The organism is Flavobacterium glycogeni, assembly GCF_048286775.1.
In the GTDB taxonomy this organism is placed as follows: Bacteria; Bacteroidota; Bacteroidia; order Flavobacteriales; family Flavobacteriaceae; genus Flavobacterium.
Window position 1 is genome coordinate 1 of the sequence record NZ_JBLVPV010000024.1, and the last position, 56731, is coordinate 56731.

A 56731-nucleotide genomic window follows, 5' to 3' on the forward strand; every position below is an offset into this window, starting at 1 on the left:
TTCTTTGAACTATTTAGCGACATATGTTCTCTCATTCCTTTTCACTTCATTATTCAAATTTATTGACTTTTATAATTAAAGTCGATAACTTCGCAAACATAGGAGAAACATAGAATTAATTTAATTTTTGATTTAAATGGGTTCCAAACAGTCGAAATTTAGGTGACATAGAAAAAAAGCCAATACTTTTTTTTCTATTGTGAACTCTTATCACCATCAAAATTTATTTTTACAGGAATAAACACTATGTTTCTATGTGGTTTAAATCTCAATTTATTTTAATGCGTTTGACCTGGGCTGTATCTGGTTATTGCGTTTTCTTTGTCAGTGAATACCCATGGTCACGATGTTTTTGCTTCTTCTTTTTTCTGTAAAAGTAGCATTGTTTAAAATGTGTACTATATCAAATTTTAAAGGGGTCTAATTGCAATAATTTTCGAATAAAATGATTGGCTCATCCAAAATTTGATAGGCTTCTTGAATTCAATTTTAATGCTATAGCAGTCATAAAGTATTGATAATATAAAGAAGAAACTCGAATGAGTTCCAATAAAAAAAGTATTTTTATATAAAATTCGAGATAATGAATTGGAATATTGTTGTAAAGTAGTTATGAGTAAAATACCTGTTTATCTAATGCCGGGATTAGCGGCCAGTACTGCAATTTTTGAACGAATTGCGCTTCCGGAAGATGCTTTTGAAATTCATCTTTTGGAATGGGAAATTCCTCTTGATAAAGAGTCTTTAGCGGATTATGTGAAGAGAATTACAGTTAAAATTAAACATCCGAATCCCGTTTTAATCGGAGTTTCGTTTGGAGGTATTTTGGTGCAGGAAATGGCTAAATATATTGAAGCCAGGAAAGTCATTATCATTTCGAGTGTGAGAAGTAATTTGGAATTTCCCAGAAGAATGAAAATTGCAAAAACTACCAAAGCCTATAAGCTAATTCCCATGAAACTGATTGCAAATATTGAAAGCCTTGCCAAGTTTTCCTTTGGAGAAAAAGTAAATCAAAGACTCAAGCTTTACGAAAAATTTCTCTCGGTTCGAGATATACGTTATTTGAATTGGGCGGTGGAGCAGGTGATTTTATGGAACAGAACCGTTGTTGACGAGAATGTAATTCACATTCACGGAGATATGGATGATGTTTTTCCTATGAAATATATCAAGAATTGTATCGTTGTAAAAGGAGGGACGCACATTATGATTTTGAACAAGTACAAATGGTTGAATGAAAATTTACCTTCCATTATATTGGGAACAGAAAAAGAAGTAAACGCACTTTTATAACTATATGAAAGGCATAAAAAAGAAAAGATGAAATTGATTAATAAAATTGCCTTAATGCTTACCGTGATTTTTGCGAGCGGTGTATTTATTTTTGCCGCTAAAAATCCAACAGAAGAAAAAGAGTTGAAAAAAGAAAATAGTGTTGATTTTCCTGTAAAATTAGATTTCGCAGGCGAAGAAACGCCTTTGAAAATATCGGATGTTAAAGAGCGTTTGGATAGAGAGTTGCTGGTAAATGTAAATCTGCATGCGTCCACTATTTTGGCTATAAAAAGAGCGAATCGTGCATTTCCCGTAATTGAGCCTGTTTTAAAAAAGAACGGTATTCCGGATGATTTTAAATATCTGGCAGTTATAGAAAGTGGATTGGTGAATGTGGTTTCGCCAGCAGGAGCAAGAGGAGTTTGGCAATTTATGCCGGATACGGCCAAAGAGCGCGGAATGGAAGTCAATGAAAATGTGGATCAGCGATATGATTTAGAAAAATCAACTCAGGCGGCCTGCAGTTATTTTTTAAGTGCCAAAGGAAAATTTGGAAGCTGGACCTTGGCGGCAGCTTCTTATAACGGAGGAATGACGGGTGTGAATAAACAAATTGATATTCAAAAAGTGTCAAATTATTATGATTTGTTGCTTACCGAAGAAACGTCTCGCTATGTTTTCAGAATTTTAGCCTTGAAAGAGATTATGAAGAATCCCGTAAAATATGGTTTTACAATTGCTCCCGAAGATTTATATGGAGTTTTGCCAACTCGAAAAATAGAAATTGACAGTTCTATTACAGATTTGGCGGATTTTGCAAAAGGGCAAGGAATTAATTATAAAATTTTGAAAATTCACAATCCTTGGCTCAGAGAAACTAAATTAATAAATGATACCGGTAAAAAATATCAAATCGAAATTCCGTTAAAAGGATATTAACTGATTTTTTTGAACAAGATAAGGCATTTAAGGAAATATGACTGTCCGTTACTTGTACCCATCTACATCTTATGAATAAAATTTAGCTGTTTTGTCATTTCGACAAAGGAGAAATCACATAACGAGAGCAACTAATGAGATTTCTCCTTCGTCGAAATGACAAAATTAATTACATTGGTATTAGTAACGGACAGTCATATAAGAAAATATAACCCACGTAAAAACTAAAATCAGCAAATGCTTAAATGAACTTATATTTCTTATATGGTTAATAAAAAAATGGGGAGTAGTTTTGTTCTTCTAAAAAGTTTAGGGTATGAACCAAATAAAAAAGGGTCAAATGTGTATCATTTGACCCTTTTTCGATAATTATAAAAATTATATTTTCTTCATTTGTTCTTTCATCATGACAATCTGATCTTTCAACATATTCTGTTTGTCTAATTTTTTAGCTTCATTCAATAGCGTAGTAGCCTCTAATTTTCTTCTGCGTGTCATGGCAACTCCTGCTAAGTTTAATTTGGCTACAGCCAAATCCATATCCATTGATAATCCTAACTCAATCGCTTTTTTGAAATATTTCTCCGCTTGATTGATATTCGTTTGCGAAAGCATGATTCCGTGTAAGTAATTAAAATATCCCTGTTGTTTTTGTATCAAAGCCGTTTCCGGGTTTTTGATGTAAGCCAACCATTTTTTGGCGCCTTCAAAATCTTGTTTTCGGAGTTTTAAGAAGGCTAATAAGATGAATTCGTTTTTAAAGTAAAGAAAAATAGGAATTGCACTCAATAATATAAGGAAGATTCCATTACCGATATTGCTTTCTGTGAATTGCCAAATGCCAGTAATGATAATTAGTCCGGCGATAATAAGTTTAATATTTCTGTGAAACATAGTGTGATTATTTTAAGATCACAAATATAGTAAAATGAATTGAAAATATTTTTACAAAACTGCTTGTGAGAAAAAAAAGTCTTTGTATATTTGCACTCGGTTTTAGAATAACAGTTATTCAAAAACAGGAAGACATATAAATAAGATTTTAAAGATACAAAGCAATGAGCAAAAGAACGTTTCAACCATCGAAAAGAAAAAGAAGAAATAAGCACGGATTTATGGACAGAATGGCTTCTGCTAATGGAAGAAAAGTTCTTGCGCGTAGAAGAGCTAAAGGAAGACATAAATTGACTGTTTCTTGCGAACCAAGACACAAAAAATAATGTTTCTATAAACATAAATAAGGCGTTACTTTTTTTAGTATCGCCTTTTTTTATACCTATTCGTTAAAAAAAGTTTAAGATTTACAGTTAAAGGGTTTGAGTTCAGTAACTTTAATCTTTTAAAAAGAACAACTACACAACACAATAATACCATACAATGCCAAAAGATACATCCATAAAATCAGTTTTAATAATAGGTTCAGGTCCTATTGTTATTGGTCAAGCGTGCGAATTTGATTATGCAGGATCACAATCTGCCCGTTCTATTCGTGAAGAAGGAATTGAAGTTATTTTGATAAACTCCAATCCGGCAACAATTATGACCGACCCAACCATGGCCGATCATGTTTATTTGAAGCCATTAACGACGAAATCAATTATCGAAATCCTTAAAGCGCATCCGCAAATTGATGCTGTTTTACCTACCATGGGTGGACAAACCGCTTTGAACTTGTGTCTGGAAGCAGATGAAAAAGGAATTTGGCAAGATTTCGGAGTAAAATTAATCGGGGTTGATGTAAACGCCATTAATATTACCGAAGACAGAGAGCAGTTCAAAAACCTTCTTAAGAAAATAGGTGTTCCATCTGCTCCTGCTGAAATATGTACGTCTTATCTTAGAGGAAAAGAAATTGCTCAGGAATTTGGTTTTCCATTAGTAATTCGTCCTTCGTTTACACTTGGAGGAACTGGAGCCGCTATTGTCTATAAAAAAGAAGATTTTGATGAACTTTTAACCAGAGGTTTAGAAGCATCACCAATTCACGAAGTTTTAATTGATAAAGCTTTAATGGGTTGGAAAGAATACGAATTGGAACTTTTGAGAGATAAAAACGATAATGTTGTAATTATTTGTTCTATCGAAAATATGGATCCAATGGGAATTCATACCGGAGATTCCATCACTGTTGCACCAGCAATGACTTTGTCTGACACGACTTTCCAAAAAATGCGTGATTATGCTATTTTGATGATGAGAAGCATCGGAAACTTTGCCGGAGGTTGTAACGTGCAGTTTGCCGTTTCGCCTGACGATAAAGAAGATATTGTGGCGATTGAAATCAATCCTCGTGTATCTCGTTCTTCTGCTTTGGCATCAAAAGCAACGGGTTATCCTATTGCAAAAATTGCTTCCAAACTGGCTTTGGGTTACAACTTAGATGAGTTGCAAAATCAAATTACCAAATCGACTTCGGCTTTGTTCGAACCGACTTTGGATTATGTGATTGTGAAAATACCACGTTGGAACTTTGATAAATTTGAAGGTGCTGACAGAACGTTGGGACTTCAAATGAAATCGGTGGGAGAAGTGATGGGAATTGGGCGTTCGTTCCAAGAAGCATTGCACAAAGCGACCCAATCATTGGAAATCAAAAGAAATGGGTTAGGTGCTGACGGAAAAGGGTACACTAATTACGAACAAATTATCGAGAAACTGACTTTTGCGAGTTGGGATCGTGTTTTTGTGATTTATGATGCTATCGCGATGGGAATTCCATTGAGCCGCATTCATGAAATTACCAAAATCGATATGTGGTTCTTGAAACAATATGAAGAACTTTATACTTTAGAAAAAGAAATTTCAAACTATAAAGTAGAATCTTTGCCAAGAGAATTGTTGTTGGAAGCAAAACAAAAAGGTTTTGCCGACAGACAAATCGCGCACATGGTAGGTTGCTTGGAAAGTCAAGTGCATACGTTGCGAACTGCCATGAACATCAATCGTGTGTTTAAATTAGTAGATACTTGTGCGGCAGAGTTTAAAGCAAAAACGCCTTATTATTACTCGACTTTTGAAGCCGAAATAGAAAAAGCGGACGGAACACGTTACGTTGACAACGAAAGTATTGTAACGGATAAAAAGAAAATAATTGTTCTTGGGTCAGGCCCAAATAGAATTGGACAAGGAATCGAATTTGATTATTCCTGTGTTCACGGGGTGCTTGCCGCCAAAGAATGTGGTTATGAAACCATCATGATCAACTGTAATCCAGAAACAGTTTCGACTGATTTTGATACAGCCGATAAATTGTATTTCGAACCGGTTTTCTGGGAACATATTTACGATATTATCCAACATGAGAAACCAGAAGGTGTAATTGTACAATTAGGTGGTCAAACGGCTCTTAAATTAGCGGAGAAATTATCTAAATACGGAATTAAAATTATAGGAACGAGCTTTGACGCTTTGGATTTAGCCGAAGACAGAGGGCGTTTCTCAGAACTTTTAACCGATTTAAAAATTCCTTTCCCACAATTTGGAATTGCTGAAACTGCTGACGAAGCTTCTGCTTTAGCGGATGTTTTGGACTTCCCATTATTGATTCGTCCTTCTTATGTGTTGGGTGGTCAGGGAATGAAAATTGTAATCAACAAACAAGAATTAGAGGAACACGTAATCAACTTATTGAAAACGATTCCGGGGAATAAATTGCTTTTAGACCATTATTTGGATGGTGCGATAGAAGCAGAAGCTGATGCGATTTGCGATGGGGAGAATGTGTACATCATAGGAATTATGGAGCACATCGAACCTTGCGGAGTGCACTCTGGAGACAGTAACGCTACTTTGCCGCCGTTTAACTTAGGGGAGTTTGTAATGCAGCAAATAAAAGATCATACCAAGAATATTGCGTTGGCTTTGAGAACCGTTGGTTTAATCAACATTCAGTTTGCGATCAAAGATGATATCGTGTATATCATTGAAGCAAATCCTAGAGCGTCTCGTACGGTGCCATTTATTGCAAAAGCATACGGAGAACCTTATGTGAACTATGCGACGAAAGTTATGTTAGGTCACAATAAAGTAACCGACTTTATTTTTAACCCACAGTTGAAAGGATACGCCATCAAGCAACCAGTTTTCTCTTTCAGCAAATTCCATAATGTAAACAAAGCATTAGGACCAGAAATGAAATCAACAGGAGAAAGCATCTTGTTTATTGATGACTTGAAAGACGACCAATTTTACGAATTGTACTCTAGAAGAAAAATGTATTTGAGTAAATAAAAACTTGAATTTATTATAGTAAAAAGCCCCGTTTGGGGCTTTTTGCATTTCTATTTGTTTTGTGTTTTAGGCAATATTTTCGAGGCCGCCCGGAAACGGCCTGTACGCATAATAATGCAAGACTTCTTCGATGGCAGTTTTTAAGGCTTCGTTTATGGGAAGTAAAGTTGTGGCCAGTCTGTTGTCAATTTGCGAGAGTTGCATGTGATAATCGGTAAAAACAGGTACGTAGAGTCCTTTACTAATGGCTTCTTCGGCCGTATTGTAGTTTTCTTGTTGTCCTTCTTTGATTATTTTGCAAGTGGCTAATCGCAGGTTGCCATATTTGTCTCTACTGGCAGCATATCCAAAAAGCCTGCAAATTAATCCGCGATAGCGATAATTACTGCAACTTCCAATATTTCTGTCAAGAACAGTAAGCGGTCGGTATAAATGGCAATTGCTATCGGATTTGTTGTTTAGCTCGACTAACATTTCCTCAGCTTTACCGTTTAAAAATAAATACAATGCCCACGGTAAAAACTCCAAAGGCGAAGTATTGATGTCAGGAGTGGAACAACACTTGCCACAACCAGTGCGACAATGCAAATGAGTTTCTGATTGGAACTCAGTAATTTCATTTTCAAGACGGTCAAATAATTCTTCAACCAATCGAACCTTGTGTTCTATAGACATTAATTTTTTTTGTAAGGTAGGCTATTAAAAACCGTTACAGGGATAATGCCGTTTTACTTGCGGATTATACTTTTGAAACTAATGTACGTCTTGGAGCGTGTGAGGTTGAATTGTTATGGAGGTTTGATTTTATTGTTTATGACCAGAAGCAACAAAAGTTGAAGTAACCGCGTTGCAAACGCTATGATGGTGCTCTAAATTAAAATTGGCACTCGTTACAAACGAGCGCCAGTGGGAATTGTAGAATTTCTTACTGCCTCATATTCTTCAAAAATATTGTCCAAATTTCTTTTGTCTGCTTCTGAATAAATAGCATAAGTGTCTTGGTCAAATCCAATTAAATTTAATTTTTCATTTCTTGCAAACCTTAGAGCTCTGTATGCAAAAATACGTTCGTCATCAATTATATGAATTAATATTTCTTTTATACTCCATTTTCCTTTCTCATAACGATGAAATAGTTTTTCTTCTGGTAAAGAATATATTAATTTTTTTACCATTAAAAAGTTGTCCTTAAGATGATTTAAAATCAAACCGTCGTCAGGTAATAATTTCATATACATTTCAGCATATTCAGGGTAGTCATCTTTTTTTGCTTTGGCAATTATTCTCATTTTTTAGATAGAATGTTTAAGTTATTCAAATATCCGCATTTCTTTAAATGACGTACAACGTCCCCAGCGCTTGGCAAGGTTGGGGATTTGGGAAGCCTCAATTTTCAGTTTATTACTAAACTTTGCAAGTACAAGACAAACTTGAAATTATGCCTTAAACCCCAATCTTGCCAAATGCTTGTTGGCGGTTCGTGCTTTTTTGAAGTTGTTTATTCTTGCATTTTTAAAGTATCGTAAATCTTTTTCATCTGTTGCAAATGTCTCTGTGTATGATATAAAACAAAATGAAGTGCCTCTAACTTGGTTATTTCTCCAAGTGGAAGGCCTTCTAGTATATCATTTAGGTTGGCATTGTTTGTACTGTCTTTAAACTGTTCAAAAGATTTATTTATCTCATCAATAGAAGTCTGCTTTTTATATGGGCCATCTTCTGGTACAATAAAGTCAGGCGATTTTATTTTATTTGAGAAGTCAAGGAATACTTTCTTTAGGTGGAGTATTTTTTCGCCTGGATCTCTCTTGGCAGGTTTTGACTCCATACTCATAGCCTTTGCCATTTCGTTAGTTGATTTTGTAACATGTCGTATGAGCTGCCCTGCTGTCCAGCTATCTTTATAAGGAATGGAGTTAATCTTATTTTCATCAAGAAGAGATGTCAAACCTACCATTTCCGATAAGGTTTGATTAATTGCCGTAAATAATTCGTCTTTGGTAGATGTTTCTGTTATCATATAAATTATTATTTGATTGTTCAAGTAATTTAAGAGCTTCGCAAGCATGACCGCTAACTCCTGTATATATTCAAAACGTCAGTTCGAGTGATCCGCAGCGGCGGATCACTCGAACTGACGAAAATTATAATTAAAAACTAATTACAGCCAATGGGTTGAAATTATTTCTTCTTTAGTTTCTCCTTGAAAAAATCAATGGTTCGGGTCCACGATAAAGAGGCGGCTTTTTCATCATATCTGGGCGTGGTATTATTATGAAAGCCATGATTCACACCTTCATAGAAATAAGCGACATGTTCTACTTTGTTCTTTTTAAGTATGGCATCAAAAGCGGGCCAGCCTTCATTTACGCGAATGTCTAAACCAGCATAGTGTGCCATAATGGGCGTCTTTATTTTTTCGGCTTCTTCTGCAGTGGGTTGCCCGCCGTAATACGGAACAGCTGCGCATAAAGTTGGGATTTTGACCGCCATCATATTGGCAATCCAACCGCCAAAACAAAATCCTACCACACCAATACGACCATTACAATCTTTGTGTGATTTTAGGTATTGGTAGGCTGCGATAAAGTCTTCGAGCATTTCTTCACGGGTGCGTTTTTTTTGTAATTCTCTTCCCGCATCATCATTTCCGGGATAACCGCCCAGTGGTGATAAGGCATCCGGTGCCAAAGTAATAAATCCTTCCACGGCGGCTCTTCGTCCTACATCTTCAATATAAGGATTCAGTCCGCGGTTTTCATGTACAACAATGATTCCCGGTAATTTCTTTTTGGTTGCCGTGGGTTGGGATAAAAGTCCCTTAATTTTTCCTCCGCCTTTGGGAGAATCGTAGGTGATGAATTCTGATTTCAACCTAGGATCTCCGGGTTTTATCAAGATAGAATCGATATAATTGGGTGTCATAAAGCTAAGAAGTGACGGAAGCGTAAGCGTTCCTACCGCAAACAAGGATAGTTTCTCAACGAATTGTCTTCTTTCAATTTTGTTATGGGCATAATCATCGTATAAGTCAAATACTTCCTGACTGATATCTTCTTTGGTTAGTTTTTTCATAGCATTTATTTTGATTCAACTAATTTAGGAAAAAAAGCGATTGTTTTATCAAACTCCAAAAATCCCGATTTAAGGAATAGGCAATTATAAATTCACTTTTAAGTTTTTTCTTCCTTTTTTTTAAAATAGCGAGATTGATTTCTTTTTTTACTATTTTAGTAAAGGATTAAGCTTCGGATTAGAGCGCAATGAATACTCTTGAGAGTCCCATTTTTAGGGCTATTTTTTTAAAAATCTTTAAAATCGCATTAATAAATAATTGGCATATTGGAAAATATAGAGGTATTATTCTTCTAAATGGTATTAACTCAGTCTTTCTAACATAATAATAGGTATGAAAATAGCGTCATTATTGTACAAAAACAATATTTTTTTCAAAGAAAGAAATAATGAGAATATGAATTTCAATGAAGCCCAATTAATAATTGGTTTCGGATCAAGGGAGTTACTGTCTCAAGACAATTCCTTTAATGAAATTAGAATTAAATTTCCAAATGCCCAAATTGCATTATGTTCCTCTGCCGGAGAAATTTTTGAAAATGAAGTTTTAGACAACACAATCTCATTGGTTGCTCTTCAATTCAAATCAACTTCTTTAGAAACTACACAAGTTCGTATCGATGATTATTCTTCCAGCTTTGAAGCGGGTAAAGCACTTGTTCAAAATCTCGTGCAAGAAAATTTAAAACTCCTTTTTGTGCTTTCTGATGGTGGAAAAGTAAACGGGAGCGAACTGGTAAAAGGAATGAATTTCTTAAAGAATAATGAGGTTTTAATAACAGGTGGCTTAGCTGGCGATGGAACAAAATTTGAAAAAACAGTTGTAGGGTTAAATCAAAGACCCGAATCAGGAAATATTATTGCGATAGGTTTTTATGGGGATAAATTAGTTTTGTCTCATGGTTCATCAGGAGGTTGGGAAACTTTTGGTATAGAAAGGACTGTCACCAAAGCGAAGGCAAATGTTTTATTTGAAATAGATAATAAAAGTGCACTTGGCATATATAAAAATTATTTAGGGGAATATGCGGATGAACTGCCAGAGTCAGCGCTGCATTTTCCGTTATCAATTAAATTAGAAGAAGACCAGGATCCTGTTGTTAGGGCTATTCTCTCCATTGATGCTGAAAATCAAACGATGACTTTTGCTGGTGACATTCCGGAAGGAAGTAAAGTCCGGTTTGCGAAGGCAAATTTTGACCAATTAATTGATGCTTCAACAGAGGCTGCAATTTCTTGTTTAGAAATGTCCAAAGACATGCCTAAATTAGCGATACTGATCAGTTGTGTTGGCAGAAAAACACTTCTTGGAAATAGAATTGAAGAAGAAGTCGAGGCAGTGGCAGCTATTTTTGGAGACCATACCACACTTACCGGCTTTTATTCTTATGGAGAAATTTCGCCATTAAGACCATTGGCAAATTGTGAACTTCATAACCAGACAATGACCATCACTTGTATAAACGAAATAGACTAATTATGGGTTTTCATAAACTTTTGCAGAAACAAATAAAAAAACATTTGACTCTTGAATTTGCTGAAAATAATGAGTTTGAATCTTTTTTTAAGGCTATTAATGACTCTTATCTGACTTTTGAAAGAGATAGAAATTTGATGAATCACGCTTTTCAAGAAAGCGAAAAAGAATACCGCGAAGTTAATCAAGATTTAAAAAGCGTGGATGAATTAAAGACACACAGCATTAAAAATCTATATGAAAGCCTTCAGGAAGATGAAGAAAATTATGATACTTTTAATGAAGAAGAAAAGAACAATCCGCTCTTTATTTCTAAATATATAAGCGAACAAATTAGAAAAAGAAAAGAAACTGAAAATCGGCTCTCACGAACGGTTGAATTATTAAAAACATTATTAGCCAATCTTCCGGCAGGGATTTTAATGGAAGATGAAAACCGAAAACTGTTGTTCACCAATCAATCGTTTTGCGATGTATTTTCAATTCCAATGCTTCCCGAAACTATGATTGGAGTGGATTGCACCAACTCAGAAGAACAATACAAAAATTTGTTTAAGGAACCTGAGGCTTTTAGTTCCAGAATCAATGCCATTTTGGCTAGAAGAGAGATTGTAACCCATGAACTTCTGGAGACGATTGACGGCCGTTTTTTAGAAAGAGACTATATCCCAATTTCTATAGGTAATGAATCTGAAGGTCATCTTTGGAGGTATGTAGATGTTACTCAAAGGATACAAACTCGAAATCTTTTGGAACAAAGTGAGAAACGGAGCAGACTGATCATGGATGCTTCGCTAAATGCTATTATAACGATAGACAGCAATGGGATTATTACTTTTTGGAACGGCCCGGCCGAAACTATTTTTGGTTGGGAAAAAGATGAGGTTTTAGGGAAGGTCTTGTCAGAAATAATTATTCCTCATCAATATGCTGAAGCCCATAACAGGGGAATGAAACATTATATGAAAACGGGCGACGGACCTGTTTTAAACAGACATTTTGAAATTACAGGCTTGAACAGAAACGGAAATGAATTTCCCATAGAAATTTCCATAATTCCTATAAAACAGAATGGCGAAACATTTTTCTGTTCCTTTATTCAGGATATCTCAGAAAGGAAAAAAGCAGAAGAAAATCTAAAATATCAAGAAGAAAAATACCGAAATATTATTGCCAATATGAATCTTGGTTTAGTTGAGGTAGATAATAATGATATTATTCAATTTGCCAACCAGAGTTTTTTATCCATTTCCGGTTTTGAAATGGATGAGCTACTGGGGGAAAGCACAACAGAACTTTTTGTTTCGGAAGAGAATTTGGAAATGATGAAATCCAAAAAGGAAATGAGAGAAAATGGAGTTTCAGATATTTATCAAATATGTGTGAAAAACAAAAGTGGGGAATCAAGATGGTGGGCAATAGGCGGGGCGCCGGAATATGATGACAAAGGGAAATTAATTGGCTCCATTGGGATTCATTTGGATGTAACCGAACAAAAACAGCTGGAAATCGACCTTGAAAAAGAGAAAATAAAAGCTCAGGAAGCTTCGAAAGCTAAAGAAGTTTTTTTGGCTAATATGAGCCATGAAATAAGAACACCGCTTAATGCAATTATTGGATTTTTAAGAGAATTAGAAAAACAGGAACTTCCGGAACTTCAAAAGAAATATATTGAAAACAGTTCTATTGCTTCGAAGCATTTATTAGCCATTATTAATAATATTTTAGATATTTCAAAAATTGAAGCAGGCGAGATGTCGCTTGATTATGAAGATTTTGTTTTTGAAAATGCTATAACTAACGTAATCAGCGTGCTTCAGTCTAAAGCAGAACAAAAAGGATTAAATCTTACTGCGAATATTTCAAAAGCCATTCACCAAGTGTTAAATGGGGATGCCTTACGATTGGAACAAATATTGTTCAATCTTGTTGGTAACGCCTTAAAGTTTACGCAAAAAGGAGAAGTAGCTGTTAATTGTGAACTCATAAGCGATACCGATATTTCCCAAGAAGTAAGTATTTCTATTTCGGATACAGGAATAGGAATGGATAAAAAGTTTGTTGATACTATCTTTAATAAGTTTTCTCAAGAAGACAAAGCAATAACCAGAAGATATGGGGGTACGGGTTTAGGTATGGCTATAGCTAAAGAGTTTGTTCAATTAATGAAAGGAAGAGTTGATGTTGAAAGTGAAAAAAATAAAGGAACAACAATTCGAATTAATCTCAGTTTTAATAAAGGCAATGAAAAAAATATAAATAAGATACATGTTGATAAAGAGTCAATACGAATAGACAATATATCAATCCTTTTGGTAGAGGACAATGATCTAAATAGGATGGTAGCCCAAAATTCTTTGCAATATTTCAATTGTAAAGTAACCGAAGCAGAAAACGGACTTGAAGCGCTCGAAATTTTGAGAAGACAAGATTTTGATGTTATTCTCATGGATATCCAAATGCCGGAAATGGATGGTATTGAGGCTACAAAAATTATAAGAAATGAATTTAAACTTGCTACGCCAATTATTGCTCTGACTGCAAATGTTTTTAAACCTGAAATTGAAAAATGCAATGAAGCAGGGATGGATGACTATATAGCTAAGCCTTTTGATGAGAAAGTAATGATTGAAACTATTGCTAAACATGTCAGGAATAATACGGCTTCATTGTCAGTGAATGCGAAAGAGATTGCCATTACGAATAAACTATACAATCTAAATTCAGTGTATAATTTAAGTAAAGGAGATGTAAAATTTATAGATTCAATGATGCTAATTTTTGTAGAGCAAACTGCAGTTATGCTTGAAAAAATAAAACAAAAAATCACTAACGATAATTTTATGGAAGTGGGGCAATTGATACATGAAATAAAGCCCAGTATAGAAATTTTCGGAATAATTTCCATTATTGATGATGTAAAAGCTCTTGAAAAAATGGTTAGGGAAACGCAAGATAAAGAGCAAATGTTAGCCCTTTTTGAATCAATAAATATTGTACTGAAAAAAGCTGTTGCTCAGATACAGGAAAATGAACTTTGTAGATGAGATAGTAATATAAGAGTATTAAGTATTAAGAAAAAGTCTCTGGAAATCCTACATTGTAGGCGCAAATATTGGGCTTGATATTTAAACACATCCCGACGCTTCGGGACGTGTTTGACTTTCTTCATGTGTGTTTCATTTTGCTTGACTTTTCTCGAAGTTTACCATCCAGTTCACGCCAAATTTATCGGTAAAAGTTCCAAAATAGTCACCCCAAAACGCATCTTCCATAGGCATTCCCACTTTTCCGCCAGCGGAAAGCGCATTGAATAATTTATCGGCTTCTTCTTTACTTTCTGGACTAATCGAAAGTGAAAAGTTATTCCCGTAAACGGTTTTAGTTCCAAAGGATTCAAAGCTGTCGCTTCCCATTATAGCCGTTTCTTTACTAATGGGTAAGGATACATGCATTATTTTTTCTGCTTCTCCGGGAGGACAGGTTTTGCCGTCCATCGGAGGCATGTCCTTAAATTTTCCAAAATAAGAAAATTCACCACCAAATACTGATTTGTAAAAATTGAATGCTTCTTCGCAATTCCCATTATAGGTAATATACGTGTTTACTGTTGCCATGATTGATTGTATTTAATTGTTAAACTTTTTTTGTGTTATTATTCTTCTTTGTTTGCCAAATGCCTTTTGTACCAAACAAGTGCTAAATCAGCTACTTCCAGTAATTTTCCGGGTTCTTCAAAAAGGTGTGTTGCTCCTGGGATTATTTTTATTTCTTTTACGGATTCTAATTGACCGTAGGCCATTTTATTCATCCCGATAACTGCAACATCAAGACCGCCTACAATCAGTAGAGTGGGAGCGGTTACTTGTGGCAATTCGGTAATGGCTAAATCCGGACGTCCGCCACGGGAAACCACTGCTTTTATTTTTTTCTTAAAATAAGCTGCCGCCCGTAATGCCGATGCCGCTCCGGTGCTTGCCCCAAAATAGCCCATGGGCAAATCTTTAGTGTTCTTATAGACCATCAGCCATTGCGTCGTTTCTATCAATCGGTCACTCAGTAAATCAATATTGAATCGATTCTCATAAATTTCATCTTCTTCCTCGGTGAGTAAGTCAAAAAGAAATGTGCCTATCTTTTGTTTTTGGATCAACTCGGCTACCATTCTGTTTCGGGAACTGAATCTGCTGCTGCCACTTCCGTGAGAAAAAATGACTATTCCTCTTGCATTTTCAGGAATTATCAAATCTCCTTTCAATGTTACAGATGATAAAGGGATATCTAAATCTAATTTTTCCATCATTTCAAATTTTAAAAATAAAACCGCATCATAAAATCATATTATTCAGTGCTAATGGGAAGACGCAACAATTGTATCACTTCCTTATCTTCCACTTGATTGAATTCTTCGTAAAATCCGCTTACTCCACTAAAATATTCGGGAGCCATCAAATAGACAAACTCATCAGAATTTTTTTTAAATACAGGCACGGTGTCATAAGGTATTACAGGTGTGGCGACGATTATTTTTGCAGGTTTTTTTTTTCGTAACATTGCGATACTGGCAAGCAAAGTATTTCCAGTTGCGATGCCATCATCTACTAAAATTATATTTTTTCCTTCTACATCCATCGGTTTTCTGTTGCCCACGTAGAGCTCATATTTCTCCTTCATTAATTTTCGAAGTCGGATAATCTCATTATCAATGTACTTTTGGGGAACATTAGGATGCTCATCAAGAATCATGGAATCTGAGGAGACGGCACCAATCGCAAATTCTTTATTATTAGGATGTCCTATTTTTTTTGAGAGCACAATATCTAAAGGAAGATGTAAGTTTTTAGCAATTACATATCCCACAGGCACGCCACCTCTGGGAACGGCAAGTATTATGGTATTGCTATTCTGGTACTTTTTTAATTTCTCTGAAAGCAATAAACCGGCCTCAATTCTATCTTTTAAGATCTCGTTATACATAATTGGAAGTTTTATGTAAAAGAATAAAATTACACATAAATATATTGATTTTCAAATGATTGCGGTTATTTTTTAAAAATATTTCAGCACTAAAATTACAAATTAGGACAAAAAAATAGTTCTTGAAAAAGAGTATTACTGACCAATTAAAAAAAATGTTTTTACACGTGAAAGAGTAGCGTTGTAAAAAAGAGGTTGAACTAAGGAATGACTTATTTGAAAGGTTAAATGACTTCTTTTTTATAAAGGGTTTTTTGCTATTTTTACTTCACAACAAATGGATAGAATAACTGGAATGAAAAATATAAATTCAAAAGCAAAGACTGACACGAATACTGGTTTTGGAACAAACGCCAATAATTATGGTGGGCGTTTTGTGAATAAAAATGGAACTGCTAATGTAGAGAAGCGAGGTATGCATCTTTTGCATCGCATTAGTTGGTATCACACGATGATTGATATGCCAAGATGGAAATTTATGTTTATTCTTTTAGGCTTTTACGTGGGTATGAATTTTGTCTTTGCCATTATATATTATGGGATTGGAATCGAACATTTAAATGGAATTGATTCCTCAGGGTCTCATTGGGTTCAGTTTGGTCAGGCTTATTTTTTTAGTGCCCAAACTTTTACAACGGTAGGTTATGGGCACATCAGTCCTTCTGGATTTTTGACGAGTTCAGTTGCCGCGGCCGAAGCATTAATTGGACTGTTGAGTTTTGCAATTGCTACCGGTTTATTCTTTGGGCGTTTCAGTAAGCCCACCGCTTTTTTGAAGTTTTCACACAATGCCCTGATCGCTCCTTATGGAGAAACAAAGGGTTTAATGATTAGAATTACACCTTTTAAAAATACTAATTTTACTGATGCTGAAGCCAAAATGACTCTCGGAATGAGTGTGGAAGAGAATGGTGCAAAGACTAATAAATTTTATTCTTTAGCATTAGAATTGGAAAGAATAAATGCATTAACCTTAAGCTGGACTTTGGTACATCCCATAACAGAAAACAGTCCGCTGTATAACTTAACCAAAGAAGATTTTGATAGTGTTCATGGTGAAATCCTTGTTTTTATAAAAACCTTTGATGATATGTTTAGTAATACCGTTGCCATTCGTACTTCGTATACTTTTGAAGAAGTTATTTATGGAGCAAAATTTGAACCTATGTATACTCGAAGTACTGATAATTCTAAAACAATCCTTGATTTAGACAAATTAAATGCCTTTACCAATGTCACTTTAGAATAATACAATAGTTTTCCAATTATTTCAAATTTCCAATAAAATTTATTTTACATTTGTTTATTAGATTTAGACAAATGGTAAACAATATAAAAAGTGTATTTAGTATAAAAGATCTTGAAAATCTTTCAGGAATCAAAGCGCATACTATACGAATCTGGGAGAAAAGATACAATATTCTTCAACCGATGCGTACAGATACTAATATACGATTGTATGATTTGGCTAGTTTGCAAAAACTATTAAACATTACTTTACTTCATGATTACGGCTATAAAATTTCAAAAATAGCTACCTATCCGCAAGATAAAATCCCATCCCTTGTACGAGAAATAATTTCGAATAAAACGGCTAAAAGTCATGCTATTAGCGAGTTTAAGATGGCGATGATGAATTTTGACCAAGAGTTGTTTTTTAATACATACAATTGGCTTATTGCAGAAAAATCATTCAAGGAAATATTTCTTCAAGTCTTTATTCCTTTGATGAACGAGTTGGGACTGTTATGGCAATCTGATACGATAACACCGGCTCACGAGCATTTTATCAGCTATTTAATCAAACAAAAATTACTAATAAATACCGAAAAACTCCAAGTTTTAAAGCAAACTAAAAAGGATAAAGTTTTTGTGCTTTCACTTCCTATGAATGAAATTCATGAATTGGGTTTGATGTATTTGAATTATGAAATTCTATTGCTGGGCTACAAAACCATCTACTTGGGGGAAAGTATGCCTATCAGTAATTTGAAAGATATAAAAAGGCATTTCGATTCTATTATTTTTGTTTCCTATCTCACGGTGCAGCCTGAAAGAGATATGCTAGATGGATATATCCAAAAAATGGCGGAGGAGTTATTGGATGAAAATACGGAGTTATGGTATACTGGGCGTTTGGTGGAGTTTATAAATAAAGAAGGACTTTCAGACAAAATTTCAATTTTCAATTCCATTTCTGAATTAGTGGATGGGATTTAATTATTTTGTTTAAACTTTTTGTATATTTGCTAAACAAATGAAAAAAAACAATTGCAATTATAGGTTCTGGATTTTCAGCTATGGCTGCTTCATGCTATTTGGCTAAAAGTGTAAAAGTAGACCAACTGTTTAATACTAAGTAATGGACAAGCAAGAAGTATCCTTTTTTTGGTTCAGACGCGATTTACGTTTAGAAGATAACGTTGGATTATTCCATGCCTTGAAATCTAAATATCCAGTGATTCCGTTGTTTATTTTTGATGATTCCATTTTGGATAGTTTACCAAAAAACGATTCCAGAGTAGGATTCATCCACGAATCACTTTCGAAAATAAATGCCCAATTACAAAAAATAGGAAGTTCCCTTTTGGTAAAAAAAGGAAAAACTATTGACGTTTGGCAATCGCTGATTCAAGAATTTGACGTAAAAGAAGTCTTTTTCAACAAAGATTACGAACCGTATGCGATAAAACGAGATTTGGTTATTTGTGAAGTATTGGAATCAAATAAAATAACTCCGCATTCTTTTAAAGACCAAGTCATTTTTGAAGAAAAAGAAATCACAAAGGCCGATGGATTGCCGTACACCGTTTATACACCTTATAAAAATAAATGGTTGGAAAAATACAAATCAATGGCTCCGGTTCAAGAATATGATACTTTCGATACATTTTCTAATTTTTATAAAAGTGACTTTGTTTTTCCATCTTTGAAACAAATCGGTTTCGAAGAAAATTCAATAAAAGTAAAGCCGCACAACTTAAAATTCATTGCAAATTATCAAGATATAAGAGATTTTCCAGCCTTGGACAAAACCTCCTATCTTTCGCCACATTTGCGTTTTGGAACAGTAAGCATTCGGAAATTAGTCAATTGGGCATTTCACAAAAACGATATTTTCTTGAGTGAACTGATTTGGAGAGAATTTTTTATGCAAATTTTATTCAGTTTTCCAAAAGTCGTTACCCAAAACTTCAAATCAGCGTATGATGGAATTCAATGGCGCAATAACGAAGAAGATTTCAAGCGATGGTGTTCGGGAACTACGGGTTATCCTATGGTGGATGCTGGAATGCGACAACTCAATGAAACCGGATACATGCACAACCGTGTGCGTATGGTGGTAGCGAGTTTTCTATGCAAGCATTTATTGATTCAATGGCAATGGGGAGAAGCCTATTTTGCCCAAAAATTATTGGATTACGAATTGTCTGCGAATGTAGGAAACTGGCAATGGGCAGCAGGAACCGGTTGTGATGCAGCGCCTTATTTCAGAGTTTTCAATCCGGAGATTCAACAAAAAAAATTCGACGAGAAAGGAATCTACATCCGTAAATGGATTCCGGAATTTGATTTAGGATATGGAAAACCAATGGTGGATCATGCTTTTGCCAGAGACAGAGCGATTGCCACGTACAAAGCCGGAATTCTGAAGCAAAACTATTATTGATTAGTATTTCTATTATTATTATTATTATAATGGGTTGCCACATTTTTGTCCTTCTCGGAATGACAAATTCTATCTAACTATATAGTTAGAATGTTAAACAAAATTTAATGTATTTTTTAGACAGCTATAAATCATTAGCTTTACATTATGATAAAAAAAAATGTATTAATCAGCGGAGGTTCAGGATTTATCGGTAGCCATTTAACAGGCTTGTTGATAGCGAAAGGGTACTCAGTTTCCATCTTGAGTAGAAGTGAAAAACAAAACAAAGGCGACATTTTCTATTACAAATGGGATGTTATAAATCAGACTATCGAGGAAGAAGCGGTTTTAAAAGCTGATTATATAATTCACTTAGCAGGTGAAAATATTGCAGAGAAAAGATGGACAGCCAAACGAAAAGCAGCTATTATAGACAGTCGGGAAAAATCTACTCAGTTGTTGTATTCCGTTTTAAAAAAGAACAATAAAAAACTGGAAGCTTTTATTTCAGCTTCGGCTGTAGGTATCTATGGTGCCGTAAATGGCGAAGAGATTTGTTCAGAAAACACACCTCCTGCAAATGATTTCTTGGGATATACCTGTCAGAGATGGGAAGGCGCTTTGGATTTTATTGAAAACTTAAACATTCGCACCGTAAAAATCCGTACTGGATTAGTATTAGGGAATAATGGTGGCTTTTTGAAGCGACTGGTTCCTTTATTCAAGTTTAGATTGGGTTCTGCATTGGGTTCCGGCAAGCAATACATGCCATGGATTCATGTTGATGATTTATGTAATATCTATTTTCAGGCAATTGCCGATTCAAATATGGAAGGACCTTATAACGCAGCAATGAATGACAATACCACCAATACTATTTTTTCTAAAACATTGGCACGTATTTTTGGATATTCTATTTGGTTGCCCAATGTTCCTGCTTTTGTATTAAAATTTGCAATGGGCGAAATGGCAATAATTGTCCTGACGGGAAGAAGGGTGTCATCTGATAAGATTGAACAAACAGGTTTTCAATTTCAATTTAAAAATTTAGAAGCAGCATTAAGGGATTGTTTAGCAAAATAGATTTATTCTAAAACACAAATGAGTTGAGTGTTTACACTTTTAGATATTTTGCTGCGAACAATAAAAGGAATTTCAATCATAAAATCATCGGTGTTTAAGGGAAATTCAGCGTTAATTTCAATTCGTTTATCCACTTTTTTCAAGGTGCCACTAATACTTATTTTTCTAGTTCTGCCATGAATGGTAATTTTTCCATTTATTTTACATTCCTTAGCAACAGAATTGATGTTTTTTAAATCGAATTTATCGATTTTACCTTTAAAAACTGCTCTGGGATATCGTTTGCTTTCCATGTAGTTTTCATTAAAATGTTCTTCCATCAGATTTCTTTCAAATTTGAAATCTTTGATGTTCATCCAACAAGCAATCTGTCCCGTTTTAGTTATCAAAATACAGGTTGTTTTTTCATTCATTGCTTTCACTTCTTCAAATAATGGAATTGAAGCTTCAAAATGTATGATGCCTCCATATGTCACCATTTTTTCTTGAGCAATAGTTCTAAAAGCAATAATGAGTAATACTATTAGAGTAATTTTTTTCATAGTGGTTTATGAATTAAATTACTTAAAGTTACGAAATAAATAGAAGAAATAAAAGTATTGAGCCGTTGAAAAATTACTAAATCAGTTAATTTTTCAAGGTTTTTTTAATCAGAAATTAGATTGCAATTCTAAATGTAATATTCGTAGAAAAGTAGTTTTTACGAATGAGACAGTTAATGGTTAGCGTAATTATAGCGCTAACTTAATGTTGTATTTTTTTAAGCTCTCAAATGATTCTTTTGAGGTGTAATCAAACTCTTCTTCGTGTAGGTCTTTTTCCTTTTTTAGGGCTATTTGTTTGATGCAATTGCAAAAGCGACGTACTTCATTAAGATTGGACAGAATTAATCCGGGAACAAGCATGCTCTTGCCTTCTTTGTCTTTGGCGACCATAGTAAAATAGGAAGAGTTACAATGTTTGATTTTTCCCGTTTGAATGTTCTCGGCTTCTACACGAATACCAATAATCATCGAACTGTTACCTACATAATTGACACTTGCTTTCATTGTAACGAGTTCGCCTACTTCTATTGGTTTTAAGAAATTCACGGTATCTACTGAAGCGGTTACGCAATAATTTCCCGAAAATTTTGAAGCGCAGGCAAAAGCGATTTGATCCAATAAAGACAAAATATAACCTCCGTGTATCTTTCCGCTAAAATTAGTGTGTGACGGCAACATCAATTCTGAAATGCTGATATTAGAAGATGCGACGGTTTTAAAGGTACGGTTCATTTATTTTATTTTAAAAGGAGAGTTTACCATTTTTACGTCTGTGATAAAATAGCGCGTATCGCCCCACCAAGGAAATGTTCTGTAGCGTTCCACATAAGTTACCTGAACATATTTACCTTCCATATCTTTCAAATCAGTAATTACTTTTTCCTGATTGTCCATCACCGAAAAAGAGAAAATCTGTGCTCCGGAAATTCCTTGGCTTATTTCACCTTCCCAAGTTTTGAAAGCAACTCCTTTGCGGCTCACTTTTATTAATTCGCCAGAACGTACCCCTTCACTGTACGTGGCATTGTATAAAAAAGCGAAATAACCGGCAACTGACACTACAAGTATTGCGGTAATAACCATTAAAAATTTTCTCATTTTTTGTTTAGTTTAAAAGTTGATTTTCGTCTTTTTCTGCTCGATTTAATATGCTTTCCGGAAGTGCTTTTTTCGCTTTGGCTCCCATTTTTTTCAATTTTTCTACACTCACAATCAGGTTTCCTTTTCCTTCCACCAATTTGTTCATGGCACCGCTGTATTCAATTTTGCTTTCGTCTATTTTTTTACCAATTTTGATTAAATCAGCTACAAAACCCTCGAATTTATCATACAATGCACCAGCTTGTCGTGCAATTTCCAAAGCATTTTCCTGTTGCTTTTGGTTGGTCCACATGCTGTCAATCGTTCGTAAAGTAGCTAATAAAGTAGCTGGCGTAACAATGACAATGTTTTTCTCGAATGCTTTGTTGTACAAACTTGTATCCTCATTGAGCGCCATGGCAAAAGCGGGTTCAATTGGGATAAAAAGCAAAACGAAATCAGGACTTTCTATTTGATATAAATCGTGGTAATTTTTATTGCCCAATTGTTCTACGTGGCGTTTGATGGAATTGACATGTTCTTTTAAAAATCCAATTTTCATATCGTCATCTTCCTCATTGATGTATTTTTCATAAGCAGTCAAAGAAACTTTAGAATCGACAATCATCTTTTTGCCGTCTGGCAGATTGATGACAACGTCAGGAAAAACTCTATTTCCGTCTTCGGTAGTGAAAGCTTGTTGTACTTCATACTCACGGCCTTTCTCTAATCCTGATTTTTCAAGAACGCGTTCCAAAACCAATTCGCCCCAATTTCCCTGCATCTTGCTGTCGCCTTTCAAAGCTTTTGTCAAGTTGATGGTTTCCTTGCTCATTTGGATATTCATTTCTCGTAAGCCTATAATTTGTTGGCGCAAAGCCGCATGATAATCAATGCTTTCTTTGTGAGTATCTTCGACTTTCTTTTCGAACAAATGAATTTTATCCTGTAAAGGCGTCAAGATATTTTTAATGTTTTCCTTGTTCTGTTCCGTGAATTTAGTGGACTTTTCTTCTAATATTTTATTGGCGAGATTCTCAAATTCCTTGGTGAATTTTTCCTGTAATTTCTCCACTTCTTCTTTTTGTTCTTTGTTGCGTTCCCAAAGATTCTCAAAATCAACTTCCTTTTTAGAAAGCTGGATTGCCAGACTGTCTTTTTCGTTCCGAATGCTTTCTTTCTCAGTATTGGTGTTTTCTAATTGCTTTTCAAAAGTTGTTTTGTCAACAATAATCTGCTCTTTCAGTTGATTGAATTGAGAGGTAAAGGCAATGAGTTTTTCCTCTAAACTAATTTTTTCCGACTGGAATCGGGCAGAGAAAATGAGTTTGCCAATGAAAATACCAATGGCGAGCGCAACGATGAAAATCAATAAAAACGGAAGCATATTTGACATAGAATTTCTTTTTGTAAGTTTGTAAAAATAAACAAAAGTTTGCTGGTTTCCTTTCGGAAATCAAAATAGTATCTTAAGTTTTAGCATTCGTGGATTTGTAAATGTAGTTGTCAATTAATTTTTATACTTTAAAAAATATGCAGGATAAATCTTTAAAATGGAATTCTCGTTTTTTTGCAATTATAGCTATTGTCGGTTGGTTTGCTGTTGTATTGCAATTGTATCTTATCATTATCAATCGTGTGGCTTCGCTTCCGGAAACAATTGCTCGGTTTTTTAGTTTTTTCACCATTCAAACGAATATTTTGGTGGCAATATGTTTTACTTTTCTTTGGCTGAAGCCAAAATCCAAATGGGGTTTGTTTTTTTCGAAACCTAAAAATACAACAGCAATTACACTATATATCACCATTGTAGGACTTGTTTACAATGCGATTCTACGATTTTTATGGGCCCCAACGGGTTCTCAAAAAGTAGTGGATGAGTTGTTGCATTTGGTTATTCCACTATTGGTTTTGATATATTGGATTCTATTTGTTCCTAAAAAAACATTGGAATTCAAAGACATTTTTCCGTGGTTGATTTTTCCTTCGGTGTATTTGGTTTACACGTTAATTCGGGGTGCTTTTTTTAGTTTTTACCCGTATCCGTTTGTCGATGTGATTCTTTTGGGCTACAATACAGTATTGCTGAATAGCTTTTTTATGCTATTGGCTTTTCTTTTTTTTGGAACTTTACTGATTGGGATTGGGAAAATGAAACGAGTAAATTCAGAATCAAACGTTTCTACTGATAGTTGATTTTTTGAAATTAAATTAGTTTTAATCACGCCATAAAAAAAAGCCAGATTTCGTTGCTGAAATCTGGCTTTTTTTAACAAAATCAATTTTTATTCATCCAGTTTTATATTCCCTCGGTCTTCTTTATTGTCAGGATGCTCATTCGGATAACGGTTTGGAATAATATCCGAGTTGTGATCTTTATTTTCTACCATTTTTTTAGCTTGTTCTTCAGAAACATTCGCGGTATCAGAACTTAAATTTTTAGGAGTGCTATCCTCATTTTGTTTCAAAGTTCCGTCTATATTGCGTGCTCTTTGAACAATTTTTTGATTTCCATGTGCATCAGTTTCTACTTCTGCTTTCAAATGTGATACGTCGGAATTATAATCTTCAGGTAAGTTTTTACCGCTAAATCCTTCATTTGTATTTTGCTTATTGTTCGTTTTTTTTGAACTTAAATCGTTATTTTCCATGATGTTTAATTTTAATGATATAACATTAGCTATTATAATATTACGTCTTTTAAACGAGGTAATTTAATCATTTAACTTAGCTTTTGGTTTACACCAATAAATGTATCGCAACACTATTTTAAATCCAGCGAAAACAAAACTATCTTTGCACGCATAAATAATACAATAAAATGTCTCATTCTCACTTCATCATTCATAAACCTTACGGGTATTTGAGCCAGTTTATTTACGAATTAAAAAGAAAAAAGAAACTGTTGGGTGAATTATATGATTTCCCCAAAGGAACGATGGCTATAGGTCGTCTTGACGAAGATTCCGAAGGATTATTGCTATTGACCACGGATGGAATGATGAGCGAAATCATTCGAAGTAAAAAAGTCGACAAGGAATATTATGTCCAAGTCGATGGCGTTATCAATCAGGAAGCGATCGAGCAATTGCAAAAAGGAGTCGAAATAGGTTTTAATGGCACTAAATATAGCACTAAACCATGCAAAGCTTTTTTAATTAATGAAATTCCTGCTTTTGGCGCAAGAGGAAAAAAGATACGCGATGAACGTCACGGTCCAACTTCTTGGGCTTCGATTACAGTCAATGAAGGAAAGTTTCGCCAAGTCCGTAAAATGACGGCAGCGGTTGGTTTTCCCACGTTACGATTGGTTCGTGTTCGAATAGGAAACGTACACCTTAATGATTTACAGGCGGGAAAAGTTCTGGAAGTGTCTGATTTTACAGTCGATTCGAATGAGGAATAACAATAAAAAATAACAATAATTGCAATGTTAAACATCGTTTTAGTAGAACCTGAAATCCCAAATAATACCGGAAATATTGGCCGATTGTGCGTCGGTACCGAAAGCCGTTTACACTTAATTCATCCTTTTGGATTTGTAATCAATGATAAAAATTTGAAACGTTCCGGATTGGATTATTGGGTGCATCTTGATGTAACAGAATATCAGAATGTAGCCGAATGGAAAGCACAAATTCCTGATTTGTCCCGTGTTTTCCTGATGAGTTCCCATGCCGAAAAATCGTATTTGGAGAATGATTTTCAAGATGGTGACTGGTTGGTTTTTGGGAAAGAAAGTAAAGGCTTGAGTGAAGCTGTTTTAAACGAATTTCCCAATCACCTGACAATTCCGATGTCATCACTAATTAGAAGTTTTAATATCGCTAATTCTGTCGCTTTTGTTATTGGCGAAGCGAAGAGACAAATAACTAGTAAACTGTAAATTAGAAATAAGAAGTTGTAAAAAAGTAAGGCGTTATTGTGGTTGAAATTTCATATATTTGAGTAGGTCATTCTGGATTGAATTGTGTTTTTGCTCCATTAAAACGTACTTTTTATGATTGATAAAATTACTCTTAGAAGCACCATTTTTAAGCATTTAGATGGTCTGGTTACTGCTCCCGTAGCGTATGTTTTGCATGAAAAAGGAGTGCTGTCCTATATTCTCGATAGAAAAGAAGTCACGCTTACGGAACTTACGGAACAGTTTAAAGCTAATGAAGGCTATCTCAATGTGGGCTTGCGTGTTTTGTGTTCGCAAGGATTCTTGGATTATCATATCAATACCACTACGGACCAAATTAAATTCAGCATGAACGATAAAAGTGCGATTGCATTTTCAATGTTCTATTTGTATGAAGATGTGCTTGATTTACTGCATTTCTCGATGCAATTTCGCACGCGATTATTAGACGATTTTCCATTTGTTCGATTGGGTTTAATTTTCGATTTGTACGCAACTAATTATGGAATTTCATTTTCGAATGATACGCTGACCAATGAAATTCAACATCAGATTTTAATGCATATTGAAGGTTCTTTGGTTGGACCAATATTAGTGCGGTTGGGCATGAGTGGAATGTTTCATAAGTATTTTATGGAAATTTCCTTCCGTCCCGAAGAATTTCATAAGTCCCCCGAAAATTTCAAAATCATATTGAATTTCTTTGTTGATTTAGGTTGGTTTACCCAAAAAAAAGGCAATTATCAGTTTACGGAAAAAGGGTTGTTTTTCGCAAAAAGAGCAGCAGCTTACGGGGTGACGGTTTCCTATTTGCCTACGTTCAGTAAAATGGAGGATTTGCTTTTTGGTAACCCAAATATCCTTCGAACGGTTGCCGAAGGCGAAGATGAAATTCATGTGGATCGAGAAATGAATGTTTGGGGAAGCGGAGGTGCACACGACACGTATTTTAAAGTCGTGGATGAAATTATTATCAAATTATTTAACTTACCAATAGCAGATCAGCCCAAAGGAATTCTTGACATGGGTTGCGGCAATGGAGCGTTTCTGGAGCATATTTTTGATGTTATTGAAAGACAAACGCTGCGTGGAAAAATGCTGGATGATTATCCTTTATTCCTTGTGGGTGCCGATTATAATCAGGCGGCATTGAAAGTAACCCGAGCCAATTTAATCAAAGCCGATATTTGGGCCAAAGTAATTTGGGGAGATATTGGTCGTCCTGATTTGTTAGCTGATGATTTATTGGAAAATTACAACATTGATTTGAAAGATTTGTTGAATGTGAGAACCTTTCTCGATCATAACCGAATTTGGGAAATGCCGAAACAGATCACCAAAGACAGAGTCAGTCATTCAACAGGAGCATTTGCGCACAGAGGAGAGCGAATCAGTAATAATCTGGTTGAGGATAATCTATTGGAACATTTTAATAAATGGTCTCCGTATGTTCGAAAATTTGGATTATTAATGATTGAATTGCATACGATTGCTCCAAATTTGACTGCTGCTAATTTGGGAAAAACAGCTGCAACAGCTTATGATGCCACACACGGTTTTTCGGATCAATATATAGTCGAGATTTCTGTTTTACACAAAATAGCTGCTGAAGCGGGATTGTATCCGGATACTAATTTTTTCAGGAGATTTCCAGATGCTGCTATTGCAACTGTAAGTGTTAATTTGTTGAAAGGAGTTTGAGAAGTGTTCAGTTTCCAGTTTAAAAAAACTTTGCGCCTTAGTGTCTTCGTGGTAAAAAAAAAACAGTTTTTTTGTAGTAAGCAGACCAATTAAACAATCAAAAATTTCCCCTTTTCGCTATCAAAAATAATATGTTCATCTTTGAATAAGGTATTAAAACTTCCTTTGGTAATCAAATTGCACGGCTCATCCTGAACTACGGTTTCTGGCGTCATGATAATCATTTCATCACTCAATTGTATCGCCATATCGATATCGTGAGTAGAAAAAAGGATGCATTTTCCAGTTTCGTGCGTTAATTTTTTGAGTAATTTGAAAAGGGACACTTTGTGTAATAAATCCAAATGGGTTGTGGGTTCATCTAGAATAATTAACGGAGTATCTTGTGCCAAAGCACGTGCAATAAGGACTTTTTGCAATTGTCCGTCACTTATTTCATAATGTTTTTTAGTAGCTAAATGACTGATTTGTGTCAATGACATTGCTTCGTTAACTTTAACAATATCAATATCAGACAAAGTTCCTATCCAATTGGTATAGGGCTGTCTGCCCAACGCCACTAACTCAAAAACGGTTAGATTGCTTGGCGGTAATTTTTCGGTAAGAACAATACTTAAATTTTGAGCTAACTCTAATGGGTTGTAGGAAGTAAGTTTCTTATCATTCAAAAAAACATCTCCGTACAACGGTTTTTGAATTCCAGTTATTGTTCGCAATAAAGTCGATTTTCCAATTCCATTTGCCCCAATTAAAGCAATAAGTTTTCCTTCTCGCAAATTCAAGTTGAGGTTTTCGGCAATAGGTATCTCCGAGTTTTTGATTTTATAACCAATGCTTAAATGCGATGTTGTAAGTATGTTTTTTTTGTTGCTCATTTTTTCTTGAGTTAAACGTTAGAAGTTGAGTGTTAGATGTGATGAAACGTTTAACGCTTAACTTCTAACTTTTTAAAAAACTGAAAACTGCGACTGTCCCGATAACTATCGGGAACTGAATACTAAAATCATCCCATCATTTTCCTCTTCCGTACTAAAAGCCAAACCACGATGGGAGCACCAAATATAGAAGTTACAGCATTGATAGGCAAAGTAATTTCCATGCCCGGCATTTGTGAAATAGCATCACAAATAAGCATTATTGCAGCTCCTAAAAGTAATGTACTCCAATACAATACGGAATGGTCACTGGTTTTAAATATCAATTTTGCTATATGGGGAACTGCCAAACCAACAAAGGCAATTGGGCCTGCATAAGCGGTAATGCTGCCTGCTAAAATACTCGTTGCAAAAATGATAATCAGGCGTGCTTTTGTGAAATTCAGACCTAAACTGCGGGCGTAGTTTTCACCCAAAAGTAAAGCATTCAATGATTTGATACTAAAAATGCTCAAAAACAAGCCAATTCCCACGCAAACGGATAAAATGAGGATTGATGTCCAAGACAAATTCCCAAGGTTTCCCAAAGACCAAAAAGTGAATTTCTGCAATTGTTCCGCGGAGCTGAAATAGGTTAGTACACCCACAATCGCACTGGTAAAACTGCCAAACATCAAGCCCACAATTAAGATTGCCATTGTATCACGCAAACGCTGCGAAACTAATAAAACCAATAACAAAACAGCAGTACTTCCTAATGTAGATGCCAAAACTATTCCGTAGGAAGATAACAAAATTGTACTTAAAAATGACGGTAACAAACTAGCGCTCAATATAACAAATGCAACGCCCAAACTTGCCCCAGAACTCAGTCCTAAAACATCAGGCCCTGCCAATGGGTTTCTAAACAAGGTTTGCATTAACAAACCACTTATCGATAATCCCATTCCTACTAAAACAGCAGTGATAGCCTTGGGTAAGCGATAGTTGATAATGATATATTCCCAAGTGGATTTACTCGCCTGACCGCCCGTTAAACTGGTGTAGATTTCTTTAAAAGGAATCGTAATGGAACCAAGACTAATGTTTACAAAAAACAAAAAAATAAGCCCTAAAGTAAGCAATAAAAATAGAATCGTATTTCGTTTTTGGTGAGGCAATTTGTTCTTATTTAGCTATTAATGATTGTTGTTTAGAAGTTTGTTTAAGGTAACTTTAGTTACTTGCAAAAAACACACTAACAGATTCGGTTTTGCTCCCTCTCTTCGGTAGGAGAGCGGAATTTAATTTAGTTTTTGTGCAAAAGTAAAAGTATAATTTGGAAGCAATTCGGGATGGAAGATTTTAATATAATCCTTCAAAACCAAATCAGGTCGGCTTGGTGCTAACTCATAATAAATGGTACCGCCTTTTGCACCTGTTTTGCCTTCAAAAGTGTAAATGTTCTTTTTTGCAAAAGCATCAAACTGACTGTAATGTGGATTACTGTTTGCTAATTCTGTTATGCTTTTAAATGAACCTGTAGCAATCCAATATTGGGCGGTTTTTGCTTTGTCTAATATTTTCTCAAAAGACAATCCCAGACTTCCGGTTCCTTCAACATTCGACCAAAGATAATTGGCTTTTGCATCTTTCATGAATTGTGCTACCCAGCTATTTCCTTTGGCAACAAACCATTGATCCTGATACATCGAACCATATAATACAGTTGATTCCGGTTTTTTATTTGAAACTAATTTTAAGGCCTCATTGTAGTTCTTTACAATGGTATCAAAAAGTATTGTGGCTTCTTTTTCTTTACCAAATAATGCACCATACAGTTTTAACCATTCAGCTTTTCCAAGAGGGGATTGTTCCATCCAATCGCCTTGTATCATTACTTTTAAACCGCTTTTTTGTAAATTTTCAATCATTGGATTGTTATTGTCTATGCCAAAAGTCACGATAAGATCAGGAGCCAAATCAATGAGTTGTTCCATGTTTAATTTTTCATTTTGACCCACGTTTTTAACGGAACCATTGTCGATTAATTGTCGTGTTTTCTCTGAAGATACATAATCGGTATGTGGAAAACCAACCAGCGATTTTTCGACGCTTAGCATCTCCAGAAAAGGAATATTTGTAGTTGAAGTAACCACAATCGATTGCAGGGGAACTTGAACGGTAGTGTATTTTTGCAGACTGTCCGGAACGATACTGTTTCTTTCTTTTAGTATATAAGTAAAGTTTTTATTGGCGTCAGGCCAAGGGTTAATCACCTTTACAACTGAATACCCGTCGTACTTATAAATAGAAAGTCCCGAGGCATATTCGATTGCATTTTTTGAATTAGTACTTTCTTTTACGTTTAGGTTTTCGCTTTTTTTACATCCGATGAAAGTTGAAAAAGAGAAAACAAAAAGGATTAATTTAAAGGAGAATTTCATGATTTAATTTTTTGATAGCAACAAAGGTATACCAAATTTATAAAATTTCTTGTTTATTTTTAGTGGTAAAAAATTGGACAAATACTATCTTTACGAAATGAATAGCATTAAAGTCAAAAACTGTTCTACTTGCGGAACTCCTTTTAATTGTGGGGACACACCTGAAGGAAGTAAATGCTGGTGCAACAATTTTCCGCCCATTTTTACTCCGTCAGAAGTGGTGGATTGTCTCTGTTCCAGTTGCTTTACAACTGCTTGCTCCATTAAAATTGACGAGTACGTAGCTATATTATCTTCTGAAACTGCAACGGATAATAAAGCCAAAGATTTACCCAAAACGAGTAATCTCATGGAAGGAATCGACTATTATTTGGAGAACGGGAATTATGTTTTTAAAGAGTGGTTTCATTTAAAGAGAGGGCATTGTTGTACTAATGGCTGCCGTCATTGTCCGTATGGATTTAAAAAATAAGTGTTATGGAGAATCTTTCAAATATTCTGATTTATCAAACTGAAGATGGGGTTACCAAGATAGAAACTCGTCTTCAAGAGGAAACGGTATGGCTGACTCAAGCTCAACTTTGTGAACTTTTTCAAAAATCAAAATCAACGATTAGCGAGCATGTAAAAAATATTTTTGATGAAGGTGAGTTAGACGGAAAAGCAGTTGTTCGGAATTTCCGAACAACTGCTTCTGATGGTAAAAATTATGATACTGCTTTTTATAATTTAGACGTTATTATTTCCGTTGGTTATCGTGTGAAATCACATCGTGGAACTCAGTTCCGTATTTGGGCAACGCAACGATTGCGAGAATATATCGTAAAAGGCTTTACGATGAATGATGAAATGCTAAAGCAAGTGGGTGGAGGTAATTATTTTGATGAATTATTAGCCCGTATTCGTGATATTCGTTCTTCCGAAAAAGTGTTTTGGAGAAAAGTATTGGATATTTATGCAACGAGTATTGATTATGATGCTAAAACCGAAAGTTCGCTACTTTTTTTTAAAACTATTCAAAATAAAATGCACTGGGCAGCTCACGGACAAACTGCCGCCGAGGTAATTTATAGTCGGATTGATGCGAGAACACTTAATCTTGGATTAACCCATTTTAAAGGAGAAAAACCTACTTTGCAAGATGTTGAAATAGCTAAAAATTATCTCAACGAGCAAGAATTGAATATCTTGAACAGGACTGTATCGGCATATTTGGAATTAGCAGAATTACAAGCTTTAAACCAAAAGCCAATGTATATGAAGGATTGGGTCGAGCGATTGGATTCTTTTTTGAAAATGACAGGACAAGAAATCCTCTCTCATTCTGGTAAAATAAGCCATCAAGAAGCCATAGAAAAAGCGAATAAAGAATACAATAAGTATAAAGAACTAACGAAAAATCAATTGTCTCAAGTAGAAAAGGATTTTATAAAACAAATTGAAGCTACCGAAAAAAAGCTCAAGAAAGGGGGAAATTAGAAAATGAGTCAATTGGCCAACGTAAAATAGAAAAAATTATACTTAAAGGAACATCAAGATTAACAGATAATGATAGAAAACTTACCAATCTATATTCCAATAACTTTTGCACTGACCACTGTAGCGACTTTGCTGTTTTTTTATTGGATAATTAAGAATTCAAATTCTGAAATTATAAGAAAAAAAGCGAATGTTATTTTATTTGGTTTGATAATTTGGTTGGCTATCCAAGCGGTTTTAACATTCAATAATTTTTACAATTCTGATGCCAATTCATTTCCTCCAAAAATTATGTTGTTTGGCGTTTGGCCTTTGATTCTTGTTATTATATTCTCGTTTGTAACAAAAAAAGGACGGCAATTTATAGACAGCTTACCTTTGGTAAACATCACTTATCTAAATATTGTGAGAATTCCGGCTGAAGTAGTTTTGTTTTGGTTATTTCTGAATAAAGCAATTCCAGAATTAATGACTTTCGAAGGTAGAAACTTTGATATTGTAGCAGGAATTACAGCCCCTTTTATTGCTTATTTTGGATTTAAGAAAGGAACGTTAAATCGGAATTTTATTTTAATTTGGAATTTTATCAGCCTTGGACTTTTAATGAATATTGTAATAAGCGCAGTGTTATCAATACCGTCACCAATACAGAAAATTGCATTTGATCAACCAAACATTGCTGTTTTAAATTTTCCATTTAGCTGGTTACCCACTTTTATAGTTCCAATTGTTTTATTCGGTCATTTGGTATCCATTAGACAACTCATGAAAAATAAATTTGAAAATTAAAAAATGAACGAAATAGACAATTCGTGTTTAAAAAAATAAAAATGATATATTTAATAACAGGGGGAGAACGTTCCGGGAAAAGCAGTTATGCCGAAAATTTAGCAAAAGAATTATCGGATAAACCAATGTATGTGGCAACAGCGAGAAAATGGGATGATGATTTCCAAAAGAGAATTGATCGCCATCAAAAAGATCGTGACGAACGATGGATAAATATCGAAAAAGAAAAACACTTGAGCGAAATTGATTTTTCGGGAAAAGTAGCAATTGTCGATTGTGTTACACTCTGGTTAACAAACTTTTTTGTAGATACTAAAAATGATGTTGCCTTGTGTTTGGAACAGGCTAAAGCAGAATTTGACGCTATTGCCAATCAGGAAAATGCAACTATTATTATTGTAACCAATGAAATAGGGATGGGCATTCATGCCGAAACACATGTTGGTAGAAAATTTACCGAACTGCAAGGCTGGATGAACCAATATATAGCTAAAAATGCCGATACTGTTGTGCTTATGGTTTCTGGAATTCCTGTAACGATAAAAGAAAAAAGATGAATTTTGTAACTTCTTGGAGTGGCGGAAAAGACAGTTGTTATGCAATGATGCAAGCAGTTCAGCAAGGATTTATTCCTAAAGTGCTACTTAATATGATGAATGAAAACGGAAAAGTATCCCGTTCTCACGGATTACCTTTGTCTATTTTGAATCAGCAAGCACAAAAAATGGGATTGCCTTTGGAAGGAATTCCTGCGACTTGGGGTGATTATGAAGCCAAATTTATTGCTGTTTTGAAAATGCTAAAAGCCAAGTATGATTTGGAAGCAACCGTTTTTGGGGATATTGATTTACAACCACATAAAGATTGGGAGGACAAAGTATGCGAGGCGGCTTCACTAAAAGCAATTTTGCCTTTGTGGCAACAAGACCGAATCGTTTTGCTGAACCAAATGATTGAAAACGGCATCAAAACCATGATTGTTTCTTGCAATACGCAAATGGGCGAAAGTTATTTAGGTAAAATTTTGACCGAAGAATTAGCACAGGAATTGCTTAAAAAAGGGATTGATCCCTGTGGTGAAAATGGCGAGTTTCATACGTTGGTAATTAATTGTCCGTTGTTTTCGGAAGCGATTGAATTACCTGAATTTGCAACCAAAACCTATAACGAGTATTGTTTTGTTGTTTGGGAAGAATAACTTTTCAATAACAAAAAAAAGCAATGTCAATATCAATTTCAAAAATCAATTTCAAAACATTGTTTTTTAAATTGATTTTTGCAATTGCCATTGAATTTTGCCATTGCCATTGATATTGACATTGGAATTGACTTTTGCCATTGAAATTGAAAATTTTTTAATTTAAAAATATGACTCATTTAGATGATATTATAAGATCCCGTCGCGACACCCGTCATTTTACCAATGATGAAGTGCCTGATGCGGTTATTCAAAAAGCATTGCAGGCGGGACATTGGGCACCTTCTGTGGGTTTGACCGATGCTACAAAATACTATCTGATCAAGTCGACCGAAATTAAAAAGGCGATCAAGGAGTTGTTTTTAGATTACGATAAAAAAGCAGTAAAGCTAACCGATAATGAACAACAAAAAGCACAATATTTAGCCCTAAAACTAGAAGCAATTGAGGAAGCGCCACTCGGATTAGTGATTTGTTATGATCGTTCGGTATTGAATAGTTTTACCATTGGAACAGTTGGTAGTAATGAAGCAATAAAATTCAGTTCGGTTTGTGCGGCACAAAATATTTGGCTTTCACTAACGGAACAAGGCTATTCTATGGGTTGGGTTTCCATTTTGAATTATTATCAGTTCAAGCAATTATTGGGTTTACCCGAAAATATCGAGCCTTTGGGTTATTTCTGTGTAGGCAAACCCGCTAGCAATTACGATAACCAACCGATGTTACAACAATTGAATTGGAAACAAAAACAGGACGTTCCTTTTATAGAAGAAATAACCGTTTTACACGAAAGTAAAATCGAAAATATAAATTTTGAAAATCAAGATAAAACAGGTTTTTCTTCCGATTTATCTGAAGCATTGCAATACAAAATAGATAATAAAACCAAGCCGACTGGTTCTTTAGGAATATTAGAAGTTTTAGCCAAGCAAATAGGCGAGGTGTTTCAAACTTTGGAACCGAAAATAATTCAGCCCAATATTGTTGTTTTTGCTGCCGATCACGGAATTGCGAATCACGGCGTAAGTGCTTATCCGCAAGATGTTACTCGGCAGATGGTAACCAATTTCCTTGAAGGAGGTGCCGCAATTAATGTGTTTTGCAAACAAAATAACATCCAATTATCAATTGTAGATGCGGGTGTGAATTATGATTTCCCCATGAATGCCAGTTTGATTTCGGCTAAAATGGGAAAAGGAACACACTCTTTTTTGCACGGTGCCGCAATGAGTAAAACGGAATTGGAATTGTGTTTTGCCAAAGGAAGTGAAATTGTTGCAACCGTTGCAAAAACAGGAAGTAATTGTATTGGTTTTGGTGAAATGGGTATCGGGAATACATCTACAGCTTCTGTTTTAATGAGTATTATTTTAGAATTACCAATAGAAGATTGCGTAGGAAAAGGCACTGGTGTAACAGATGAAAAGTTACAATTCAAAATCGAAATTTTAAGAAAATCGATTGAAGATTATAAAGGGGATGCCAATTTGGACAGTAAATTAGCTTATTTTGGGGGATTCGAAATCATGGAAATGGCGGGTGGAATGTTGCGAGCCAAAGAAAGAAATATGCTTATCCTTGTTGATGGATTTATTTGCAGTGTCGCTTTTTTGATAGCGTATAAAAAAAATCCAAGCATTATCACAAACGCTATTTTTTGCCATAGCTCGGCAGAACAAGGACATCAAAAAATAGTAGATTATCTAAAAGTTCGTCCTGTATTACAACTCGATTTGCGATTGGGAGAAGGAACGGGTTGTGCTGTGGCATTTCCTATTATCCAATCGGCAGTGGCATTCTTGAATGATATGGCGAGTTTTGAATCCGCTGGGGTTAGTGGTCGATAAACGTATTATACCCGATTGTAGAGACGCACTGTAGAGAGGCACTTCAGTGCCTCTCTACGACAAGACCAAAATAAAATCAACAAAATTTAATTCCAAAAATGAAAAAAGAACTCCATATATTTTTTACTGCATTGATGTTTTATACCCGAATTCCATGTCCTAAAAATATCGACCACAATCCTGATTATTTAAACAAAGCTTCCCGTTATTTTCCAATTATCGGTTGGATTGTAGGTAGTGTGGCGTTTGGAGTATATTGTGTTTTTAATTATTTAGTTGCTCCTGAAATTGCCATAATCCTCTCGATGATTGCTTCGGTTTTAGTTACCGGAGCTTTTCATGAAGATGGTTTTGCTGATGTTTGTGATGGTTTTGGAGGTGGCTGGACCAAAGAAAAAATATTGACAATTATGAAAGACAGCGCGATCGGTGCTTATGGAGCGATTGGTATAGTGCTGTTGTTTTTACTTAAATTTCAAGGCTTGACTCAATTAATTAATGGCTCAGATAATCCTAAATTTATAATTTATAATTCACAATTTATAATTCTAATGTTGCTTGTTTCAGCGCATTCCATCAGTCGATTAGCTGCTGTTTCTGTTGTTTTTACACATCAATATTCGCGGGAAGATGCTTCTAGCAAAAGCAAACCTATCGCACAAAGTTATTCATGGAGAGAAGTGGTTGGCGCCTTTTTTTTCGGATTGGTACCACTTGTCGTGTTGTCCTATTTTCAATGGCAAATGCTGTTGGTTTTAATCCCTGTTTTTCTGACTCGATTTTTTTTAGCGCGTTATTTTCAGAAATGGATTGATGGGTATACCGGGGATTGTTTGGGTGCGACCCAGCAGGTTTGCGAGGTAGTATTTTATATATCAGTTATTGCATTATGGAAGTTTATTTAGTACGCCACACAGAAACGGTTTGTGAAAAAGGAATTTGTTATGGACAATCGGATGTAGGTTTGTTGGAGTCTTATGATGCTGTTTTTCAGTCTATTCTGAGTCAATTACCTCAAGATGCAATGTTGTATTCCAGTCCTTTGGAACGCTGTGTGCTTTTGGCAAATTATATAAAAGACAATTCAGAAATCGTGGCCGTAAATCAAGATTTCCGTTTAATGGAAATGAATTTTGGCGATTGGGAAATGAAAAATTGGGATGTAATCCCACCGGATGATTTTACACCTTGGATGACTGATTTTGTAAATGTTCGCGTACCCAATGGAGAATCATTTACGGATTTACATGATCGAGTAATTGATTTTATGAATAGTGAACTTCAGGCAACCAGTTCAAAACCAGTAATCATTGTTGCGCATGCAGGAGTGATACGAAGTTTTTTATGTAAAATTTCGGATTTACCGCTTAAAGAAGCTTTTCAGAATAAAGTCGATTTTGGTTCGGTTATCCAAGTTTCAATTTAAAATTAACTAATTTAAAATATTGCAAATTAGCTGATTGCATTTTTTGTAAATTACAAAATTGCCTCATTTTTTTAAAAATTTGCAAAAATCATATTTTATAGATTACTTTTGCAACCGTATTGAGGTTGTGCATTTGCTTTTTGCAAAACACATTAAAAGGGAATTAGGTTCAAAACCTAAGCTGTTCCCGCAACTGTAAGCGTTTATCCCGATAGCTATCGGGACTTGTTGTTATCTACAAACCACTGTTCTAAAATTAGAATGGGAAGGTAAACAACAAGACGCAAGCCAGGAGACCTGCCTTTTACTTAATAAATATCAAACTTTCGGGAAAAAAAGTTTAGAAATTATGACTGTAAAAAAGCTAATTGTTTTCTGTTTTGTTTTAGTGTGCCAATTTATTTCGGCGCAAAACGATTCTATTACTAACTTGAAAGAAGTTATAGTTTCAGATGCTAATTTGTTGAAAAATAACAAATCACAGTCTATTTTGGTGCTTAATGATTCTGTCATTAATAAAAACCAATCTTCCCTTACCAATTTACTAAATTACAACAGCGTTATTTATTTTAAAGAATATGGTCGTGGCATGTTATCTACGGTTTCTTTTAGAGGAACAACAGCATCGCAAACAGCCGTTATTTGGAATGGAATCAATATCAATTCCCAACTCAATGGCAGCACCGATTTTAATACTATCAGTGCCGGAAATTTTAATTCCATCAGTGTGAAAGCAGGGGGAGGAAGCGTGAGTTATGGCAGTGGCGCTATAGGTGGAACAGTGCATTTAAACAATGATCTGGTTTTTAAGAATCAGTTTACTAATGACTTGCGAGTTGATTATGGTAGTTTTAATACTTTTGGAGCCAATTATAAAATAGCAGTCTCAAATGCAAAATGGAGTACCCAAATTGGATTTTTCCAAAATAGTTCAGATAATGATTATCTCTATTTAGACCAATACACATGGAAAGGAGAGCAGCGGAAAAACTTAAATGGAGAATATTCTGGAATGAATTTGTTTGCTAATCTTGGGTATAAAATTAATGCAAATAATATCCTTAAGTTTTATAGCCAAACTTCGAATACAGACAGGCATCTTTCATTGGTTTCCGAATCCGACTCAAAGACAAAATACATCAATAGTTTTAGTAGAAATCTATTAGAATATTCTGGTACGCATAAACAATGGGACACCAATTTTAAAACCGCTTATGTTTTTGAAAATTACCAGTATTTTGATAATATAGAAAAAAATAATTTCAGTTACGGGAGATCAGAATCTTTGATTACAAAATTAGATTTGGGGTATCAATTAATAAAGTCAATTAAGATTAATGGAATTGTAGATTACAACCAGACTAAAGGATATGGTACTAGTTTTGGCAGTAATGTGAGACAAATTGGTTCGGTTGCTTTGCAGGCAAGACAGCAGTTTAATGAGAAATGGCAAAACGAATTGGGTATTCGCAAAGAAATCAGTACGGATTATAAGAGTCCATTTTTATTTTCATTGGGTTCTTCTTATATCTTCAGCAAATTTTATAATCTAAAAATAAACCTTTCCAGAAATTTCCGAATTCCAACTTTTAATGATTTGTATTGGGAATCAGGAGGAAACCCAGATTTAAAACCCGAAAGTTCGTATCAAGCTGAGGTAGGAAATGTTTTTTCTTATAAAAAAATCTCTTTGACCCAAACTTTGTATTTTAATAAAATAAACGACTTGATTCGCTGGGTACCTGGTACGGGCAATGATTGGACCCCTCAAAATACTGACAGAGTTAATACTTACGGGACAGAAACTTTATTAGGATGGACAAATAATTTTGGAAAACATTATTGGAATGTAAATGGTACTTACGCCTATACGATTTCAAAAAATGTAGATACAGACAAACAGCTTTTTTTTGTGCCGTATCATAAATTAACAGGTTCGGTTGCTTATTCTTATCGAAAACTTTCGGCAAATTATCAATTTTTATACAATGGGTTTGTTTATACCAGATCCGATAATGATCCCAAAGAAACAATAGAAGCGTATCAGGTCTCTAATATTGGGATCGATTATGATTTTTCTCTTTTAAATTCCTCTAAACTGGGCTTCCAAGTTTTGAATTTATGGAATGAAAAATACCAAAGTCTAGAAGATAGACCCATGCCAGGCAGAAATTTTAATATATATATAATCCTTAAATTTTAATAGTTATGAAGTTCAATAAGTTATTTTTTGTTGCTCTAGTGAGCGTTTCGGTATTCGTTTCATGTACTAATGATAACGATGAAGTGATAGATTTGGGAGAGTACAACCAAGGAGTTTTGGTCTTGAATGAAGGTGGTTCCGGTCAAGGTTCTGTATCATATATCAGCAATGATTTATCAATTTTTACGCAAGATGTTTATGGAACTGTAAACGGTAGCGACTTGTTTGGAAAATTTACACAGTCTATCTTCTTTGATGGGGATAAAGCCTATATCATTTCAGGTGGTTCTAATAAAATTACGGTAGTTAATAGACATACATTCAAATTAATTGCCAAAATAGAAACAGGCCTTGAAAAACCAAGATATGGTGTTGTAAAAGATGGTAAAGCTTATGTTACCAATGCTAACACATATGCTGCTTGGGGTGCGCCAGCTACAGCAGTTGGCTATACAGATGATTATATAGCAGTTATCAATTTAACTACTAATTTGGTTGAGTCTAAGATTGAATTAAATGCAACGGCTAATAGAATAGTTTTAGAAAATGGTAAATTATACATTTCGGAGCCTTATTCAAATGATAAATTGCTTGTGGTTAATCCAGCTACTAAAACTCTTGAAACTCCTATAAATGTTGGTTCTGATGCCGATTCAATGGAAGCAAAAGATGGTGTCTTATATGTATTGAGAAGCCCTTATGGAGTAGCCAGTGAAATTGTAAAAATAAAATTATCGGATAAAAGTTTGAGTAAAATTGCTTTTCCAGCTGCATTACAAAATGCTAAAAATTTAGATATCTACGAGAATAGAATTTTTTATACTGCTGGAACATCTGTTTATGCTGCAAATATTACTGCTACAGAAGCTTCGGCTACTGCACTGTTTAGCTATACTTCAGCATCTGCTTACGGAAAAATGTATGGATTTGCAGTAAGAAATAATCATATCTTTATTGCTGATGGGGGTGATTTTTCTGCAAATAGTAAGGCTTATGTTTATTCTTTATCAGGAACTTTAGAAAAAGAATTTACAGTAGGCGTTGGTCCAAACGGATTTTATTTTAATGAATAATTTTTAGAATTCTACATAACGAAAAAGGCTTTCATCACTGGAGGCCACTGAAAAACTACCTATAAATAAAAAGGCTTAAACTTTAAATCAGTTTAAGCCTTTCTCTTTGTTATATTTTTGAATTAAACGTTTTCAATCTTAATTAAGCGATTCTCAGAGCGTTTATTTCATTTTTTCATCATGATTTTGTCTCCATTTTTTCTATGAGGACTTTTTCAGTGGCCTCCATCACTGAAAGCCTTTTTTTGTATATCTGCTATTTTTATTATTTCATTTCCGTTATGAATTAATCAAAAACAGATTAAGTATTTTTGTAGCTGCCGACAATATTTTAGATAAAGATTTTGTTGAGAAAAATGGTTACAGCACCAGAGGCAGAAACTTTAAGGCAGGTTTGAATATCTTGTTCTAAAAAAATAAAATCGCATAGGTTGAAATGAAAAAATCCCGCTTCAAGTTTTTGGAGCGGGATTTTTCGTTTGCAGTATAGATTTAGAATCTTCTTATTTCAAAGTATTTCTAAAACCTTCAGGTACTTTGTCAATATGCATTTGATTTTGCCCATTCATGGATTTTGAATCTGTAAAGTATTTAAAATCTTCTCTTTGACTTTGTCTTATCATTCTGGCGTTTCCTGTTATTTTTCCGATAGCGGCACTCAATAAAGGTTCAGTTGTACTGCCAAGAACGCCGTATGTATTTACGTGCTCAATTAGTTTAAAAGTAGGTTCCAATCCACCTAGATAGTCTCCAAAACCAACCGAATTCACGGTGTTGGCGACAATGGGCTGCATAGCATAGCGGTGATTTGGATTTCTTTTGACTGCTCCAAAACTAGGAGAATCGTATAAGGTTATAGAGGCTACATTTTTCCCATAGGTTAGGCCGCCTATTTGTACAACGGGTATATAGGGCTTCAGTCCGTTTATAATTAGCTCACTCGCTGATGCGGTACTTTTTGAAGTCAAGATATAAACCGTGGTCCTGTTGAGGCTGTTGATTGGTGTGGCATCTATTTTATCAGGGAAAAGGTAATTAGTGTTGTTGTCACTATTTTTTTTATTCCATTCTAGTTTAGCGAATACTTTTCCTGTAAATGTGCCAGTTATCATACTTGCTAATCGTGTAGAAGTAAGAACTGAGCCGCCTCCGTTATAACGTAAATCAAGAACTAAGTCAGTTATTCCTTCTGATTTTAGGTAACCAAAAGCCTCATTCAATTGATTGTCGTAATTGGAGTAAAAGCCATTGTACATCAAATACCCTATTTTATGAGTCCCATTGACTATTACTTTATTTATAAAAATTGGATTTTCGTCTAAAATTGTTTTGGTCAGTGAAACTGCTTTTCCGTTAGGGGTAAATATTGGGGCATTATTTGAATCATAAGTAAGAGTAGCAAAATTTAAGGTGTAACTTTCGGTTGCTCCATACAATAGGCTTTGGTAATTACTCACCGTAAGTTGTGTTCCGTTTACACCATAAAAAATGTCTCCACGCTTAATGTCTTTTGGAAAGGCATCTGATTTTGGAAGAATATAACGTACATAACCAACTACTTCATTGCTGTTGTCTGATTTACGTCTTAGCTCAAAATCAACTCCATTATTTTTAGTTGTTCCTTGAAGCGATTTTTCCAATTCTAGATAATCGTCTACAATCCAACTGAATCTATCTTTGGGTTTAAACAATAAAGCATCAAATAAATCTTCAGGAACTGGATATCCGGATAGAAACGTATTTAATTCGGTTTGGTCTGCAAAGCGGTCATCCCCTAAATTAGGAACATCGGCTTGCCATAAGTAGTATTGGTTGAGTCCACTCCAAATAAAATCTTGAATTTCTAAACTGGCCGGCGGTGCAATATCATCATTGTCTTGACAGCTTTGGAAAGTGAAAACGGCTATAAATAATAAAAGTGTAAATTTGAAACTTGTTCTCATGTGTTGATTTTAATATAATTAACGTAAAAATACAAACTTTAGTTTTATTTTATGTTTTTTGTTACAAAAATAAAAATGAATCGTCTTCACTATATAACCAGTTTAAAACCTATTTTTTTATGAACCAAAATGAGTTTGTGCTACTCGTAACTCCTTTTAAAGACAAAGTCTTTAGGCTGGCTAAGCGATTGCTCGTAAGTACAGAGGAAGCCGAAGACGCTACTCAGGAAGTTTTGGTGAAATTATGGAGTAAAAATGGAAATTTATCGGGGTACAGCAGCGTAGAAGCATTTGCAATGACAATGACAAAAAATTATTGTTTGGACCAGCTAAAATCGAAAAGAACCGGAAATCTCAAAATTGTTCATACAAATTATGTAGATAAAGAACCGGGTCTGGAGAAGAAAATGGAAGATTTGGACAGTTTGAATTGGGTTGGGAAAATAATGGATAAATTACCAGTTCAACAAAGATTGATAATTCAAATGCGGGATATTGAACAATATGAATTTGAAGAAATCGCAAAAATACTCGATATGAATGAGAGCGCGATTCGGGTGGCGCTTTCAAGAGCAAGGAAAACGATACGGGATTATATGACAGAAACACACAATTATGGAATCAGTTAAGATAGAAAATTTATTAGAAAAATACTTTCAGGGAGAAACCAGTATTGATGAAGAAAATGAATTACGTAATTATTTTTCTTCACTGGATGTTGCGCAGCATTTAGAACAATACAAACCCATATTTGGGTATTTCTCTCTTGCGGCAACGCATCAGTTTACGCCAAAAATTCCACCACAATCTAAAAAACGTAATGTTGCGTGGATATCAATTGCGGCTTCGGTTGTTGTTTTGCTGGGAATAGGAACCTATGCTTATTATAGTGCTGATGTTGTGAATAAAAGTCAAGATTTAGGAACGTATGACGATCCTGAAGAGGCTTTCAGAGCAACTCAAAAAGCATTGTCATTATTATCAGATAATGTAAATGTTGGCATAGAAAGTGTACAGTATATTCAAGAATATCAAACCACAAAAGACAAAATATTCATTAATGCTAAAAAACAGTCCGGTGGTTCTTAATTGCCTTGAGTAAACAGTAAAAAACAAAAAAATAATAATTTTAAACCATAACAATTTAAAAAAATGAAATCAACAATCAATAACAACAAAATGAACAATAATTTCAATAAGAGTAAAAAAATCATACTCACAGTAGTATTTGCATTAGTTTCAAGTACATTTTTTGCACAGGCGACTTTTGATAAATTCGACGGGCAAGAAGGTGTAACATCAATCATTGTCAATAAAAAAATGTTTGACTTGATGAGTAAAGTAAAAATGGATACTTCTGATAGAGAAACACAACAATACTTGAGTTTGATAAAAAAACTGGATGATTTGAAAGTATTTACTACTAAAAGTGCCAGAATAGAAGGCGAAATGAAAGCTGTAGCCGATAAATACATAAAAACGGCAGGATTAGAAGAGCTGATGCGTGTGAATGAGAACGGCAGAAGCATTAAAATTTTAGTAAAATCAGGGGCAAGTGATTCTCAAATAAGAGAGTTGTTTATGTTTATTGAAGGTGCTAAAAATGACGATACGGTTTTAATGTCTTTGAAGGGTAATTTTGATTTGAATGAAATTTCAGTTCTTACCAATAAGATGAAAATTCCTGGTGGGGAAGATTTGAAGAAAGCAACTAAAGGAAAAAAGTAAGATGAAAACAGTTTATGGATTAGCACTGCTATTGAGTTTGTTTCTGATGAGTTGTAACTCGGAACCGACCTTGCAAAAGTATTTTGTGGAAAATACCGAAAACAAAAATTTCATCGCTCTTGATGTGTCACCTAATATTCTGAATGTTGATAAAACAAAACTATCAATGGCGCAGAGTGATGCTTTGAAGGCGTTTGACAAGATGAATGTTTTGGCTTTCAAATTGAACGATAAAAATAAAGCAGAATTTGAAATTGAACGTGCCAAAGTTAATTTGATTTTAAAAGACAAAAAGTACCAACAGCTTATGAAGTTTGGTTCAGGGAAAGAAGGTGCTTCGGTGAGCTTTGTAGGGACTGATGAGCATATTGAAGAGTTTGTGTTCTTTGCCAATAAAAAGGAAAACGGTTTTGCTGTTGTTCGAATTTTAGGCAAGGATATGAATCCTACTAATATTATGACCATGATGAGCGTTTTACAGCAATCTAATATTGATTTAGAGCAGTTGAAGCCTTTGCAGCAGTTAATGAAGTAAACGTATTCTTAAATAGTGAAAAAGCGTCTTGATAGTATGTCAAGACGCTTTTTTATTGCTGTTGGTTTTATAATGAGTATAGAAATGCAATTACTTGCAAAACATTTTTATGTTTTAATGTCACATTTGCTTCCCTATTCTATAGCTTTAATAAAATTCTGGGTAAGCCAGCTTTTTGACTTCAATTGGAGTGTTGAACAATCATCAATGACGCTTTGTTATCCTTCACTTTGTTGTTTATATTGGCTCTGATGATGCAGGCATCTCCTTTTTTTGGTCTAAAGTATTGTTTTTTGATCTTATCCACCCGTTTATTATTAAATGAAATATCACCAAAAGTGGGTATTGTGGAAACAGTTTTTGGGTTGTTATTTTGCAATAGACATACCCTCAATATGTTAATGTTTTGGGAGTTTATACTGCGTTAAAGTTAAAAGAAATGGTTGATACCGAGAAGAAGGAATAATAAAACATGAGAAAAGAAAACAAAAACAATAAGAGGTATCTCTATGTAGGGACATTTTTTTTTATTACTGGGAGTTTATCGATGGGTTTTTTGATAATAATATTTTTTTTTGATTAAACTAGAATGAGCTTTGTAATACCACACCGACCTAATAATGCAAGATTGAAGTTATAAATCGATAGTTGTCGTGTGTATTGTCGTTTAAATATTTAGTATAAAAAAACGCAACTCCTTTGTTTATAGGGGTTGCGTTAGTTTTTTATTTAAAGTTGTGACCACGGTGGGATTTGAACCCACACGCCCTTGCGAGCACCAGCCCCTCAAGCTGGCAAGTCTACCGTTTCTCCACGTGGCCTTAAAAAAGAAAAGGTCAAGTAATAAATTACTCGACCTTTTGTGACCCGACTGGGGCTCGAACCCAGGACCCCATCATTAAAAGTGATGTGCTCTACCAACTGAGCTATCGAGTCAATGCTTCAAGGAAATTATGTGTTGATCACTAAAATTGTGACCCGACTGGGGCTCGAACCCAGGACCCCATCATTAAAAGTGATGTGCTCTACCAACTGAGCTATCGAGTCATATTCTTTCCTTGAATGCGGGTGCAAATATAAGGACTTTATTTGAAGTTTTGCAAGCATTTTTATTATAAATTTGTCTTTTTTTAACAAAAATACTCAACACCTTAATTTGTAAGGTTTTATTAAGATGAAAAAAATTATATTATTAGGTTATATGGGTTGTGGGAAGTCCACAATTGCAAATAAGTTGTCGAAAATTATCGAAATACCTTTTGTGGATTTGGATAAAAAGATAGAAGAGAAAGTAAATTTATCCATAAATGCCATTTTTGAAAAGCACGGAGAAATTTATTTTAGGAAGTTAGAACATGAAGTTTTTGTCGAATTATTGAATTCGCCTGAGCAATTAATCATCGGTTTAGGTGGAGGAACACCATGCTATGCCAATAATCATGAATTGTTAAAAGGCGATAATGTAGTATCTGTTTATCTCAAAGCTTCAATAGATACTTTGTTCAATAGATTGAGTTATGGTAAAAGTAAGCGTCCCCTTATTGCAAATAAAAGTGACGCTGAGATGAAAGAATTTATTGCTAAACATCTTTTTGACAGAAGTTTTTATTACAATCAAGCGCAATATAAGGTGATTGTTGATGATAGGACAATAGACCAGACTGTAGTCGACATTGTTGCAATTTTAGCTTAAATAAGCATAATTGTCGTCGTTTTCGTCAAAAACTACTTGTACGTGTTCGAGTAAAGAAGTAGAAAGTGATATTCCTTTAAAATCAGCTTTTACAGGGTATTTTTTGTGGTTTCGGTCAACAAGGACCGCCGTTTTAAACTTTTTCAAAGGAACATCTATAAAATGTCTTACAGCATAGATTAATGTGGTGCCTGAATTTAGTACATCGTCTACAAGAATTAAGCCTTTATTAGCATACTGTTCTTTTGATAAGGAAGTGTGAATTGGTAATTCGGGATTTTGTTTATTGATTTGTACTTCGCAAAGCGAAACTTTAAGAGGAGAAATGGTTTCTAGAACCAAGGCTATTTTTTTTGCAAATGTAAAACCGTTAGCCGCAATTCCTGCGATTACAATTTCTTCTTCATCTACAAATGTTTCGTAGATTTGGTAAGCAATCCTTTTTATTTTATGCTCAATTTCCTGATTCGTTAAAATGATGTTTTTGCTCATTGTTTAAAAATTTTATATTCCCCTCCCCAGCCCTCCCCGAAAGGGAGGGAGCCAGGTCCGGCAAAGGTTATTCGATATTTTACTTGATTATATTTGTTTTAATTGTCAAGACTCGTCTCATTATCAAGGCTCGTCTCCCTCCGCTTCGGGGAGGGTCGGGGAGGGGGTAAATCCATCAATATCTCTTCTGTCTTTTTTGGTAGGTCTTCCTGTACCATTTTTTCGGTAATGTTCTTTGGATAATTTCAGTAGTTCTAAATGTTGATAAGCTTCTGCCGGAGTATCATTTCTTCGATAGATATCAACTAGTTTAGCCCCAACACGATTCTCTGGTATGTCCAAGACCGTGATTATTTGGGTAATTTGGTCTTTTCTAAACGTAATTTTGTCAGTAGGGAAAACCTCTTTTGATGGCTTGGCAACAAGACCATTTACTGTCACATGATTCTTTTTACAGGCTTCGGTAACCATATTTCTGGTTTTGTAATACCGCATGCACCATAAATATTTATCTATTCTCATAAATTTTCTAAAATCGGAGTTAAATAGTTTACAAAAATCAATCAATATTGTATCTTGCGCACTTAAAAAATTAGCTATAATGAACAAATTTAAGTATTATTTTATTTTATCAATTACAACTTTCTCTTTATTTTCATGTTCAAAAGATAATGATGCCGCAGAAATCACGCCACCTAGAGATTACGCAGTGCAATATGCAACTGATTTAGCTGATATTGAAGAATATTTAAAAACCTATTATATAGAAGACGTTTCTCCTGATGCTGAAACTAAAATCACTAAAATTCCAACAGGTGGTACGCAACCGTCAATTTGGACATATAAAGATAATGCGGGTTTTCCTAAACTTTTGAGCAGGGAAGTAAAGCTTCACGGTATAACCTATAAATTATATTATTTAGCGTTAAGAGGGCAGGTTAATGAAAATATTTCCTCAGATGCAGAGGAAGCACCTACTAATGTTGATGAATTGTTTATTTCTTACAAAGGGGTGTATTTAGAAAGAAAAATTATTGAAAATATTAGCACACTTTCCACGACTCAATTTGAAGAGCATATCAATCCAGTATGGACTATAGGTTTTGGAAATTATATTAGAGGTTGGAAAGAAATTATTCCTCAATTTAAAAGAGGGGAATATGTTTCAAATTCTGATGGAACAGTTGGGTTTAGTGATTTTGGTGTTGGTGTAATGTTTATTCCATCAGGATTAGCTTATTACAGTAGGTCTACTACAATTCCTGCTTATGCTCCGCTAATTTTTAATTTCAGGCTAATGGAATTTCAAAGAAAAGATAGTGATGGGGATGGAATTATATCTTTTCATGAAGATCTAGATAAAGATAGGTATATGTGGAGTAAAGATGAGTTGCCTGATGGTGCAATAAATCCTGATGATACAGATGGTGACGGTATCCTTAATTTTTTAGATACTGACGATGATGGGGATGGCTTTAGTACAAAATTAGAAATCAAGAATCCTGCTACAGGATTGGCGTATCCGTTTGCGGATATTCCGAATTGCAGCGGTAATACGATCGATCCTGCAAGAGTGAAAAAGCATTTGGATAAAAACTGTCACTAATTAAGAATGTATTTAATAGAAAAGGCTTTCCAGAAGGTAATTTTGGGAAGTCTTTTTTTTGTTACCCTTGTGCGATATTCTTTATTAAAGAATATATTTATAAAAAAAACATAATTTTCTTACTTTTCTAAATATTAATCTATATGTTTGTAGGATTAATATTAAATATATAAAAATGAAAAAATTATTAGTTTTATTGGTTGCTGTTTTTAGTGCGTCTTGTAGTCAGGATGAGGTTGAATCTACCAATCCTGTAGCGGAGACTTCATCGTCTGTGTTAGATGGGAAATTGTTATCTTACAAGGACGATAAGTCATTTGTTAAAGAATATTCTGCATTGTCAGAATTAAAAAGTACAAAAGAAATTCAAGGATGGATTTCAAAAAAAGGTCATAGTTCTCTTTTAAATACTTTGGATGCTTCTGAGGGTATTCAGGATAGTATAATAGATAATACTCGTATTATTTATTCGGATGCTTTAAAAGCAATTGTTAATGATGAATCAAAGTTTAAGATTAATGGGAAAGTGCTTTGGCTTAATGGTATTAATCTTTATGAGCTAAACATAGAAAATAAAGATAAAAATTCTGTGGAACTAATTGGTTTAATAAATGACTTAAAAATTTATGGTAGTGTATTTAATGCAAATAATAAATTAAAAAAAAATAAAGAGTCTTCAACAAGTAGACTTACAATGCCTAATATAAATGGTAGTTCGGTTACATATATGAACTCAGCTAATGATAAAAGATATTACATGGTTGTATTTAACGAAACTATTATTGTAAATGGTGTATCCTCTTCAAAAATGTATTTAAGAGCTTCTATGACATATAAATCTTGTTCATTTTGGAGGTGTACATACAAAGAAGATACTACAACTGGTAGATTTTTATATTTTAATGTAACTTTTGTACAGCCTTGGTATTCAGCATTAAATAATGGTTATGTTTATCAAGGAAGTGGTACGCAAACTATTTTATTGGCTACAATGGGTACAGGTCCATTTCAAAGTTTTGATTTCAATATGGATGGAAATTTAAGAATGCAGGTTTCCAATGGGTTTGATTGGACTCAAACATTTTAAATAATGTTTATATTTTTTTTGTTTAGTTATTTCAGGACGGGACAAAAAATTAAATAAAAAAACCTCGAAAGTTTACGCTTTCGAGGTTTTTTTATAGTAAAAAATAAATAAAAAGATTATTTTCTTTTCATTACTCTTTCTACAGCTTCAACAATTGCTTGATTGTTCAATTTGTATTTTTCCATTAATTGTTCCGGTGTTCCAGATTCTCCAAAACTGTCATTTACAGCTACAAACTCTTGTGGAGCCGGACTATTCAACGCTAATACTCTGGAAACGCTTTCGCCAAGACCACCAAGGATGTTGTGTTCTTCAGCAGTAACGATACATTTTGTTTTTGCCAATGATTTCAAAATCGCTTCTTCATCCAATGGTTTGATAGTGTGGATATTGATTACTTCAGCAGAAATACCTTTGGCTTCTAATGCTTCAGCAGCGATTAAAGCTTCCCAAACTAAATGCCCTGTAGCAACAATTGTTACATCAGTACCTTCACTTAAAAGAATCGCTTTTCCTATTACGAAAGGGGCATCAGCTGGCATGAAATTAGGAACAACCGGACGACCAAAACGCAAGTAAGCAGGACCATGGTGATCTGCTAATGCTAAAGTAGCCGCTTTAGTCTGATTGTAATCACAAGTATTGATTACAGTCATTCCCGGTAACATTTTCATTAATCCGATATCTTCAAGGATTTGGTGTGTTGCACCGTCTTCACCTAATGTTAATCCAGCGTGTGAAGCACAAATTTTTACATTTTTCTCCGAATATGCCACTGATTGACGGATTTGATCATACACTCTTCCTGTAGAAAAGTTAGCGAAAGTTCCTGTAAAAGGAATCTTACCACCAACTGTTAAACCCGCAGCAATTCCAATCATATTTGCTTCAGCAATTCCAATTTGGAAAAAACGTTCCGGATGATTTTTTTTGAAATCGTCAAATTTTAAAGAACCAATTAAATCCGCACAAAGTGCTACTACATTTTCATTCTTTTGACCTAATTCAGTCATTCCCGCTCCAAAACCCGAACGAGTATCTTTACTTCCTGTATTTGTATATTTTTTCATTTTCTAATTTAGATTTTTAGCAGTATTCTACTGAACACTAATTACTGTCTCTCGACTGCGCTCGAGATGACAACTGAATACTTTCTAGTAGTCGCTTTCGCCTCCAGTATTATAGTTTTGTGCCAGCGCATTCTCCAGTTGAGCATCATTAGGCGCTTTTCCGTGCCATGCATGAGTATTCATCATAAAATCTACACCATTACCCATTTCAGTATGCAACAACACACAAACTGGTTTTCCTTTTCCTGTTCTTGATTTTGCGTCATTCATTCCAGCAATGATAGCTTCGATGTCATTCCCTTTTTCAATTTCTAAAACATCCCAATCAAAAGCTTCAAATTTAGCGCGGATACTTCCCATGCATAAAACTTCGTCAGTTGTACCGTCAATTTGTTTTCCGTTTAAATCGATTGTAGCGATAAGATTGTCTACTTTTTTAGCAGAAGCATACATGATAGCTTCCCAGTTTTGACCTTCTTGTAATTCACCATCTCCGTGAAGCGTGTAAATAATATGGTTGTCACCATTTAATTTTTTAGCTTGCGCAGCACCAATTCCTACTGATAATCCTTGTCCCAAAGAACCTGATGCAATGCGTACTCCAGGTAAACCATCATGCGTAGTTGGGTGACCTTGTAATCTTGAATTGATCAAACGGAAAGTAGCCAGTTCTGATACCGAAAAATAACCGCTTCTCGCTAAAACGCTATAGAAAACAGGAGAAATATGTCCGTTTGAAAGGAAGAAAAGATCTTCTCCAATACCGTCCATATCAAAACCTTCTTTGCGTTCCATCAAGTTTTGGTATAAGGTTACCAGAAATTCAGTACAACCTAGAGAACCACCTGGGTGACCTGAATTGACAGCGTGTACCATTCGAAGAATATCTCTTCTGACTTGGATTGTTAAATCGTTTAATTGTTGTGTGTTAGGCTTCATTTTGTGTGTAAAAGTTAAACTGCTGCAAATGTAATTTTTATTTAGGGTTACCGCAAAAGTTTTTATGAATATTTAATGTAAGATTCCGTTAGAATTTAAGTGGAATAAAATTACCGGTATGACTTTGCATAATTCACAAAAAGGCCCGCATTTGGCGGGCTTTTTTGTGAATGGAGAAATAAAAAATAAGGGTAGATTCTCCAACTATAATTATATTTAAGTATTCGTAATTGTATCAGCTCTAAAGGCTTGTATATTGATAGAAGATAAAGCGATTCTGGTTAGTGCAGCGTCCATTTTTTTCTCTTCATCAAGACTCATGGCCAATAGATTTGCTGCTTTGTCTTCTCCTAAAGTTTTAGCAAAAGCATGTAAAGTGCCATAGGCGGTAATTTCATAATGTTTTACCTTTTGATCAGCCGCAATCATCCCGGCATCACGTACCATACCAATATCGGTTTCTTTGATAAGGCCATTGGTCTCTTTCAATATACCTTGCATGGCATCACATTTTTTTGCTGTTGGTGCAATACTTGTTACTTCAAATATTTTTTCCAGACGTGATACATGTTCTTGTGTCTCACTTAACTGTTTTTTTAAAGTGTTAACTAATTCTGGTGATGAAGCATTTTTTACCATTTTTGGCAACGTTTTAGTCAATACTTTTTCTGCCCAATAAATATCTTTTAGTCCAACTTCAAATAAATCTCTCAAGCCATGTGCTGGATTTGCACCTGCTTTTACAACTCCACTCATATTTTCTTTTTTATTAATTACGGTTCTCATAACAGTTGTTTTTTAGATTAATTTTTTTCTAAGTAATACTGAATTCGTTACAAACGGATTACTTAATTTTAAGTTTGATAAAATTAAATAAACTATTCTTCAAACAATTGTTAATTAACTAATTATAAATACGAAATGTATGATTTTTAAAGAAATTAACTTTCCTCTTTTAGTTTTAAATTGTTGTTGACAATGCTTTTTTTAACTGATTTGAGATTGATAATAATTCACATCCAGCCATGAACCGCCGTTATAACATTCAATTCCCTGTTGTGTCAAAAAATGTTGCGCTTGTCCGCTTCTATTTCCCGATGCGCAACAAAGGATTAACGGAACTTTAAGTTCTTGTATTTCTTGCATTCTATGCGGTATCTCATTCAAAGGAATATTTATGGAGCCAGCAACATGACCGCCCATAAACTCATCATAGGAACGTACATCGACTATAGTGCCTAATTTTTCTTTAATTATTTTTGCTACTTCCATTTTGTTGTTTTAAAAATTATTCAGCCTTTTATGTAAATTTTAGCGTTACAAAATTACGATTACACAGTTGATTTTTTAGTGACATTTGTTACATAACAAAAAAATATTGAATTTTTTATTAAAAGGGGGCAACGAATAAAGTAAGAATTTTAGAAAGAATTACTCTATATAACTATCCGTTACTAATACCAGTTGATTGTTTTAGCCACAGATTTTACGGATTTTCACAGATTAAAGAAGAAACGAACCGTTTATTGAAAAGGAATCTGTGAAAATCTTTTGAATCTGTGGCAGAAAAGAAATTTAGTCCGCTTTGCGGACAGTCATATTACTCTATTATATTTTTAAAGAAAGGTTCGAATAGCTGAATCTTAAAATGGTAGGTTTGACATAAAAAAGGAACAACTCAGTAGATTTTTAGTTTCTTGTTGCGATTCAAAAAGACTGTATTTTATTTAGCGATTGCAATTAAGGAATTTATTTTACAGCGATTATTTAGCTATTATAGCATAAAGCTGTTTCGCTCTATCTAAATTTATGGGTTGATTCAAAGGAATTTCTAAAAAATATTCCAGTTGCCATTTTTGGGTTTTTTGTGCTTGTTTACTGACTGTCAAATCCCAAGGTGGATACACACGCATTGCTCGTTTTCCTTCTTTTAAATTGACAGTTATAATTCCTTGTTGGCTAAGCACAGATTTTGGAAATATAAATTGACCAAATTGATTGTCACTTTTAGTGTTTATAATAAAAAAATCAACCTCGTCTGAAACAGCATAAGGCTCGATTGGCCCTTTTCCAATTCTTTTCCAAAAAGTGACAAATTGCCCAATCTTTGTAGGGGTAATTTTGGCAACACGAAAGAGTATTTTAGCTGTATCAAGGTCAAATTTACAAGCGCCATATTCGGCACTTTCTTTTTCTATTTCAAGATTTCGGAGTTCAAAACCACATTTGTCAAATACAAGCTCTTTGGTCTCAATTAGGTTTTCTGGAATCATTAGTGTTGTTGTTTGGGCTTTTTTATAAGAGAAATTAATTTTCTAAAGGCTGTAAGTCAGTATCAGTTAAGATTTTTTCTTCTTCTCCATCTTTCAATTCATAAAGTAAAGGTTCAATTTCAGAATAATCTTTAATCACTTTTACAGTAATTATGGCTAGAGGAATACCAATTATTGAAGCAATAATACTGGCAACTGTGCTCACAGTCAACTCTTCGATTGTCTCAGCTTTCATGGAATATCTAAAAATGAATTGGCCTAAAAATGAAGAAATAATCCATAACGCCCACCACCATCCAATGGAATGGGTTGTTAGATTTTGAGCATAATTTTCATTCTTTTTAGAGAGCAAACGTTGTGTTTCCTGATACAATTCTTTCATGATTTGGTTGGGTCTATAAAGAGATATGATTGGTATAAACCAGCAACCAGCAGCCCATCCTTCGGTGAATGATAAACTTTCGGCTTTTAGATGAAGATTGTAATAGGCTCTCCTAAACCATCGTATAAAAGTAATTCCCGAAATTATAAAGACTGCCAAATAAATTATTGCTATAATTCGTTGTCTTAAATCATTATCTGTAGCTGTTTCACTTGAAATTTGTCCGCCATTTGCAACAGTTTGTAATAAATCATATTGTAAATAATCAGATAGCAATGAAATTATTTCGACTGTAAGCACAGTCCATAGTAGCATAATGGCAATTTTTGCTCTTTGGCCGTTGGGTTTTAAATCTTCCATTTTTGATTCCTCATTTTATAATTTGTACAATTTTAAAGCGTCTATTCATTCCAGTTTAATTGGAGTAAATGTATACGATTTAACTGATTAAAACTACTTTTCAAAAAAAATATATTCGTTTAAAAGAACTTAAACAAGGTTGCTTTTCTTATGATTGTATCTTTTTATTTAAATTTTGAAAAGAGTTATTATGGTAGGATTAGTCTGTACTTTATGTTTTTTAGTAGTCTGAAAAAATTGTTTTTTTGCCACAGATTTAAAATATTATCACGGGTTTTCCCTAATAAATCTAATTCACTTTTCTCTAATCGGTGGAAATCTTTTAAATCTGTGGCAAAAAGTATTGTTTGGTATTAGTTACGGATAGTCCTGTTTTTTTATGCATTATAGAATTCTCTTTGTGGGAACAGAAAAGATTTTCGCACTATCAAATCCGCGACATCGGGTTAATTTATCCGATTTTAAACCTTTAGTTGTACTCATTAATTGTGTCATCTGTCCTTCTTGTGTTAATTCGAAGAAACTATATTTACGAGTGCTGATGTCACATATAATAGGACTGGTCGAACACCTAAATAGAGTACTACACCTATTAGCGCTATTATAGATCCTACTCCAGTTGGAAGCACTGCGCCAAAAGTGACCGTCATACCAATCACAAAGCCTAAAATGCATTCTGCCCGATAAATTGGAAAAAATAGTGCCAGTATAAAAACCCCAATAAGCATGTAGCCGGGTATTTCAGAATAACCAAAAGTGAAGAAGGCAGAAAGCAGTATTCCAAAAAATAGAGCGCCAACGAATCCATAAAGTATATTTATAGGAAATGTTGCTGCTTGTGGTTTTTTATCATTGTTATTAATTAATCTCTTTTGAATCCGATAGAGTAGAAACCAGGTAAGTAAAGGAATTAAAAGACCTCCCCACCAATTTGAAATTTCAGGCAAGTCTTCCCGTGCCAATATATGATGACTTGGTACACCTCCATGATAATGGTTCCAAGTTAATAGTGACCAAATAGCAATTGTTACTATTCCTGTAAAGTACAGACGGGTCTTAAAAAACATTTTTTCGCTCATCAAATCTGGTTTTAAAATATTTGTTCATTCATTGTCGGCATTTAGTCTGACTATTACCTCCCGGGGCTTTGCGTCTGTTGCGGGATTTGGAACAGAGTATTTTCTGATACCGAAAACGAAGTTATGGAAAAAATGGATACAATTTACTACAAACGAGCAATGGCCAGGTCAAACGTATTAAAAATTGAACCACATAGATTCTGTGTTGATTTCCAAATAAATCTATATTTTTTTTATACTTTTGTTTTTAAGTCAGTCATAGAACTAGACTCTATAGCGTG

The 56731-nt window shown here is 34.4% G+C and carries 58 protein-coding genes, 3 tRNA genes and 1 riboswitch; of the genes, 31 read left to right on the forward strand and 30 right to left on the reverse strand.

What is annotated here, in order from left to right; genetic code table 11:
* The first annotated feature begins 612 nt into the window (after positions 1-612).
* Both ACNQGX_RS15295 and ACNQGX_RS15300 read left to right on the forward strand, forming a co-directional pair.
* Positions 613-1296: an alpha/beta hydrolase family protein gene (locus tag ACNQGX_RS15295; protein ID WP_417977672.1), complete on the forward strand. Its 684-nt coding sequence runs from the start codon at positions 613-615 to the stop codon at positions 1294-1296.
* 27 nt (positions 1297-1323) lie between these two features.
* Positions 1324-2217, forward strand: a complete 894-nt coding sequence (locus ACNQGX_RS15300; RefSeq protein ID WP_417977674.1) for a lytic transglycosylase domain-containing protein — start codon at positions 1324-1326, stop codon at positions 2215-2217.
* 378 nt (positions 2218-2595) lie between these two features.
* Here ACNQGX_RS15300 and ACNQGX_RS15305 read toward each other — a convergent pair whose 3' ends face one another.
* Positions 2596-3111 (reverse strand): DUF2892 domain-containing protein, encoded by a 516-nt coding sequence (locus ACNQGX_RS15305; RefSeq protein ID WP_417977676.1) that lies wholly within the window; start codon positions 3109-3111, stop codon positions 2596-2598.
* Between the two features lie 164 nt (positions 3112-3275).
* Here ACNQGX_RS15305 and rpmH point away from each other — a divergent pair, with 164 nt between their 5' ends.
* Both rpmH and carB read left to right on the forward strand, forming a co-directional pair.
* Entirely contained in the window at positions 3276-3437 is a 162-nt protein-coding gene (gene rpmH / locus ACNQGX_RS15310) for a 50S ribosomal protein L34 (RefSeq protein ID WP_007136275.1), read from the forward strand.
* Positions 3438-3594: 157 nt separating this feature from the next.
* Positions 3595-6447, forward strand: a complete 2853-nt coding sequence (gene carB / locus ACNQGX_RS15315; protein WP_417977678.1) for a carbamoyl-phosphate synthase large subunit — start codon at positions 3595-3597, stop codon at positions 6445-6447.
* Between the two features lie 66 nt (positions 6448-6513).
* Here the strand turns inward: carB and ACNQGX_RS15320 are convergent, their stop codons facing one another.
* The 4 genes from ACNQGX_RS15320 to ACNQGX_RS15335 form a co-directional block, all read right to left on the reverse strand.
* Complete coding sequence (locus ACNQGX_RS15320; protein WP_417977680.1) at positions 6514-7122, reverse strand: YkgJ family cysteine cluster protein; 609 nt, start codon at positions 7120-7122, stop codon at positions 6514-6516.
* Between the two features lie 215 nt (positions 7123-7337).
* The gene (locus ACNQGX_RS15325) at positions 7338-7736 is read right to left on the reverse strand and encodes a DinB family protein (protein ID WP_417977682.1); all 399 of its coding nucleotides are present in this window, start codon (positions 7734-7736) and stop codon (positions 7338-7340) included.
* 209 nt (positions 7737-7945) lie between these two features.
* Complete coding sequence (locus ACNQGX_RS15330; protein WP_417977684.1) at positions 7946-8467, reverse strand: DinB family protein; 522 nt, start codon at positions 8465-8467, stop codon at positions 7946-7948.
* 161 nt (positions 8468-8628) lie between these two features.
* Positions 8629-9522: a dienelactone hydrolase family protein gene (locus ACNQGX_RS15335; RefSeq protein WP_417977685.1), complete on the reverse strand. Its 894-nt coding sequence runs from the start codon at positions 9520-9522 to the stop codon at positions 8629-8631.
* 334 nt (positions 9523-9856) lie between these two features.
* On the opposite strand from ACNQGX_RS15335, the gene ACNQGX_RS15340 reads away from it, so the two are divergent.
* Positions 9857-10999, forward strand: a complete 1143-nt coding sequence (locus ACNQGX_RS15340) for an FIST signal transduction protein (protein ID WP_417977687.1) — start codon at positions 9857-9859, stop codon at positions 10997-10999.
* Between the two features lie 2 nt (positions 11000-11001).
* Entirely contained in the window at positions 11002-14046 is a 3045-nt protein-coding gene (locus ACNQGX_RS15345) for a PAS domain-containing hybrid sensor histidine kinase/response regulator (protein ID WP_417977689.1), read from the forward strand.
* A gap of 132 nt (positions 14047-14178) precedes the next feature.
* On the opposite strand, the gene ACNQGX_RS15350 is transcribed toward ACNQGX_RS15345, so the two are convergent.
* Genes ACNQGX_RS15350 through ACNQGX_RS15360 form a run of 3 tightly spaced genes read right to left on the reverse strand, consistent with a single transcriptional unit; the run spans position 14179 to position 15976 of the window.
* On the reverse strand, positions 14179-14616 hold the full coding sequence (locus ACNQGX_RS15350; protein WP_417977691.1) for a VOC family protein: 438 nt from the start codon (positions 14614-14616) through the stop codon (positions 14179-14181).
* A gap of 38 nt (positions 14617-14654) precedes the next feature.
* The gene (locus ACNQGX_RS15355; protein ID WP_417977692.1) at positions 14655-15299 is read right to left on the reverse strand and encodes a dienelactone hydrolase family protein; all 645 of its coding nucleotides are present in this window, start codon (positions 15297-15299) and stop codon (positions 14655-14657) included.
* 41 nt (positions 15300-15340) lie between these two features.
* Positions 15341-15976 carry a phosphoribosyltransferase gene (locus ACNQGX_RS15360; RefSeq protein ID WP_417977694.1) on the reverse strand — a complete coding sequence of 212 codons (636 nt, stop codon included), beginning with the start codon at positions 15974-15976 and terminating at the stop codon, positions 15341-15343.
* Positions 15977-16253: 277 nt separating this feature from the next.
* On the opposite strand from ACNQGX_RS15360, the gene ACNQGX_RS15365 reads away from it, so the two are divergent.
* From ACNQGX_RS15365 to ACNQGX_RS15380, 4 genes are all read left to right on the forward strand, one after another.
* Complete coding sequence (locus tag ACNQGX_RS15365) at positions 16254-17225, forward strand: ion channel (RefSeq protein WP_417977696.1); 972 nt, start codon at positions 16254-16256, stop codon at positions 17223-17225.
* A gap of 71 nt (positions 17226-17296) precedes the next feature.
* Entirely contained in the window at positions 17297-18196 is a 900-nt protein-coding gene (locus ACNQGX_RS15370; RefSeq protein ID WP_417977698.1) for a MerR family transcriptional regulator, read from the forward strand.
* A gap of 142 nt (positions 18197-18338) precedes the next feature.
* Positions 18339-19646, forward strand: a complete 1308-nt coding sequence (locus ACNQGX_RS15375; RefSeq protein WP_417977700.1) for a cryptochrome/photolyase family protein — start codon at positions 18339-18341, stop codon at positions 19644-19646.
* Positions 19647-19793: 147 nt separating this feature from the next.
* Positions 19794-20711: a TIGR01777 family oxidoreductase gene (locus ACNQGX_RS15380; protein ID WP_417977702.1), complete on the forward strand. Its 918-nt coding sequence runs from the start codon at positions 19794-19796 to the stop codon at positions 20709-20711.
* Positions 20712-20713: 2 nt separating this feature from the next.
* Here ACNQGX_RS15380 and ACNQGX_RS15385 read toward each other — a convergent pair whose 3' ends face one another.
* From ACNQGX_RS15385 to ACNQGX_RS15400, 4 genes are all read right to left on the reverse strand, one after another.
* Entirely contained in the window at positions 20714-21253 is a 540-nt protein-coding gene (locus tag ACNQGX_RS15385) for a YceI family protein (protein ID WP_417977704.1), read from the reverse strand.
* Positions 21254-21442: 189 nt separating this feature from the next.
* Positions 21443-21988 carry an acyl-CoA thioesterase gene (locus tag ACNQGX_RS15390; RefSeq protein ID WP_417977706.1) on the reverse strand — a complete coding sequence of 182 codons (546 nt, stop codon included), beginning with the start codon at positions 21986-21988 and terminating at the stop codon, positions 21443-21445.
* Positions 21989-22354, reverse strand: coding sequence for a 6-phosphogluconate dehydrogenase (locus ACNQGX_RS15395; RefSeq protein ID WP_417977708.1), 366 nt, complete (start codon positions 22352-22354; stop codon positions 21989-21991). It abuts the gene before it with no gap.
* 7 nt (positions 22355-22361) lie between these two features.
* Positions 22362-23732 (reverse strand): DNA recombination protein RmuC, encoded by a 1371-nt coding sequence (locus ACNQGX_RS15400; protein WP_417977709.1) that lies wholly within the window; start codon positions 23730-23732, stop codon positions 22362-22364.
* 137 nt (positions 23733-23869) lie between these two features.
* Here ACNQGX_RS15400 and ACNQGX_RS15405 point away from each other — a divergent pair, with 137 nt between their 5' ends.
* Positions 23870-24532, forward strand: a complete 663-nt coding sequence (locus tag ACNQGX_RS15405; protein WP_417977711.1) for a Pr6Pr family membrane protein — start codon at positions 23870-23872, stop codon at positions 24530-24532.
* Positions 24533-24621: 89 nt separating this feature from the next.
* Here ACNQGX_RS15405 and ACNQGX_RS15410 read toward each other — a convergent pair whose 3' ends face one another.
* On the reverse strand, positions 24622-24987 hold the full coding sequence (locus ACNQGX_RS15410) for a hypothetical protein (protein WP_417977713.1): 366 nt from the start codon (positions 24985-24987) through the stop codon (positions 24622-24624).
* Between the two features lie 170 nt (positions 24988-25157).
* Here ACNQGX_RS15410 and ACNQGX_RS15415 point away from each other — a divergent pair, with 170 nt between their 5' ends.
* From ACNQGX_RS15415 to ACNQGX_RS15425, 3 genes are all read left to right on the forward strand, one after another.
* Positions 25158-25742, forward strand: coding sequence for a pseudouridine synthase (locus ACNQGX_RS15415; RefSeq protein ID WP_417977715.1), 585 nt, complete (start codon positions 25158-25160; stop codon positions 25740-25742).
* 24 nt (positions 25743-25766) lie between these two features.
* Entirely contained in the window at positions 25767-26222 is a 456-nt protein-coding gene (locus tag ACNQGX_RS15420) for a tRNA (cytidine(34)-2'-O)-methyltransferase (protein ID WP_417977717.1), read from the forward strand.
* A 114-nt stretch (positions 26223-26336) separates the two neighbouring features.
* Positions 26337-27944: a class I SAM-dependent methyltransferase gene (locus ACNQGX_RS15425; protein ID WP_417977719.1), complete on the forward strand. Its 1608-nt coding sequence runs from the start codon at positions 26337-26339 to the stop codon at positions 27942-27944.
* Between the two features lie 89 nt (positions 27945-28033).
* On the opposite strand, the gene ACNQGX_RS15430 is transcribed toward ACNQGX_RS15425, so the two are convergent.
* The 4 genes from ACNQGX_RS15430 to ACNQGX_RS15445 form a co-directional block, all read right to left on the reverse strand.
* On the reverse strand, positions 28034-28819 hold the full coding sequence (locus tag ACNQGX_RS15430; RefSeq protein ID WP_417977721.1) for an ABC transporter ATP-binding protein: 786 nt from the start codon (positions 28817-28819) through the stop codon (positions 28034-28036).
* Between the two features lie 128 nt (positions 28820-28947).
* Positions 28948-29979 (reverse strand): iron chelate uptake ABC transporter family permease subunit, encoded by a 1032-nt coding sequence (locus ACNQGX_RS15435; protein WP_417977723.1) that lies wholly within the window; start codon positions 29977-29979, stop codon positions 28948-28950.
* 123 nt (positions 29980-30102) lie between these two features.
* Positions 30103-31245 (reverse strand): ABC transporter substrate-binding protein, encoded by a 1143-nt coding sequence (locus tag ACNQGX_RS15440; protein ID WP_417977725.1) that lies wholly within the window; start codon positions 31243-31245, stop codon positions 30103-30105.
* A 90-nt stretch (positions 31246-31335) separates the two neighbouring features.
* Positions 31336-31596 carry a hypothetical protein gene (locus ACNQGX_RS15445; RefSeq protein ID WP_417977727.1) on the reverse strand — a complete coding sequence of 87 codons (261 nt, stop codon included), beginning with the start codon at positions 31594-31596 and terminating at the stop codon, positions 31336-31338.
* On the opposite strand from ACNQGX_RS15445, the gene ACNQGX_RS15450 reads away from it, so the two are divergent.
* From ACNQGX_RS15450 to ACNQGX_RS15495, 10 genes are all read left to right on the forward strand, one after another.
* Positions 31595-31717 (forward strand): DUF5522 domain-containing protein, encoded by a 123-nt coding sequence (locus ACNQGX_RS15450; protein ID WP_417977729.1) that lies wholly within the window; start codon positions 31595-31597, stop codon positions 31715-31717. The genes ACNQGX_RS15445 and ACNQGX_RS15450 overlap by 2 nt on opposite strands.
* A 5-nt stretch (positions 31718-31722) precedes the next feature.
* Complete coding sequence (locus ACNQGX_RS15455) at positions 31723-32724, forward strand: virulence RhuM family protein (RefSeq protein WP_417977731.1); 1002 nt, start codon at positions 31723-31725, stop codon at positions 32722-32724.
* 69 nt (positions 32725-32793) lie between these two features.
* A complete protein-coding gene (locus tag ACNQGX_RS15460; protein ID WP_417977733.1) occupies positions 32794-33513 on the forward strand; it encodes a hypothetical protein in 720 nt (239 codons plus the stop codon).
* Positions 33514-33554: 41 nt separating this feature from the next.
* On the forward strand, positions 33555-34070 hold the full coding sequence (cobU, locus tag ACNQGX_RS15465; protein WP_417977735.1) for a bifunctional adenosylcobinamide kinase/adenosylcobinamide-phosphate guanylyltransferase: 516 nt from the start codon (positions 33555-33557) through the stop codon (positions 34068-34070).
* Positions 34067-34711 (forward strand): Dph6-related ATP pyrophosphatase, encoded by a 645-nt coding sequence (locus tag ACNQGX_RS15470; RefSeq protein WP_417977737.1) that lies wholly within the window; start codon positions 34067-34069, stop codon positions 34709-34711. Before cobU ends, ACNQGX_RS15470 begins: the two co-directional genes overlap by 4 nt.
* Positions 34712-34881: 170 nt before the next feature.
* Entirely contained in the window at positions 34882-36561 is a 1680-nt protein-coding gene (cobT, locus tag ACNQGX_RS15475; RefSeq protein ID WP_417977739.1) for a nicotinate-nucleotide--dimethylbenzimidazole phosphoribosyltransferase, read from the forward strand.
* Between the two features lie 98 nt (positions 36562-36659).
* On the forward strand, positions 36660-37466 hold the full coding sequence (locus ACNQGX_RS15480) for an adenosylcobinamide-GDP ribazoletransferase (protein WP_417977740.1): 807 nt from the start codon (positions 36660-36662) through the stop codon (positions 37464-37466).
* Positions 37451-37987: an alpha-ribazole phosphatase gene (gene cobC, locus ACNQGX_RS15485; protein WP_417977742.1), complete on the forward strand. Its 537-nt coding sequence runs from the start codon at positions 37451-37453 to the stop codon at positions 37985-37987. The genes ACNQGX_RS15480 and cobC overlap by 16 nt, the downstream gene beginning before the upstream one ends.
* A gap of 105 nt (positions 37988-38092) precedes the next feature.
* Positions 38093-38306: riboswitch (cobalamin riboswitch) on the forward strand.
* A 30-nt stretch (positions 38307-38336) separates the two neighbouring features.
* Complete coding sequence (locus ACNQGX_RS15490) at positions 38337-40190, forward strand: TonB-dependent receptor plug domain-containing protein (protein WP_417977744.1); 1854 nt, start codon at positions 38337-38339, stop codon at positions 40188-40190.
* Between the two features lie 5 nt (positions 40191-40195).
* Positions 40196-41263, forward strand: a complete 1068-nt coding sequence (locus tag ACNQGX_RS15495) for a YncE family protein (RefSeq protein WP_417977746.1) — start codon at positions 40196-40198, stop codon at positions 41261-41263.
* 503 nt (positions 41264-41766) lie between these two features.
* On the opposite strand, the gene ACNQGX_RS15500 is transcribed toward ACNQGX_RS15495, so the two are convergent.
* Complete coding sequence (locus tag ACNQGX_RS15500) at positions 41767-43206, reverse strand: S41 family peptidase (protein ID WP_417977748.1); 1440 nt, start codon at positions 43204-43206, stop codon at positions 41767-41769.
* A 119-nt stretch (positions 43207-43325) separates the two neighbouring features.
* On the opposite strand from ACNQGX_RS15500, the gene ACNQGX_RS15505 reads away from it, so the two are divergent.
* The 4 genes from ACNQGX_RS15505 to ACNQGX_RS15520 all read left to right on the forward strand — a co-directional run bounded on the left by ACNQGX_RS15505 (position 43326) and on the right by ACNQGX_RS15520 (position 45469).
* Positions 43326-43835 carry an RNA polymerase sigma factor gene (locus tag ACNQGX_RS15505; RefSeq protein ID WP_131917365.1) on the forward strand — a complete coding sequence of 170 codons (510 nt, stop codon included), beginning with the start codon at positions 43326-43328 and terminating at the stop codon, positions 43833-43835.
* On the forward strand, positions 43822-44295 hold the full coding sequence (locus tag ACNQGX_RS15510) for a hypothetical protein (RefSeq protein WP_417977751.1): 474 nt from the start codon (positions 43822-43824) through the stop codon (positions 44293-44295). Before ACNQGX_RS15505 ends, ACNQGX_RS15510 begins: the two co-directional genes overlap by 14 nt.
* Positions 44296-44358: 63 nt before the next feature.
* Positions 44359-44934: a DUF4252 domain-containing protein gene (locus ACNQGX_RS15515; protein ID WP_417977753.1), complete on the forward strand. Its 576-nt coding sequence runs from the start codon at positions 44359-44361 to the stop codon at positions 44932-44934.
* 1 nt (position 44935) lies between these two features.
* Positions 44936-45469 carry a DUF4252 domain-containing protein gene (locus tag ACNQGX_RS15520; protein ID WP_417977755.1) on the forward strand — a complete coding sequence of 178 codons (534 nt, stop codon included), beginning with the start codon at positions 44936-44938 and terminating at the stop codon, positions 45467-45469.
* 738 nt (positions 45470-46207) lie between these two features.
* Here ACNQGX_RS15520 and ACNQGX_RS15525 read toward each other — a convergent pair.
* The 3 genes from ACNQGX_RS15525 to ACNQGX_RS15535 all read right to left on the reverse strand — a co-directional run bounded on the left by ACNQGX_RS15525 (position 46208) and on the right by ACNQGX_RS15535 (position 46516).
* A tRNA-Leu gene (locus ACNQGX_RS15525) sits at positions 46208-46290 on the reverse strand.
* 42 nt (positions 46291-46332) lie between these two features.
* Positions 46333-46405, reverse strand: a tRNA-Lys gene (locus tag ACNQGX_RS15530).
* A 38-nt stretch (positions 46406-46443) separates the two neighbouring features.
* A tRNA-Lys gene (locus tag ACNQGX_RS15535) sits at positions 46444-46516 on the reverse strand.
* Between the two features lie 127 nt (positions 46517-46643).
* Between ACNQGX_RS15535 and ACNQGX_RS15540 the strand changes: the two genes are divergently transcribed.
* Positions 46644-47162 carry a shikimate kinase gene (locus tag ACNQGX_RS15540; RefSeq protein WP_417977757.1) on the forward strand — a complete coding sequence of 173 codons (519 nt, stop codon included), beginning with the start codon at positions 46644-46646 and terminating at the stop codon, positions 47160-47162.
* Here the strand turns inward: ACNQGX_RS15540 and ACNQGX_RS15545 are convergent.
* Entirely contained in the window at positions 47154-47654 is a 501-nt protein-coding gene (locus ACNQGX_RS15545) for a phosphoribosyltransferase family protein (RefSeq protein ID WP_131917361.1), read from the reverse strand. The genes ACNQGX_RS15540 and ACNQGX_RS15545 overlap by 9 nt on opposite strands.
* Positions 47655-47777: 123 nt before the next feature.
* Complete coding sequence (locus tag ACNQGX_RS15550) at positions 47778-48176, reverse strand: RNA-binding S4 domain-containing protein (RefSeq protein ID WP_417977758.1); 399 nt, start codon at positions 48174-48176, stop codon at positions 47778-47780.
* Between the two features lie 79 nt (positions 48177-48255).
* Here ACNQGX_RS15550 and ACNQGX_RS15555 point away from each other — a divergent pair, with 79 nt between their 5' ends.
* Together ACNQGX_RS15555 and ACNQGX_RS15560 are read left to right on the forward strand one after the other, a co-directional pair.
* Entirely contained in the window at positions 48256-49260 is a 1005-nt protein-coding gene (locus tag ACNQGX_RS15555) for an FKBP-type peptidyl-prolyl cis-trans isomerase (RefSeq protein ID WP_417977760.1), read from the forward strand.
* A gap of 175 nt (positions 49261-49435) precedes the next feature.
* Entirely contained in the window at positions 49436-50347 is a 912-nt protein-coding gene (locus ACNQGX_RS15560; RefSeq protein ID WP_417977762.1) for a hypothetical protein, read from the forward strand.
* Between the two features lie 116 nt (positions 50348-50463).
* On the opposite strand, the gene ACNQGX_RS15565 is transcribed toward ACNQGX_RS15560, so the two are convergent.
* The 7 genes from ACNQGX_RS15565 to ACNQGX_RS15595 form a co-directional block, all read right to left on the reverse strand.
* On the reverse strand, positions 50464-51417 hold the full coding sequence (locus ACNQGX_RS15565; protein ID WP_417977763.1) for a transketolase family protein: 954 nt from the start codon (positions 51415-51417) through the stop codon (positions 50464-50466).
* Between the two features lie 84 nt (positions 51418-51501).
* Positions 51502-52356, reverse strand: coding sequence for a transketolase (locus ACNQGX_RS15570; protein WP_417977765.1), 855 nt, complete (start codon positions 52354-52356; stop codon positions 51502-51504).
* Positions 52357-52572: 216 nt separating this feature from the next.
* Positions 52573-53142 carry a YciE/YciF ferroxidase family protein gene (locus ACNQGX_RS15575; RefSeq protein ID WP_417977767.1) on the reverse strand — a complete coding sequence of 190 codons (570 nt, stop codon included), beginning with the start codon at positions 53140-53142 and terminating at the stop codon, positions 52573-52575.
* 201 nt (positions 53143-53343) lie between these two features.
* Positions 53344-53628: a rhodanese-like domain-containing protein gene (locus tag ACNQGX_RS15580; protein ID WP_417977769.1), complete on the reverse strand. Its 285-nt coding sequence runs from the start codon at positions 53626-53628 to the stop codon at positions 53344-53346.
* A 491-nt stretch (positions 53629-54119) separates the two neighbouring features.
* Positions 54120-54629 (reverse strand): MepB family protein, encoded by a 510-nt coding sequence (locus ACNQGX_RS15585; RefSeq protein ID WP_417977771.1) that lies wholly within the window; start codon positions 54627-54629, stop codon positions 54120-54122.
* A 34-nt stretch (positions 54630-54663) separates the two neighbouring features.
* The gene (locus ACNQGX_RS15590; protein WP_417977773.1) at positions 54664-55371 is read right to left on the reverse strand and encodes a DUF4328 domain-containing protein; all 708 of its coding nucleotides are present in this window, start codon (positions 55369-55371) and stop codon (positions 54664-54666) included.
* 509 nt (positions 55372-55880) lie between these two features.
* On the reverse strand, positions 55881-56450 hold the full coding sequence (locus tag ACNQGX_RS15595) for a hypothetical protein (RefSeq protein ID WP_417977775.1): 570 nt from the start codon (positions 56448-56450) through the stop codon (positions 55881-55883).
* Positions 56451-56731: the final 281 nt, after the last annotated feature.

Coding starts and splice junctions, on each gene's coding strand:
- ACNQGX_RS15385 (WP_417977704.1), bottom strand. CDS start 21,253: ATGAAAAAAATTACTCTAATAGTATTACTCATTATTGCTTTTAGAACT.
- ACNQGX_RS15480 (WP_417977740.1), top strand. CDS start 36,660: ATGAAAAAAGAACTCCATATATTTTTTACTGCATTGATGTTTTATACC.
- ACNQGX_RS15380 (WP_417977702.1), top strand. CDS start 19,794: ATGATAAAAAAAAATGTATTAATCAGCGGAGGTTCAGGATTTATCGGT.
- ACNQGX_RS15460 (WP_417977733.1), top strand. CDS start 32,794: ATGATAGAAAACTTACCAATCTATATTCCAATAACTTTTGCACTGACC.
- ACNQGX_RS15545 (WP_131917361.1), bottom strand. CDS start 47,654: ATGAGCAAAAACATCATTTTAACGAATCAGGAAATTGAGCATAAAATA.
- ACNQGX_RS15400 (WP_417977709.1), bottom strand. CDS start 23,732: ATGTCAAATATGCTTCCGTTTTTATTGATTTTCATCGTTGCGCTCGCC.
- ACNQGX_RS15515 (WP_417977753.1), top strand. CDS start 44,359: ATGAAATCAACAATCAATAACAACAAAATGAACAATAATTTCAATAAG.
- cobT (WP_417977739.1), top strand. CDS start 34,882: ATGACTCATTTAGATGATATTATAAGATCCCGTCGCGACACCCGTCAT.
- ACNQGX_RS15495 (WP_417977746.1), top strand. CDS start 40,196: ATGAAGTTCAATAAGTTATTTTTTGTTGCTCTAGTGAGCGTTTCGGTA.
- ACNQGX_RS15550 (WP_417977758.1), bottom strand. CDS start 48,176: ATGAGAATAGATAAATATTTATGGTGCATGCGGTATTACAAAACCAGA.
- ACNQGX_RS15570 (WP_417977765.1), bottom strand. CDS start 52,356: ATGAAGCCTAACACACAACAATTAAACGATTTAACAATCCAAGTCAGA.
- ACNQGX_RS15450 (WP_417977729.1), top strand. CDS start 31,595: ATGGAAGGAATCGACTATTATTTGGAGAACGGGAATTATGTTTTTAAA.
- ACNQGX_RS15445 (WP_417977727.1), bottom strand. CDS start 31,596: ATGAGATTACTCGTTTTGGGTAAATCTTTGGCTTTATTATCCGTTGCA.
- ACNQGX_RS15300 (WP_417977674.1), top strand. CDS start 1,324: ATGAAATTGATTAATAAAATTGCCTTAATGCTTACCGTGATTTTTGCG.
- ACNQGX_RS15355 (WP_417977692.1), bottom strand. CDS start 15,299: ATGGAAAAATTAGATTTAGATATCCCTTTATCATCTGTAACATTGAAA.
- ACNQGX_RS15510 (WP_417977751.1), top strand. CDS start 43,822: ATGGAATCAGTTAAGATAGAAAATTTATTAGAAAAATACTTTCAGGGA.
- ACNQGX_RS15330 (WP_417977684.1), bottom strand. CDS start 8,467: ATGATAACAGAAACATCTACCAAAGACGAATTATTTACGGCAATTAAT.
- ACNQGX_RS15455 (WP_417977731.1), top strand. CDS start 31,723: ATGGAGAATCTTTCAAATATTCTGATTTATCAAACTGAAGATGGGGTT.
- ACNQGX_RS15585 (WP_417977771.1), bottom strand. CDS start 54,629: ATGATTCCAGAAAACCTAATTGAGACCAAAGAGCTTGTATTTGACAAA.
- ACNQGX_RS15440 (WP_417977725.1), bottom strand. CDS start 31,245: ATGAAATTCTCCTTTAAATTAATCCTTTTTGTTTTCTCTTTTTCAACT.
- ACNQGX_RS15410 (WP_417977713.1), bottom strand. CDS start 24,987: ATGGAAAATAACGATTTAAGTTCAAAAAAAACGAACAATAAGCAAAAT.
- ACNQGX_RS15335 (WP_417977685.1), bottom strand. CDS start 9,522: ATGAAAAAACTAACCAAAGAAGATATCAGTCAGGAAGTATTTGACTTA.
- ACNQGX_RS15505 (WP_131917365.1), top strand. CDS start 43,326: ATGAACCAAAATGAGTTTGTGCTACTCGTAACTCCTTTTAAAGACAAA.
- ACNQGX_RS15580 (WP_417977769.1), bottom strand. CDS start 53,628: ATGGAAGTAGCAAAAATAATTAAAGAAAAATTAGGCACTATAGTCGAT.
- ACNQGX_RS15325 (WP_417977682.1), bottom strand. CDS start 7,736: ATGAGAATAATTGCCAAAGCAAAAAAAGATGACTACCCTGAATATGCT.
- ACNQGX_RS15360 (WP_417977694.1), bottom strand. CDS start 15,976: ATGTATAACGAGATCTTAAAAGATAGAATTGAGGCCGGTTTATTGCTT.
- ACNQGX_RS15295 (WP_417977672.1), top strand. CDS start 613: ATGAGTAAAATACCTGTTTATCTAATGCCGGGATTAGCGGCCAGTACT.
- ACNQGX_RS15365 (WP_417977696.1), top strand. CDS start 16,254: ATGGATAGAATAACTGGAATGAAAAATATAAATTCAAAAGCAAAGACT.
- ACNQGX_RS15345 (WP_417977689.1), top strand. CDS start 11,002: ATGGGTTTTCATAAACTTTTGCAGAAACAAATAAAAAAACATTTGACT.
- ACNQGX_RS15590 (WP_417977773.1), bottom strand. CDS start 55,371: ATGGAAGATTTAAAACCCAACGGCCAAAGAGCAAAAATTGCCATTATG.
- ACNQGX_RS15305 (WP_417977676.1), bottom strand. CDS start 3,111: ATGTTTCACAGAAATATTAAACTTATTATCGCCGGACTAATTATCATT.
- ACNQGX_RS15405 (WP_417977711.1), top strand. CDS start 23,870: ATGCAGGATAAATCTTTAAAATGGAATTCTCGTTTTTTTGCAATTATA.
- ACNQGX_RS15415 (WP_417977715.1), top strand. CDS start 25,158: ATGTCTCATTCTCACTTCATCATTCATAAACCTTACGGGTATTTGAGC.
- ACNQGX_RS15555 (WP_417977760.1), top strand. CDS start 48,256: ATGAACAAATTTAAGTATTATTTTATTTTATCAATTACAACTTTCTCT.
- ACNQGX_RS15430 (WP_417977721.1), bottom strand. CDS start 28,819: ATGAGCAACAAAAAAAACATACTTACAACATCGCATTTAAGCATTGGT.
- ACNQGX_RS15595 (WP_417977775.1), bottom strand. CDS start 56,450: ATGAGCGAAAAAATGTTTTTTAAGACCCGTCTGTACTTTACAGGAATA.
- cobC (WP_417977742.1), top strand. CDS start 37,451: ATGGAAGTTTATTTAGTACGCCACACAGAAACGGTTTGTGAAAAAGGA.
- ACNQGX_RS15340 (WP_417977687.1), top strand. CDS start 9,857: ATGAAAATAGCGTCATTATTGTACAAAAACAATATTTTTTTCAAAGAA.
- ACNQGX_RS15375 (WP_417977700.1), top strand. CDS start 18,339: ATGGACAAGCAAGAAGTATCCTTTTTTTGGTTCAGACGCGATTTACGT.
- ACNQGX_RS15420 (WP_417977717.1), top strand. CDS start 25,767: ATGTTAAACATCGTTTTAGTAGAACCTGAAATCCCAAATAATACCGGA.
- ACNQGX_RS15490 (WP_417977744.1), top strand. CDS start 38,337: ATGACTGTAAAAAAGCTAATTGTTTTCTGTTTTGTTTTAGTGTGCCAA.
- ACNQGX_RS15370 (WP_417977698.1), top strand. CDS start 17,297: ATGGTAAACAATATAAAAAGTGTATTTAGTATAAAAGATCTTGAAAAT.
- cobU (WP_417977735.1), top strand. CDS start 33,555: ATGATATATTTAATAACAGGGGGAGAACGTTCCGGGAAAAGCAGTTAT.
- rpmH (WP_007136275.1), top strand. CDS start 3,276: ATGAGCAAAAGAACGTTTCAACCATCGAAAAGAAAAAGAAGAAATAAG.
- ACNQGX_RS15565 (WP_417977763.1), bottom strand. CDS start 51,417: ATGAAAAAATATACAAATACAGGAAGTAAAGATACTCGTTCGGGTTTT.
- ACNQGX_RS15395 (WP_417977708.1), bottom strand. CDS start 22,354: ATGAGAAAATTTTTAATGGTTATTACCGCAATACTTGTAGTGTCAGTT.
- ACNQGX_RS15320 (WP_417977680.1), bottom strand. CDS start 7,122: ATGTCTATAGAACACAAGGTTCGATTGGTTGAAGAATTATTTGACCGT.
- ACNQGX_RS15425 (WP_417977719.1), top strand. CDS start 26,337: ATGATTGATAAAATTACTCTTAGAAGCACCATTTTTAAGCATTTAGAT.
- ACNQGX_RS15540 (WP_417977757.1), top strand. CDS start 46,644: ATGAAAAAAATTATATTATTAGGTTATATGGGTTGTGGGAAGTCCACA.
- ACNQGX_RS15575 (WP_417977767.1), bottom strand. CDS start 53,142: ATGAGAACCGTAATTAATAAAAAAGAAAATATGAGTGGAGTTGTAAAA.
- ACNQGX_RS15520 (WP_417977755.1), top strand. CDS start 44,936: ATGAAAACAGTTTATGGATTAGCACTGCTATTGAGTTTGTTTCTGATG.
- ACNQGX_RS15350 (WP_417977691.1), bottom strand. CDS start 14,616: ATGGCAACAGTAAACACGTATATTACCTATAATGGGAATTGCGAAGAA.
- ACNQGX_RS15500 (WP_417977748.1), bottom strand. CDS start 43,206: ATGAGAACAAGTTTCAAATTTACACTTTTATTATTTATAGCCGTTTTC.
- ACNQGX_RS15470 (WP_417977737.1), top strand. CDS start 34,067: ATGAATTTTGTAACTTCTTGGAGTGGCGGAAAAGACAGTTGTTATGCA.
- ACNQGX_RS15390 (WP_417977706.1), bottom strand. CDS start 21,988: ATGAACCGTACCTTTAAAACCGTCGCATCTTCTAATATCAGCATTTCA.
- carB (WP_417977678.1), top strand. CDS start 3,595: ATGCCAAAAGATACATCCATAAAATCAGTTTTAATAATAGGTTCAGGT.
- ACNQGX_RS15560 (WP_417977762.1), top strand. CDS start 49,436: ATGAAAAAATTATTAGTTTTATTGGTTGCTGTTTTTAGTGCGTCTTGT.